The following is a 57,671-nucleotide window of genomic DNA, read 5'->3' as shown; positions in this document are numbered from 1 at the left end:
CTTCGGGTGCCAGCCGGCGCCCGGCCTTCCCTGCGCCCTTGTTGAGATAAGGGCGGAAGAAGACAGCAAAGCTCGGGCGAAACAAGCCGCGAGAATGGGGAGGCGTGTCAATCGTCAACAGCGGTCTTCTGCCCCGGACGCAGCGCAGCGCCCCCGGCGATGCGAAGCATCGTCCGGTGCGGTGCGCTGCAGAGCCGGGGCCCATGCATCAGCGGAATGCGCAGCCTTCTGGGTCCCGGCTCTGCGCCGCAGCGCAAGAGCGCTCCAGCGCGTCCGGGACACGAGAGAGGCGTGTTAAGGCGATGTCATCTCCCCACACTCCGTCATTGCGAGGAGCTCTTGCGACGAAGCAATCCAGAGTCTAACCGCCGAGGGATTCTGGATTGCTCGCTGCGCTCGCAATGCGGAATCTGCTGAGACGCCGATGCCTATTACTGCGACCGCCGTCCGGCTACACCTTCTCCTCCAGCGCCCGGCGCAGCCTGCGGATGATGACGCCGCGGGCGCGGTCGTCGGCGGCCGCCCCAATCCTGTCGTTGATGTCGAGCATGAGCTCCGACATCTCGTTGTGCCAGTCGAGACGGGTCACGGCCTCCGGCGCGAGCCGCCGACGGTGATCGACGTCGAGCACGCGCGGTTCGGGCGCGGCGAGCTCGTAGATGTCGTCCAGCATAGGCTGGTAGACCTTGGCCGCCGGAATGATGCGCTCGGCGACGCGTTCGGCGAGTCCGGCAATGGCGCCTTCCTCGCCATGGACCAGGAACAGCCCGCGGGCGATGGGGCGGCGCGCCGCGATCCAGCTGGCAATGCCGGCGCCGTCGGCGTGCCCCGAATATTCGTCGATCATTCGGATGCGGGCCGCGACCTTGATCTCCTCCCCCTGGATCCGCACGGCCTTGGCTCCGTTCTGGAGGAAGCGGCCGAGCGTGCCGTTGGCCTGGAAGCCGGCGAGCAGCACGGTCGCGCGCTCGTTCCACAGCCAGCGCTTCAGATGATGGCGGATGCGGCCGGCATCGCACATGCCGCTCGCGGCGATGATGATATGGAATCCGGACAGGCGCATGATCGCCTTGCTCTCGTCCGCGGTCTCGGTGAATTTGAGATGCGGCGAGTTGAGCAGGCGCGTTGCATCGACCGATGGATCGAGGCTCGCGGCATGGCGGCGAAACACTTCGGTCGCGCGGATCGCGAGCGGAGAGTCGAGGAAGATCGGTGCGGTCGGAATCTCGCCGTGCTCCATCAGGTCGACGAGATCGACGATCAGCTCCTGGGTGCGCTCGACCGCGAAGGCGGGCAGCAGCAGCGCGCCGCCGGCCGCCGCCGCATCGCGCACCTCTGCCGCGAGGTGCTTGCGGCGCAGCGCAGGTGTCGTGGCCTCGCGTATCCGGTCACCATAGGTCGATTCCGAGATGATGTAGTCGAGGTCGCTTGGCGCTTCGGGATCGGGCTGCAGCAGCTTGGCCTCCGGTCCGACGTCGCCGGAGAGCAGCACGCGCAGCGGGCGTGGCGAGCCCTGCTCGGCGATTTCGAGTTCGATCGAGGCGGAGCCGAGCAGATGGCCCGCGTTCCAATAGCGCGCGCGGACGCCCGGGATCACGTCGGTCCAGCGTTCGTAGTCGACCGCGCGAAACGATTGCAGCGATGCGATCGCATCGGCCTGCGTGTAGATCGGCAGCACCTCCTTGCGCCCGCGCGAGGCGTTGCGCCGGTTGAGCTGCGCAACTTCCGATTCCTGGATGCTGCCGGCGTCGGGCAGCATGTAGGAGCAGAGGTCGATGGTGCCGCGCGTCGCCAGGATCGGACCCTCGAAGCCCGCGCGCACGAGTTTCGGCAACAGACCGCTGTGGTCGATATGGGCATGCGTGAGCAGCACTGCATCGATATCGGCAGGGCGGAACGGAAAGGCGCCGTAGTTGAGCTCCTTCAGCGTCTTCTGGCCCTGGAACAGGCCGCAATCGACCAGGAAGCGGCCGCTTGCGGTCTGGAACAGATAGCTCGACCCGGTCACGGTGCGGGCGGCACCACAAAATCGAACGGTGATGCTCATGGAATCGTCTCCGGAAGATGCGTCGTGGTCAGTTCGGACCGCAAGGCGGCCGCGAGAATCTCGTCGAGCGCAATCGCGTTGGTTGGATGCGGCACGCTGTCGGTCGAGCGAACCGACCGGATGCCGGCCTCGGTGAAGGCGGCGATCATCGCGGGTGGAAACAGCGCATGCGTCACGATCGCATCGACGGCGGTCGCGCCCATCGCCGTCAGGGCCTTCGCTGCCGCGATCAGCGTCGTCCCTGAGGAGACGATGTCGTCCACCAGGAGCGCGGGCCGTCCCGCCAGCAGGCCGGGATCGGCAAAACTGATGGAAACGGATCGATCGCCGTGCCGCGCCTTTCGGGCCACCGTATGCTGCAATCGCAGCCGGCTCGCGATGTCGTTCACCCATGGCTCGGACTCCATGTCGGGCCCGATTACGATTGTTGCGGGGGCGATACCGCCGGTCGCCAGCGCGTTCGCGATGACAGGCATGGCGGACAGGTTCTCCGCTTCGATGCCTGGAAAGACCGACCTGATGTCGGGGGTACGATGCAGGTGCGCATCCACGGTGACGATTCGGTCGACGGTCCTTGCGAGCAGAGCGCCCATGGCACGCTGGCTGATGGCCTCGCCCGCATGAAATGCAGCGTCCTGCCGCATGTAGCAAAGATAGGGTGCGACCAGGACCAGCCGCTTCGCGCCGCCACGCCGCAATGCCTCCGCAGCGAACAGCAGGGCGATCAGCTTGTCATTGGGTTGATCGAGCGAGACATAGAGGAGGATGGTATCAGCGGCCGGTGCGACGGCGACGCGCAGCTCGCCGTCCGGAAAGCGATGCACGGCGATCTCGGCGCAGGAAAGCCCGAGCCGCGCCGCAAGGCGTGTCGCCGCATCGGCGCCGCCGGGCAGTGTCTGGAGCGCGATCGTGCTCACGACGCTGACTTGCCCTTCGTGGCCTCGTGACCGTTGACGACGTAGCCGCTCTCCTCAGTGGCGGCATCGGCCGCCAGATCGTGCTCGGGACGGTCGAAGGTGTAGACGCGATAGAGCGGCTCGCCCTGCTCGACGCGATCGCCGATCTTCTTGAACAGGCGGATGCCGGCACCCTTGTCGAGCGGCGCGCCGGCGGTGCGGGCAAGGCGGTTCAGACGCAGGCAGTCGATCTGGGACACCATGCCGTCATGCGTCGCCTTGACGTCGAAGCTGAGCGGCCCCAGCTCGTTGCTGTAGGTCGAGGGGCCCTGGGCGTCGATGATCTTCTGCATCTGCTTCAGTGCCGCGCCGCTGTCGAGCAATTCGCGCGCGCGGGCATAGCCGGCGCCGCCACGCAGCTTCGGATCGTATTCCAGGAGATGTGCGGCGAGCCGCAGCGATTTCTCGCGCAGGTCACGCGGCGCATCCTTCTCGTTGCCGAGCACCGCCATGACGTCATTGGCCTCGAGCACCGGCCCGATGCCGTTGCCGATCGGCTGGCTTCCGTCGGTCACGATCACCTCGACCGTGCGGCCGAAGCGGTCGCCGACGAATTCGAACAGCTTGCGCAGCCGCATTGCCTCGACGCCGCTGGTGACCTTCGCGGTCGGCCCGACCGGAATGTCGATCAACAGATGCGTCGAGCCCGCTGCGATCTTCTTGGACATGATGGAGGCGACCATCTGCTCGCGGGTATCGAGGCTGAGCGGGCGCTCGACCGAGATCAGGACGTCGTCGGCCGGCGACAGGTTCACGTGCCCGCCCCAGATCAGGCAGCCGTTGCAGGCCGAGACGATCGCCTTCATCTCCTCGACGCCGACATTCACCCGCGCCAAGACTTCCATCGTGTCGGCGGTGCCGGCGGGCGAGGTGATGGCGCGCGAGGAGGTCTTCGGGATCGGCAGGCCGTGCGCGGCGACGATCGGCACCACGACCATCGAGGTGCGATTGCCGGGGATGCCTCCGATGCAATGCTTGTCGACGACAACAGGGGTCGGCCACACCAATTGCGTGCCGGCCTGGGCCATCGCCCCGGTGAGCGAGAGCAGCTCGTCGCTGGTGATGAAGCTCGCCGAACCGATCAGGAAGGCGGCAATCTCCATGTCCGAGTAGCGATAATGTGCGAGGTCGTTGATGATCGCGCCGATCTCGGCCTGGCTCAGCGTTCGTCCGTGGATCTTCGCGCGCACCGCTTCCAGGCTCTCCGGAGGGGAGGCCGGCCTGATCGTGACCTGCGTGCCCACGCCTTGCGCGAAGCGCCGGAATGCCGGCTCGGAGAGTCCGATCTCGTCCGGGGCCGCCAGCGTGTCGTCGTCGGTGATCAGCAACGTCGCCAGCATGACCTTGTCGCCCTGACGCAGCTCGACGCGGCTGAAGCCACGGAAGATCTCGGCGCGCAGCGCTTTCGACTGCCTGGAGAGGACGACGACGTTCTCGCGGCCGGTATCGAGCCGGACGCGGCGGATCTTCAGTCGGGAGTGCGGAAGCTCTGGATGCATGGACAGGCCGGCAGGGAGGAAACCCGGCCTCCATGCTTAGACGTCGCGGCCGTGATGCTGTTGACCCAGATCATGGCCCGCGCGCGGCCGCGGCATGGGCAGGCCGTGGCATGCCGTCACGCAGGCTCGCCGTTGCAGGCGTGCCAGGCCGGAAATGACGGGGGAAGCTGAATGCCGTGGCGATATCGCCGATGTCGGCCGGCCAAACCGGGAATCGGGCGCTACTTGATCGCCGAGCTGACCGCGTTGAACTTGCTGTTGAGGAGGGCGCCGCCCGTGTTGTTCACGGCCGTCACGATTGCCAGCGCGATCCCCGCGGCGATGAGGCCGTACTCGATCGCGGTCGCACCGTTCTCATCGGCAAGGAAAGACCTGAGCAAACGCATTGCCAACTCCTGTTCATCCGATGGTCGCGTCGTCATCGAACTCGTAAATAGATCGAATAAGTCTTTGTGCGCGCCAAAAGAATTAAGCCCGGGCAATCGCGCCTCCGCTGATACGACAGCAGTCATTAAATTAAGGTTCCGCCGCTCAGTCCAAATGGATTCAAATCGGCAGACGCTCGTGGGTAGGGCGAGCGCCGGCAGGCGCTCCCACGACGGTCGCAACGGGGGAGAGGTATCGGTTAACGGATTGTTGAGGCTGTTTGCCCGGCCATCGCGCTCATCGGCGCCGGCCAGGCGCATTCAGGGCCCGCAACATGGCGATACGGGCGAACATCAGCCAGCCGCCGCCCGTCTCGGCCGCATTGATCAAGGTCTCGACGGCGGTCTGCCAGTGCGCCTCGTGCTGGGAATCCTCGGGCAGTTGCATGATGTAGTCTGCGGCGTCCTGGAGTGTGAGCAGCGTGCGCTTGCTGCTCACGCGAACGGGATCGTCGAACGCCGTCGACCAGGGCATGTCAGGCCGCCCGATCCGCGAGAGGTGGCATCACGGCGCGATTGCAGATGCGATGCTGTCAGCCCGCCTTCTTCGCCCGCACCGGCTTGTCGGCGGCCTTTTTCGGGGCTTCCTTCGCCGTCTTCGCCGCAGCGTCCTTGCCGCCTTTGCCTGATATCGGCAGCAGCATCTCGCGCTGGCCCTCGACGCGCTTCTTCGACTTCTTGGCCTTGGCGGTCTCCTTGGCGACCTTCGCCGCGGGCGCTGTGTCCTTTTCGTTCGCGATGCTCTTCTTCAGCGCGTCCATCAAGTTGATGACGTTGCCGCCGGTCTTCGGCGCGGCCTTGGCTGCGATCGGCATGCCGCTGCGCTTCTTGTTGATGAGATCGATCAGGGCGGTCTCGTAATGATCCTCGAACAGCTCGGGCTCGAACGCGCCGGACTTCTTCTCGACGATGTGCTTGGCGAGGTCGAGCATGTCCTTGGTGAGCTTCACATCCTGGATGTCGTCGAAATATTCGGTTTCGCTGCGGACCTCGTAAGGGTAGCGCAGCAGCGTGCCCATCAGTCCGCTCTCGAGCGGCTCGAGCGCGATGATGTGCTCGCGGTTGGTCAGCACCACGCGGCCGATCGCGACCTTGTCCATGCTGCGGATGGTCTCGCGGATCACGGCATAGGCGTCATGGCCGACCTTGCCGTCCGGCACGAGATAATAGGGGCGGATCAGATAGCGGTTGTCGATGTCGGTCTTCGGTACGAACTCGTCGATCTCGATCGTGTGCGTGGAATCGAGCGCGATGTCGTCGAGCTCGTCCTTGGTGACCTCGATATAGGTGTCGGTGTCGACTTTGTAGCCCTTGACGATGTCCTCGGAAGTCACCTCGTCACCGGTCTCGGCGTCGACCTTGAGGTACTTGATCCGGTGGCCGGTCTTGCGGTTGATCTGGTTGAAGGAGACCTTCTCGGTATCCGAAGTGGCCGGATAGAGCGCGACCGGGCAGGTCACGAGCGACAAACGCAGAAAACCCTTCCAATTGGCGCGGGGGGCCATGGGCTACTCCAAACGCAACAGGGACAGATGACAAGGATACCATCGGGGAACAACGAATCAAAGCAAGGTCGGTTGCTGAATCTTCCAACTGCGTTAACCGGCCGCTGGGCCATGCTGCCGCTTGCCCGATCCCTGCGCAAAAGCCGGAACATCATATCCAATCACGCGTTGGCTCAGGACATCGGCTGCGAGGAGGTCGCGGCTATCGGAAGCGACATCCAGAGATTGAGGGCACCATGGCAACCACGCGAGAGCAGCATCAGATCGTGGAAACTCCGACCGAGGCGCGCCAGGGCGAGCCGGGGCCTTCGGTGGCGGCGCTGCTCGCCATTTCGACCGGGCTTGCGATCCTGATCCTCGCCGTCATCTGGTTCGTGTTCTTCCGGACCTGACGGCCGAATTCACGGGAAGGGCGGACCTCCCGAAGCGCCGCGGCACGCGGCACATAGCGCCCGTCCTGCTGCCGGCTCGTCCGGTCGCAGGGCGGGCGCTGTCGCGTTGGCCGCAAACACATCGTATATGACCAAAAAGTAACGCCGCAGGTTCCCGGCGTTCATATTCGGTTCACGCCGGAATTGCTCATCTGGCGCGGTGTTGTCGCGGTCTATTTCGGGAGAGAAGCGTGCGCCTGCTCGTTGTTGAGGACGACCCCGATCTCAATCGCCAGCTCACCAAGGCGCTGACCGACGCCGGCTATGTCGTCGATCGGGCCTTCGACGGGGAGGAGGGGCACTATCTCGGCGACAACGAGCCGTATGATGCCGTCGTGCTCGACATCGGTCTGCCGAAGAAGGACGGCATCTCGGTGCTGGAGGCTTGGCGCCGCAACGGTCGCACCATGCCGGTGCTGATCCTCACCGCGCGCGACCGTTGGAGCGACAAGGTGCAGGGCTTCGATGCCGGCGCCGACGACTATGTCGCAAAGCCGTTCCACCTGGAGGAAGTGCTGGCACGCATCCGCGCGCTGCTGCGCCGTTCGACCGGCCATGCCCAGAGCGAGCTCAGCTGCGGCCCCGTCACGCTCGATACCAGGACCGGCCGGGTCAGCGTCTCCGGTAATCCCGTCAAGATGACCTCGCACGAATATCGGCTTCTGGCCTACCTCATGCACCATTCCGGGCGGGTGGTCTCCCGCACCGAGCTGGTCGAGCATCTCTACGACCAGGACTTTGACCGCGACTCCAATACGATCGAGGTGTTCGTCGGCCGCATCCGCAAGAAGCTCGATGTCGACATCATCCAGACGGTCCGCGGCCTCGGCTATCTCCTGACCCCGCCGGCGGCCTGACGCGTTCCGGGGCTTGACGGGCCGCGCGACAGGGGCCTTGGTCCGGTCATGACCTCCGACGCCCTGTCATCCTGCGCCTCCCGGGATCGTTCCGATGGCCGCTAGCTCACTTGCCAACCGACTGTTCCTGTCGGCGACCGCCTGGCTCGTGGTGATCCTGGCCATCACCGGCGTGGTGCTGTCGTCGGTCTACAAGAATGCCACCGAGCGCGCCTTCGACCGCCGGCTCAACCTCTATCTGCGCACCCTCATCGCCGAGGTCGCGACTCCCGACGAGCCGCCGGACCGCCAGTTCCAGTCGCTGGGCGAGCCCTTGTTCGAGCTGCCGCTGTCGGGCTGGTACTGGCAGATCACCCGGACCGACACCGAAAAGCCGGAAGTGCGCTCCTCGCGCTCGCTCTGGGACAAGAAGCTGCCGAAGCTGGAGGAGCAGGGCACCGAGCTCACCGCTGCCGGCATTCGCCTCGCCTATGTCGACGGTCCCGAAGGGCAGAACCTGCGCATGGTCGAACGTCCCGTCGATCTCGGCGCCGACGGCAAATTTCTGGTCAGCGTCGCCGGCGACGACACCGAGATATTCGACGAGACGCGCAGCTTCGACTATTATCTCGGCGGCACCTTCACCGCGCTCGGCATCGTGCTGCTGCTGACCACCGTGTTCCAGGTCCGCTTCGGCCTCGCGCCGCTCAAGCGCATCTCCGAATCGATCGCCGACATCCGCTCCGGGCGGGCGGAGCGGCTCGAGGGCGAATTCCCGGTCGAGATCGCGCCATTGGCGCGCGAGACCAACGCACTGATCGATGCCAATCGCGAGATCGTCGAGCGCGCGCGCACCCACGTCGGCAATCTCGCCCACGCGATCAAGACGCCGCTCTCGGTCATCGTCAACGAGGCCGGCGCCCACCTCGCCGATCCCTTCGCGGCCAAGGTGATGGAGCAGGCGGACGTGATGCGCGACCAGGTCGCCCATCATCTGGAGCGTGCGCGCATCGCAGCGCGGGTCTCGGTGGTCGCGACCGTGACCGAGGTGGCGCCCACCATCGAGGCACTGCGGCGGACCATGGAGAAGATCCATCGTGATCGGGGCATCGCGGTCGAGGCCAAGGCCGATCATTCGGCGAAATTTCGCGGCGAGCGCCAGGATCTGGAAGAGATGGTCGGCAATCTCGTCGACAATGCCTGCAAATGGGCAGCCTCACGCGTCTTCATCGAGGCCCTGGTGGAGACGCCGCCCCAGGCGGGGGTGGGCCCACGGCTGCGGATCATCGTCGATGACGACGGCCGGGGCCTGTCGGAGGCCGAGCGCGCCCAGGTCTCCCGGCGCGGCCAGCGGCTCGACGAGTCCAAGCCCGGCTCGGGACTGGGACTGTCGATCGTGACCGACCTCGCCGCGCTCTACGGCGGCAGCCTCTCGCTCGGCGGCGCGCCAACCGGCGGCCTGCGGGCCGAACTGATCCTTCCGGGAATATAATCCTTTGTTCCGACGCGGTTTTTCGTCCTCGCCAGGGGCCGGACGAGGCCAATCAAGGGGATTCGGTCCGACTTCCTAAACGGCTTCTTAAGTGGGCCCTCTTATGATCGCGCCCGGACGCATCCATGTCCGCCATTTTACCGTGCATTACCCGGGCGCATGAGCCAGACATCGATCGAGCGGCTGAGGGAATATCTCGCGCAGCTCCCGCCGCAGGCGCAGGCGCTGCTGATGCGGGAGTTCGAGCGTGCGCTCGAGCGCGGCCAGGACACCGCGGTGGCGACCCTCGTGCTCGAGCAGTTGCGTAAGATCGTCCGCAAGACCGAAGCCGATGAGGCCCCGCCGCCGCGCACGGACGATCTGTCGCGGCTGCTGTTCCAGGTGCTGGAACCGTTCCTGGTCGAAGCGGGCGCCCCGATACGGGTCGGTCAGATCCGCCGCTCCTCGCTGCAGCCGATCTGGCAATGGCTCGGCCGCGACGGCGCGCCGGCCAAGGTCAACGAATTCGAAGCGGCGCTGGCGCGCATGCCAGCCGACAGTGCGGGGCAGGTCGAGGCCTTGGCGCAGAAGCTTCAAGCCGTGGCTGCCGATGCCATTTTCGAGCTGACGGGTCCCGGCGGCGGCGACAAATCGCGCGCGCTGGCCCGGGTCGGCCCGCCCAACGTGATCGAGGATCTCTACTCGATCGGAGCGGTGCTTCAGGTCCGAGAGGCCATCGCCGGCCTGAGCGAGAAGCTGCCGCGCACCTTGCGCGCCTTCGGCGATTCCCAGATCGTCTCGGTGACGTCGGCGCTCAACATTCCGGTGCTTCAGACGCCGCAGCTGCTGCCCTTCGCGCTGTCGATCGTGATGCAGCGGATGACCGCGCCGTGGCAGATCATTCGTCTCGCCATCAAGATTGCCGCCTCCGATGACGAGATCCGCGTCGCGGCGACGCCTTACGGCGTCGCCGTCACCATCGCGCTCCACGATCTGTCCTGTGTCGCGGCCACCTTGCGCATGGACATCAAGCGCGGCCATTTCGACAACGTGGCCGGCAATCTCAAGGCGTTGCACGACGGCGTGCGCGGCCTGCGCACCGAGCTCGACCTGCGCAACGATTCCACCTGGGGCAAGCAGCTGACCTCGATCCGGGCCGACATCTCCAATGCGCTGCAATCCGAGATCGACAGCGTTCCCGGCCGCGTCCGCCGCATCCTGCGCCAGCGCCCCGAGAAGGACATTCCGCCGGGGGCTCGGATCGACAGCACCGAGGTGGAAGAGACCGTGGCGCTGATCGATTTCGTCGCGACCTGCCGCAACTATGCGAGCGAGCTTGCAATCAACGAGGTGACGCTGCGCACCTATTCCGATCTCCAGCAATATGTCGAACGCTCGACCGAGCAGCTGGTGCAGTCGTTGCGGGCCGCCGATCACAAGGTCCGCACCTATCGACAACAACAGGTGGACGCCGCGATTCGCTTCTGCCAGGTGCTGTTTGGCGACGATTACGCCTCGCTGATGAGCAGGGCCGCGCAGAACGCCGCGACGGGCGAGCGCAAATCGTCGCGCGCGAGCTGATCCAAGCGCATATTTTCGTGGTCACAATTTCTGGTTGACCCTGCCGCTGGCGCGCCGTACGGTTCCCGCGCAAGCTCGGGGAACCTCTATTTGTGGCGCATGAAACCCGTTATCAGCTCGATCGAAATTGAGAACCGCGTCGTCGTTGCCAAGTATCAAAGGCTGATGGTCGGCGCCAAAGTGGTGCTAGTCGAGAAGGCAAGCGGTCGGCAATGGTCCGAGACCCTCACGCGGGTTGCGTCTCCGGTTCCGGTCGGCGCGCTGCGCATCAGATTGCCGGAAGCCGTCACGCCCGGAACGTACTTCCTGAAGGCTTTCAACGGCCACGGCGAGGCCGCCGCGCAAAGTGCGGATTTCGAGATCGCCTAAGCCGTTGGATTTGCACCGTTTCGAGACTGCGTGCGGTCGCGCCAAATTGACAATTGTCAATTGCCGCATCATCCGGCCGTGGTGTAAAGCCACCTATGGGCGCGGTTCGTGCGCTGCCGGAAGCTTGCCAGATGACGCTATGGTTCGTGTTCGCGCTGATGACGGTCGCGGCGATTTTCGCCGTGCTTTGGCCGCTTGGCCGCAAGGAACGCGCCCAGAATCAAGGTAGCGAGGTCGCGGTCTACAAGGACCAGCTGGCCGAGATCGAGCGTGATCTCGCCGCAGGCTTGATTCCCGCGCCGGACGCCGAGGCTGCGCGCGTCGAGATCAGCCGCAGGCTGCTTGCCGCGGCCGCCAGCGAACCCGAAGTCGCACCGACGTCGAATTTGAAATGGCGCCGTGTGGCGGCCGTGCTGGCGCTCGCCGGCCTGCCGCTGGTTGCGATCGCCGTCTACATGCCGCTCGGCTCGCCCCGGCTTCAGGACTTTCCGCTGGCACAACGGGAGCGCGCGCCGGGCAAGGCGCAGTCGCTCGAGAACCTCGTCGAGCAGGTCCAGCAGCATCTGGAGAAGAATCCGACCGACGGCCGCGGCTGGAACGTGCTCGCGCCGGTGCTGCAGCGGCTTGGCCGTTTCGACGATGCGGTGCGCGCCTATCGCAACTCGCTCACCTACAATGGCGAAAGCGCGGAGCGCCGGGCCGATCTTGGCGAAGCGCTCTCGGCCGCCGCCGGCGGCGTCGTAACAGCCGAAGCCAAGTCTGAATTCGAGCGGGCTCACGCCTTGAGCGCCGACGATCCCAAGGCTAACTACTTCCTCGGTCTCGCCGCCGAGCAGGACGGCCGCAAAGACGACGCAGCCAATATTTGGCGCGCGCTGCTTGCGAAAGCACCCGCAGATGCGCCCTGGCGCGCCCTGGTGCAGACCTCGCTGGCGCGGGTCGGCGGCGGCGGCACGATGCCGGCGCTGTCCGATGAAACCATTGCTGCTTCCAAGGACATGGCCGAAGGCGATCGCAACGCAATGGTGCGCGGCATGGTCGAACGCCTGGCCACAAGGTTGAAGCAGAACGGCGACGACGTCGATGGATGGCTGCGCCTGGTGCGCGCCTATCTCGTGATGGGCGACCGTGGCAAGGCGATGGGGGCGTCAGTCGATGCCCGGCAGGCGGTTGCCAGCGATGCCGATCGGCTTCGCCAGCTCAACGAAGGCCTCAAGACCCTGGGGCTCGGCGGATGACGATGTCGGAACGAGAGACGCGGAGAACGGATACGCCATGACGCGCAAGCAGCGACGTATGACCATCATCGGCGGCTCGCTCGCCGTGCTTGCGCTCGCGGCCGCGCTGGTCCTCAACGCCCTTCGCGACTCCATCGTGTTCTTCTCGACGCCGACCATGGTCGCTGAGAAGCACGTCGAGCCTGGCCGGCGGTTTCGTCTCGGTGGGCTGGTGCAGCCGGGCTCACTTCAGCGCGGCGACAATCTCGCGGTGACCTTCGAGGTCGCCGACGGCAACGCCAAGCTGCCGGTGGCCTACAAGGGCATCCTGCCGGACCTGTTCCGCGAGGGGCAGGGCGTCGTCGCCGAAGGTGCGCTCGATGCCAATGGCGTGTTCAAGGCCGATACCGTGCTTGCCAAGCACGACGAGACCTACATGCCCAAGGACGTCGCCGATGCTCTGAAAAAGCAGGGGCACTGGAAAGACGATTACGGCGGCAAGCCTTCTGGCAGCGGCAAGACGTCTGATGCAGGCAAGCCGGCGGCGACGACCGCGCAGGGCAATCCGCAAGGAGCGGTGCGGTGATCGCAGAATCCGGACATTACGCGCTGGTGCTGGCGCTTGGGCTCGCACTGATCCAGTCCGTCGTGCCCCTGATCGGCGCGCGGCTGCGCGACGCAGCGCTCATGAACGTGGCGCGCTCCACGGCGCTGGCGCAGCTCCTGTTCGTCGGCGCTTCGTTCATAGCTCTCGTGATGTTGCACGTGAACTCGGATTTCTCCGTCGCCAACGTGTACGAGAATTCCCACTCGATGAAGCCGCTGCTCTACAAGATCACCGGCGTGTGGGGAAACCATGAAGGCTCGATGCTGTTGTGGGTGTCGATCCTCGCGCTGTTCGGCGGGCTGGTCGCGGCCTTCGGCAACAATTTGCCGCTGTCGCTGCGCGCGCATGTGCTCGCCGTCCAGGCCTGGGTCGCCAGCGCCTTCTATCTCTTCATCCTCGTGACGTCGAACCCGTTCCTGCGTATCGCGAGCCCGCCGATCGAGGGACGTGATCTCAATCCGGTGCTCCAGGATGTCGGGCTCGCCGTGCATCCGCCGATGCTCTATCTCGGCTATGTCGGCTTCTCGATCTCGTTCTCCTTTGCCATCGCGGCGCTGATGGAGGGGCGGATCGACGCGGCCTGGGCGCGCTGGGTGCGGCCGTGGACGCTGGTTGCCTGGATCTTCCTGACGCTCGGCATCGCCATGGGCTCGTACTGGGCCTATTACGAGCTCGGCTGGGGCGGCTGGTGGTTCTGGGATCCGGTCGAGAACGCCTCGCTGATGCCGTGGCTCTCCGGCACCGCGCTGCTCCACTCGGCCCTGGTGATGGAGAAGCGCAACGCGCTGAAGGTCTGGACCATCCTGCTCTCGATCCTGACCTTCTCGCTGTCGCTGCTCGGCACCTTCCTGGTGCGTTCGGGCGTCATCACCTCGGTGCACGCCTTCGCCACCGATCCCACCCGCGGCGTGTTCATTCTGCTGATCCTCTGCCTGTTCATCGGCGGCAGCCTGGCGCTGTTCGCGGGCCGCGCGACGTCGTTGAAGCAGGGCGGCCTGTTCGCGCCGATCTCGCGCGAGGGAGCGCTGGTGCTGAACAATCTGCTGCTCACGGTTGCCTGCGCCGTCGTGCTGTTCGGCACGCTGTATCCGCTGGCGATGGAGATGCTCGCCGACTTCAAGATGTCGGTCGGTGCGCCGTTCTACAACCTGACCTTCGCGCCGCTGTTTGCCCTGTTGCTGCTCGCCGTGCCGTTCGGGCCGATGCTGGCATGGAAGCGCGGCGATCTGCTCGGCGTGACGCAGCGCCTGTTAGCTGCGGGCGTTGCCGGGCTCGTCGCCGTCGCTATCGTCTGGGGCTGGACGACGGGCGGCAGCACGCTGGCGCCGCTTGCGATCGGGCTTGGTGTCTTCGTCATCGCCGGTGCCGTCACCGACATCGTCGAGCGGACCGGCCTCGTGCGGCTGCCGTTCGCGACGGTGCTGCACCGGGCCCGCGGCCTGCCGCGCTCGGCCTGGGGCACCGCGTTTGCGCATGCCGGCCTCGGCGTGGCGCTGATCGGGATCGTCTGCGAGACCACCTGGAACAGCGAATATATCGCGACGATGAAGCAGAACGACGTCGCACAGATCGCCGGCTTCGACGTCAAGCTCGACGGGTTGCTGCAGCATCAAGGCCCGAACTATCGTGAGATGATCGCCGAGTTCAACGTCAGCCGCGATGGTCAGCCCCTCAGCGTCATGACGCCTTCGAAGCGCAGCTTCTCCACCCGCGGCTCGTCGACCACCGAGGCCGCGCTGCTGACGCGCGGCGCGAGCCAGCTCTATATCTCGCTCGGCGACACCACGGCCGAGGGCGCCATCGCGGTGCGCATCTATTACAAGCCGATGGTGCTCCTGATCTGGTGGGGACCGGTGCTGATGGCGTTCGGCGGCGTGCTGTCGCTGTCCGACCGGCGCCTGCGGGTCGGCGCGCCGAAGCCGGCGCGGTCCAAGCAGCGCCTCCAGCCGGCGGAGTGATTCGATGCGCCGGATGATGGCCGCGTTCGCCCTGCTGATGCTGCTGGCTTTGCCCGCGGCCCACGCGGTGCAGCCCGACGAGATCATGTCGGATCCCGCCAAGGAAGCCCGTGCGCGCGAGCTGTCGCGCGAGCTCCGCTGCATGGTCTGCCAGAACCAGTCGATCGACGATTCCGATGCGCCGCTAGCACGCGACCTGCGGCTCCTGGTGCGCGAGCGCATCGGCGCCGGCGACAGCAACTCGCAGGTGCTCGACTTCCTGGTCGCGCGCTACGGCGAGTTCGTGCTGTTGAAACCGCGCTTCGAGCGTCAGACCCTGCTGCTGTGGCTGCTCGGGCCGCTGCTGCTGATCGGGGGCGGCGTGGCACTGTGGCTGCAAATCCGGCGTCGCGCGCATGGCGGTGCAGACGTACCGGCGCCGCCGCTCACGCCCGACGAACAGGCGCGGCTCGCGGCCTTGATGTCCGACGAGACCAAGTCTTCCTAGCGGCGCGATGTCGTCCTGGCTACGTAATGCTACGTAAGCTGCGACCGCCGCCGCGTGCTTCATGCTATATTGACCTTTGTCTGGAAGCTTGTCGCGAGTTTCGATTCCAGACTCTGAGTCCCCCGATGTTCGCGAACAGCAATCTGACGATCCGCTTCCTGGTCGGCGCCGTGGTCGCTGCATTATTGTTTCTGCTGGGTATCGGCGGAGGCACCGGCTTCATTGCGGTGCTCTATCTCAACAACGAGATCACCAGCCTGTCCTCGGACTTCGCCGCGCTGAGCGGCCCCGCGCGCGATCACGCCATGCAGACCTATCAGCAGGCGCAGGCCGCGTTCTCCTACTTCCTGGCCGCCTGCGGCGTGATCGCCGTCGTCGCCGCCGCGATCTGCCTCACCACCTGGTTCGCCGTCCGCAACGGCATCATCAATCCCCTGGCGGCGATCGTCCATGCGATGCGCGAGGTCGCCGATCAGAAGTTCGAGACATCGGTCCCAGGACTCGGCCGCAGCAACGAGATCGGCCTGCTCGCCGGCGCGCTGGAGGTCTTCAAGACCAACGGCCTCGAGCGGCGCCACCTCACCGAACGGCAGCTCCACGAAGCGCAGCACCAGGCCGAGCGATCGAAATTCCTGGACGACCGGATCAAGCGCTTCAACGACCTCGTCGCCAGCGTCGTCGACAGCGTGGCGTCATCAGCCGTGCATCTGAAGAGCAACGCCGAGACGTTGTCACGGACGGCCAACGACACCAGCACCAAGGCCAATGCGGTCGCGAGCGCCGCGAGCCTGGCGAGCGGCAGCGTGCAGACGGTGGCAGGTTCTGCCGGGGAGATGACGAATTCGATCGGCACGATCAGCCGCCGCGTCACGGACGCGACCCAGCGCGCCGAAGGCGCGGCGTCCCAGGCGGAGAAGAGCCGTGACACCATCCACACGCTATCGGACGCCGCCGACAAGATCGGCGAGGTCGTCCAGCTCGTGCAGGCGATCGCCTCGCAGACCAATCTGCTGGCGCTGAATGCCACCATCGAGGCGGCACGGGCAGGGGAGGCCGGCAAGGGGTTCGCGGTGGTCGCCTCCGAGGTGAAGAATCTGGCGCATCAGACCAGCAAGGCGACAGAGGAGATCACCTCCCACGTCGCCAGCATTCAGGGCATCACCGCACAGACGCGCGACGCGATCGACGGCATCTCCAAGACGCTGTCGGAGATCTCGTCCATCATGTCCGGCATCGAGGTCGACACCTCCCAGCAGCGTAACGCGACGCAGGAGATCACGCGCAGCGCCCAGGACGCCGCGCGCGGCACCCTCGACGTCTCCAACCACATCGCCCAGATCACCTCGACGTCCGCGGAGACCGGCCGCATGGCGGCCGAGGCGCGGGATTCGGCGGTCGATCTGTCGCAGCAGGCCGAGACCTTGAAGCGCGAAGTCGACGAGTTCATCGTCAGCGTCAGAGCGAGCTAGAGCGCACAAAAAGCCTCTCCCGCGCCGTCACGGGAACTCGGTTAAGTTCCTGGGGAATCACAATTTTCAGCCTGCGCTAAACTGCCGCATCGGCCTCGTCCTTTCATTACGAAAGTTTAACCCCGCCGCCAGCGCACGGTAAGGCGGGAGTCCCCATCTTCAGGTCCGTAAGGTGCCGCTCTCAGGCATCACATGGATTTCAAGGCCCTGGAGATCTCTGCATGACCGACCGTCCCGACCTCTCGAACCTTCCGTCCTACCGGCAGCCCCGCTCGGTCTTCTCTGCGCGCAAATTCGCGCTGATGGCCTCGGTCGTCGCCGGCCTTGGCGCGGCCGTCTATGGCTTTGGCCCGTCGACCTCGCCGGCCGACCTGTTCTCGAGCCCGGCGCATGCGCAGGTCAACAACGAGGTCCGAAAGGTCGAACGTCCCATCGGCTTCGCCGACATCGTCGAGCGCGTGAAGCCGTCGGTGATCTCGGTGAAGGTCAACATCAAGGAAAAGACCGCGAGCAACGATGACGGCGACGATTCCTCCTCGCCGTTCCAGCCGGGCTCGCCGATGGAGCGCTTCTTCCGCCGCTTCGGTGGTCCGGATGGTTTCCCCCCGGGCATGAAGGGCGGCCGCGGCCGCGTCGTGCAGGGCCAGGGCTCCGGCTTCTTCATCTCGCCTGACGGCTTTGCCGTGACCAACAACCACGTCGTCGACGGCGCCGACAAGGTCGAGGTCACCACCGACGACGGCAAGACCTACACCGCCAAGGTGATCGGCACCGACCAGCGCACCGACCTTGCCTTGATCAAGGTCGAGGGCAGCTCGAACTTCCCGTTCGCCAAGCTCGCCGACGCCAAGCCGCGGATCGGCGACTGGGTGCTCGCGGTCGGCAATCCCTTCGGTCTCGGCGGCACCGTGACCGCGGGCATCGTTTCGGCGAGCGGCCGCGACATCGGCAACGGTCCCTATGACGATTTCATCCAGATCGACGCGCCCGTGAACAAGGGCAATTCCGGCGGCCCGGCCTTCGACACCAACGGCGAGGTGATGGGCGTCAACACCGCGATCTACTCGCCTTCCGGCGGCAGCGTCGGCATCGCGTTCTCGATTCCGGCGAGCACCGTGAAGAGCGTGGTCGCCCAGCTCAAGGACAAGGGTTCGGTCAGCCGCGGCTGGATCGGCGTGCAGATTCAGCCCGTCACGTCCGACATCGCCGACAGCCTCGGCATGAAGAAGGCCGAAGGCGCGCTGGTGGCGGAGCCGCAGGCCAATGGTCCGGCCGCGAAGGCCGGCATCGAATCCGGCGACGTGATCACGTCGGTCAACGGCGAGTCCGTCAAGGACGCCCGCGAGCTTGCCCGCACCATCGGCGGCATGGCGCCCGGCGCGACCGTGAAGCTCAACGTGCTGCACAAGGGCCAGGATAAGGTCGTCAACCTCACCCTCGGCCAGCTGCCGAACACGGTCGAGGCCAAGGCCGACAACGACAATGACAGCGGCAAGGGTGCGACCAAGGGCACTGACGTGCCCAAGCTCGGCATGACCGTTGCGCCCGCCAATTCCGTGGCCGGTGCCGGCAAGGAAGGCGTCGTGGTCACCGAAGTCGATCCGAAGAGCGCCGCGGCCGAACGCGGCTTCAAGGAAGGCGACGTGATTCTCGAAGTCGGCGGCAAGAGCGTCGCCACCGCAGGCGAGGTCCGCGATGCCATCAACACGGCGCGGACCGAGAACAAGAACAGCGTCCTGATGCGCGTGAAGAGCGGCGGCCAGTCGCGCTTCGTCGCGGTGCCCCTCGCCAAGGGATAAGCCTTTAGGAGGCTTTTGAGATGAAGGGCGTCGCCGGCATCAGTCGCCCCAGCCGCCGGCGCCCTTCGGGGAGGCAGCGTTACAATAGCTTCCCCTTGCTACCTTCCGGTGGAAAAATGCCCCCCTCCGTCGGAAGGCCTAGGGCGGTGGAGTCCCCCCAGCTTCACCGCCCGCCTTTTTCTCCATGCCAGCGTCTCCCACTCGGCTTGCATGCGATTGCCGCTCGCGCCATGTTTAGAGAAGGTTGACCTCCTTGACCGCCGCCGAACGCACGATGCGCCTCCTCATTATCGAAGACGACCGCGAATCCGCCGACTACCTCGTGAAGGCGTTTCGCGAAGTCGGACACATTGCCGATCACGCCGCCGATGGCGAGGAGGGCCTCGCCATGGCCGAGAACGGCGATTACGACGTGCTGGTGGTCGACCGCATGCTGCCCAAGCGCGACGGTCTGTCGCTGATCGGCGCGCTGCGCGACAAGGGCAACACCGCACCGGTTCTGATTCTCTCCGCGCTCGGACAGGTCGACGACCGCATCAAGGGCCTGCGCGCCGGCGGCGACGACTATCTGCCAAAGCCCTATTCCTTCGCCGAGCTGCTGGCCCGGGTCGAGGTGCTGTCGCGCCGCCGCGGCGGGCCCGCCGAGGACACGCTCTACCGCGTCGGCGATCTCGAGCTCGACCGGCTCTCGCACCGCGTCGCCCGCGGCAAGGACGAGCTGACGCTGCAGCCGCGCGAATTCCGCCTGCTCGAATATCTGATGAAGCATGCCGGCCAGGTGGTGACGCGCACCATGCTCTTGGAGAACGTCTGGGACTATCATTTCGATCCGCAGACCAACGTGATCGACGTGCACATTTCGCGATTGCGCTCCAAGATCGACAAGGGATTCGAGCGGCCGCTGCTGCACACGATCCGCGGCGCCGGGTACATGATCCGTGACGGCATTCGGTAAACTCGTCCGCACCACGGCATTCCGGCTCACGCTGGTCTATCTGCTGCTGTTCGCGATGTTCGCGGCCTCGCTGCTGGCCTATTTCGCCTGGAATACGCGGCGGCTGATCACCGAGGAGATCACGCAGACGGTCAACGCCGAGACCTCGGAGATCAGCGAGATCTACGGCCGCCGCGGCCTGCGCGGCCTCGTGCTGGCGATCGAGTATCGGGCGCTGCGGCCGGGGGCCAACCTCTATCTCGTGACCACGCCGACCGGGCAGGCGATCGCCGGCAATGTCGGCTCGCTGGCGCCCGGCGTGATGGCGACGCGCGGCTGGTCGGAGACCGCCTACCGGCGCCTCGAGGACGCCGACGACCGCGACCATCGTGCGCTGGTGCGCGTCACCGAACTCGAGAACGGCTTCCGTCTGCTGATCGGCCGCGACCTCGCCGAGCGACGGCGGCTGTTCGGCATCGTCGCCAAGGCCGCGCAATGGTCGGTCCTGATCGTCGTGGTGCTCGGGCTCGGCGGCGGCGTCTTCGTCGCGCGCCGCGTGCTGAGGCGCATCGACGCCATGACGGGGACCACGCAGCGCATCATGACCGGCGATCTCAGCGAGCGCCTGCCGGTCGGGCGCAGCGGCGACGAGCTCGATCGCCTCGCCGAGAACCTCAATGCCATGCTGGAGCGGATCGAGGCGCTGATGGTGGGGCTGAAGGAGGTCTCCGACAACATCGCCCATGATCTGAAGACACCGCTGACGCGCTTGCGCAACCGTGCCGAGGAGGCGCTGGCAAGATCGGGCTGCGAGGCCGATTACCGGGCGGCGCTGGAGCGGACCATCGAGGAATCCGACGGTCTGATCCGCACCTTCAACGCGCTGCTGATGATCGCGCGCGCCGAGTCCGGACAGGCGCGCGGCAACATGGATGATTTCGACGCGGCCGAGGTCGCCAACGGTATCCACGAGCTCTATGAGCCGCTCGCCGAGGACGATGGCATGACCTTGAAGGTCAAGGCCGATCCGACCCCGATTCACGCCAACCGCGAATTGGTCAGCCAGGCGCTCGCCAATCTGGTCGAGAATGCGATCAAATACGGCAAGCCGGTCGCGCAGGCGGGCGGAACCGTGGTCAGCATGGACGCGCGGCAGATCATGATCGAGGCGAGGCGCGACGGCGACAAGGTGCTGCTCAGCGTCACCGATCGCGGTCCCGGCATCCCCGAGGCCGATCGCGCGCATGCGGTCGAACGATTCGTGCGCCTGGAAGCAAGCCGCACGCTGCCGGGCTCTGGCCTCGGTCTCAGTCTTGCCTCGGCGGTTGCGACATTGCATGGCGGCGAGTTGAGGTTGGGCGACGCTCAGCCCGGCCTTGTCGCCACGCTGGTGCTGCCCGCGCGCGTCGGTGCCGGCGACAGGGTTGCTCCGCCAATACCGGATGTGCCACAGAAGGTGGCATGAACCACTCCGCGCCGGGAAACGCGGACAAGCATGGTGAGAGGCTGGCCGCACGCTTCGCGGAAGCCCCCCATATTGCCGCTTCCACAACCGACGAACGACATTTCGAAAGCTGGCTGAGCGAGCTCGAGCCGGCCCAATCGGCCCGTCTCGAAGCGCTGCTGGCTCATCCCTTTGCCCGGGACATCCTGGCCGGTATCGCGGAATTCTCGCCCTATCTGTTCGATCTGGTGCGCGCCGACGCGGTGCGGCTGATCCGGCTGCTCGAATGCGACCCGGATGCGCATCTGGCGGCCCTGATCGCGGAGGCGAGGGGTGCGGTGCTCGCGGCGGCGGACGAGGCCGAGGTGATGCGGCTGCTTCGCCGCATGAAAGCGGAGACCGCGCTGCTGACCGCCCTGTGCGACATCGGTGGCGTCTGGCCGGTGATGCGGGTGACGGCGGCGCTGACCGATGTCGCAGTGTCCTCGGTGCAGGCGGCGCTCCAATACCTGCTGCGGCAGGAAGCCGCACGTGGCAAGATCTCGCCGCCCAATCCCGAGGCGCCCGAAGAGGGGTGCGGGCTGATCGTGCTCGCCATGGGCAAGATGGGGGCGGGCGAGCTGAACTATTCCAGCGACATCGATCTCATCGTGTTCTTCGATCCCGACGCGACGACGCTGGCGGCGGACATCGAGCCGCAGCCGTTCTTCGTCCGCGTCACGCAAGGGATGGCGCGCATCCTGCAGCAGCGCACCTATGAAGGTTACGTCTTCCGCGTCGATCTGCGCCTGCGGCCCGATCCGTCCTCGACGCAGGTGGCGATCTCCAGGGACGCCGCGCTGAACTATTACGAGCGGGAAGGGCGCACCTGGGAGCGCGCGGCGATGATCAAGGCCCGTGCCTGCGCCGGCGATCTTAAAGCGGGCGAGGCATTGCTCGCCGAGATCGCGCCCTTCGTCTGGCGCAAGCATCTCGACTTCGCAGCGCTCGCCGACGTCCACGACATGAAGCGGCAGATGCAGACCTATCGCGGCCAGAGCGAGGTCGCGGTGGAGGGGCATAATGTCAAGGTCGGCCGCGGCGGCATCCGCGAGATCGAGTTCTTCGCGCAGACCCAGCAATTGATCGCCGGCGGCCGCCATCCGGAATTGCGGGTGCGGCCGACGCTCAAAGCGCTCGACATTCTCGCCTCCAGCAACTGGATCACCCTTGCTGCGCGCGACGAGCTGACCATTGCATACGAATTCCTGCGCCGGGTCGAGCATCGCCTCCAGATGATCGCCGACGAGCAGACCCACGCGCTGCCCGAAGACAAGGACGCGGTCGAGCGTTTTGCGCGCTTCTTCGGCTATCCGGGTCGTGAAGCTTTTGCGAGCGACCTGCTGCGACAGCTCAAGATCGTGCAGGGGCACTACGAAAAACTGTTCGAGGGCGACGATCCGACCGGCACGGCCAAGCTGCCGGCGCTCGATTACAGTGCCGGTCCTGACGATCCGCGGCTGCTCCAGCACCTCGCGACGCTCGGCTTCAAGAAGCCTGCAGCATTGGCGCAGACGGTGCGCGATTGGGTCACCGGCGACTATCGCGTGTTCCGCAACGAGGCGACGCGGAATGCCTTCGTCGAATTCGTGCCGGCCCTGATCGACGGTCTTGCCCATGCCGAGGAGCCGGATCGCGCCGTCGTGGCATTCGATCAGTTCCTGGGGGCGCTCCAGCGCGGCGGCCGGCTGTTCACGCTGCTCGGCCAGAACCGCGAGCTCGTCGCGCTGGTGGCGCTGGTGCTGGGCGCCGCGCCCCGCCTCGGCGAAATGCTGGTGCGGCAGCCGCAGCTGATGGATGGCCTGATCGATCCGCGCTTCTTTGGCGCCATGCCGGACCGGCAGGAATTGTCGGGACGGTTGGCTGCGACCGTGCAGGACGCCGGCTCATACGAAGAGTTCCTCGATCGCCTGCGCCTGTTCGGGCAGGAGAGCCTGTTCCTGATCGGCACGCGGATCCTCTCCGGCACCGTCTCGGCGCAGCAGGCGAGCACGGCCTTTGCCGATGTCGCCGAAGGCATCGTCCACACCGTGCACGGCCTCGTTGCCGATCGCTTCGCCGCCCAGCACGGCCGGATCAAGGGCCAGGAGACCGCGATCATCGCGATGGGCCGGCTCGGCAGCCGCGAGATGACGGCCTCGTCCGATCTCGACCTGATCCTGCTCTACGATTTCGACAGCGACAATCCGGACTCAGATGGACCGAAATCGCTTCAGGGCGCGCATTATTTTGCCCGCCTGACCCAGCGCCTGATCAGCGCGTTCACGACGCGCACCAATTATGGCGTGCTGTACGAGATCGACATGCGGCTGCGTCCCTCGGGGCGCGCCGGCCCCGTGGCCTCGAGCCTCGTCTCGTTCGCGGATTACCAGGCCAACGAGGCCTGGACCTGGGAGCACATGGCCCTGACGCGTGCCCGCGTGGTGTCGGCTTCGCCCGAATTCCGGGAACGCATCGAGCGCGTCATCCGCGACGTCCTGACCCGCCGCCGCGATCCCGTCAGCACGGCCGACGACGTTGCCGACATGCGGCGCGCGATCGCCCAGGAGAAGGGCGAGGCCGATTGCTGGGATCTCAAACATGCCGCGGGCGGCATGGTCGACATCGACTTCATCGCGCAATATCTCCAACTGGTGCATGCGCACGACCAGCCGGAGATCCTGGACGTCAGCACCATGCAGGTGCTGGAAAACGCCTGCAGGCTCGGCGTGCTGCCGCAATCGGAGACCGAGATCTTGCGTGCCGCCGCGCGACTCTATCACGATTTGACTCAGATCCTGCGGCTGTGCGTCAGCGACCGCTTCAAGCCCGAAACCGCCGGCAACGATCTGCAGCGCGTGATGGCGCGCGCCGGCGACGCGCCGGACTTCTCCTCGCTGGAGGCGCGCGTGAAGGAGACGCAGAGCGAGGTGCGGCGGGTGTTCAGGGCGCTGCTGGAAGGGGCGTCGCCTTCAGCGAGGTAAGCGCCTCACGGACGTCAGGCTCCAGGCCCGCGCCGCCGGCGTCGAGATGAGCGAAGATCGCGCGCTTCATCCTGGGATCCCAGAATTTCTTGATGTGCTCGGCAATCCCCGGCACGGCCTTGCCGTGGCCCTGGCTCTCGAAGAACTTGCCGATCTGGTTGGCCATGTAGATCAGGCGGTCAGGCGACATCGGCAACCTCCGTGGCATGGCGGGCGACAACCCGGTCACCATGCGAAAACACTTCGAATCCGTCCTGGCGGGCAATGGCAATCAGCGTGATGCCGGCAGCTTCCGCGGTGCGCACTGCTAGCGCGGTGGGCGCGGACACCGCGACCATCACCGGCGCGCCGATCGCGGCGGCCTTCTGCACAATCTCGACCGAAACGCGGCTCGTGAGCAGCACCATGCCGCCGCGCGGCTCGGTGCGGCTGCGCGCCAGGGCTCCCGCGAGCTTGTCGAGCGCGTTGTGGCGGCCGACGTCCTCGCGCAGCGCGACGATGTTGCCGGCAGGGGACCAGAACGCGGCGGCGTGAACGGCGCGGGTCTGCAGATTGATCGATTGCAGCGGTGCGATCGCCTGCATCGCCGCCATGATTTCTTCCGGCGTGAAGGTCTGCCCCTGCGGCACGACCGCGGCGGGTCGCACTGCCTCGGCGATGGACTCGATGCCGCAGATGCCGCAGCCAGTGGGGCCGGCGACATGGCGACGGCGCTCGCTGATGCGGGCGGCATCGTCCGGCGCCAGCCACATCCTGAGCTCGATGCCGTCGTCGAGGCGAACGATGTCGAGCGACTTGATGTCGTCGACCGACTTGATGATGCCTTCGTCCAGGCTGAAGCCGACCGCAAAATCTTCCAGGTTCTGCGGCGTTCCCATCATGACGGCGTAGGTGCCGCCATTATAGGTCAGCGCCAGCGGCGTCTCCTCCGGTATGAAACGCGTTCCTTCGGACGCCAGACCGTTGCGCCAGATTCCGCGATCGATCGCCTGAACCGCGACGTGCATGCCGTTACTCCGCGGCTTCAGCCGGCGCGATGCGGCGGGATTGCCGCGCCTGCGCGTCATAGGCCTTCTGCCAGTCCGACGGGCCGTTCGAGGGCGAGACCTGCACCGCCGTGACCTTGTATTCGGGACAATTGGTCGCCCAGTCCGAATAGTCGGTCGTGATGACGTTGGCCTGCGTGTCCGGATGGTGGAAGGTGGTGTAGACGACGCCGAGGGCGACGCGATCGGTGATCTCCGCGCGCAGCGTGGTCTCGCCGGCGCGGCTCTTCAGCCGCACCCAGTCGCCGTCGCGCACGCCGCGCTGCTCGGCATCGTGCGGATGGATCTCGAGGCGATCCTCGGCATGCCAGACCACGTTCTCGGTGCGCCTTGTCTGCGCGCCAACATTGTACTGGCTGAGGATGCGGCCGGTCGTGAGCAGCAGCGGATAGCGCGGCCCGGTGCGCTCGTCGGTCGCGACATATTCGGTCACGACGAACTTGCCCTTGCCGCGGACGAAGCCGTCGATATGCATCACCGGCGTGCCTTCGGGCGCCTTCTCGTTGCAGGGCCACTGCACCGAGCCGAGCTCATCCAGCTTGGCGTAGGAGACGCCGGCAAAGGTCGGGGTCAGCGCCGCGATCTCGTCCATGATCTCGGATGGGTGGCTGTAGTTCATCTCGAAGCCCATCGCCTTGGCGAGGCCGATGGTGACCTCCCAGTCGGCCATGCCGTTCTTCGGCGTCATCACCTTGCGCACGCGCTGGATGCGGCGCTCGGCGTTGGTGAAGGTGCCGTCTTTCTCGAGAAAGCTCGAGCCGGGCAGGAAGACGTGGGCGTAGTTGGCGGTCTCGTTGAGGAAGAGGTCGTGAACAATGACGCATTCCATCGCCGACAGCGCCGCCACGACGTGGCTGGTGTTGGGGTCGGACTGGAGGATGTCCTCGCCCTGCACGTAGATCCCCATGAAGGTGCCCTCGACCGCGGCGTCGAACATGTTGGGAATGCGCAGGCCCGGCTCGGGATTGAGCTTGACGTTCCACAGCGCCTCGAACTGGTCGCGCACGGCATCGCCGGAGATGTGACGGTAACCGGGCAGCTCGTGCGGGAACGAGCCCATGTCGCAGGAGCCCTGCACGTTGTTCTGTCCGCGCAGCGGGTTCACGCCGACGCCGGGGCGGCCGATATTGCCCGTGGCCATCGCGAGGTTGGCGATCGCGATCACGGTGGTCGAGCCCTGGCTATGCTCGGTGACGCCGAGGCCGTAATAGATCGCGCCATTGCCGCCGGTGGCGTAGGTGCGGGCTGCCTCACGCAGCACCTTGGGATCGACGCCGGTGAGAATAGCGGTGGCTTCCGGGCTGTTCTTGGGCTGCGCGACGAAGGCCGCCCATTCCTCGAACTCGCTCCAGTCGCAGCGCTCGCGCACGAAGGCTTCGTTGACGAGGCCTTCGGTGACGATGACATGTGCCAGCGCGGTCATGACCGCAACGTTGGTGCCGGGCATCAGGGGCAGGTGCAGCGCCTTCACATGCGGCGATTCCACCATCTCGGTGCGGCGCGGATCGATCACGATCAGCTTGGCGCCCTGGCGCAGCCGCTTCTTTAAGCGAGAAGCGAACACCGGGTGAGCGGAAGCGGGGTTGGCGCCGATGATCACGACGACGTCGGTGTCCTCGACCGAGTCGAAATCCTGCGTGCCTGCGGAGGTGCCGAAGGTGGTGGCAAGGCCGTAGCCGGTCGGCGAGTGGCAGACGCGGGCGCAGGTGTCGACATTGTTGTTGCCGAAGCCGGCGCGGATCAGCTTCTGCACCAGATAGGTCTCTTCGTTGGTGCAGCGGGATGAGGTGATACCGCCGATGGCGTCGCGGCCGTACTTTTTCTGGATGCCGCGCATCCTGGCGGCGGCGAAGGAGAACGCTTCGTCCCACGACACTTCGCGCCAGGGATCCTCGATCCGCTCGCGGATCATGGGTTTAAGGATGCGCTCCTTGTGGTTGGTGTAACCCCAGGCGAAGCGGCCCTTGACGCAGGAATGACCGCGATTGGCCTTGCCGTCCTTGTACGGCACCATGCGCACCACTTCCTCGCCGCGCATCTCGGCCTTGAAGGCGCAGCCGACGCCGCAATATGCGCAGGTGGTGACGACCGAGTGCTCGGGCTGGCCGATCTCGATCACGGACTTTTCGGTCAGCGTCGCGGTCGGGCAGGCCTGTACGCAGGCGCCGCAGGAGACGCATTCGGAGCCCAGAAAACTCTCGCTCATGCCGGGCGAGACCCGGCTGTCGAAGCCGCGACCCGAGATGGTCAGCGCGAAGGTGCCTTGCACCTCCTCGCAGGCGCGGACGCAGCGCGAGCAGACGATGCACTTGGACGGATCGTAGGTGAAGTACGGGTTGGACTCGTCCTTCGGCATCCAATTGTCATTGCTGCAGCCGTCAGTCTTGGCGAAGACATGGTTCTCGCCCTCATAGCCGTAGCGCACGTCGCGCAGGCCCACGGCGCCAGCCATATCCTGCAATTCGCAATCGCCATTGGCGCCGCAGGTGAGGCAGTCGAGCGGGTGGTCGGAGATGTAGAGCTCCATCACGCCCTTGCGCAGCTTCTTGAGCCGCTCGGTCTGGGTGTGCACGACGAGGCCCGTCATGACCGGCGTGGTGCAGGAGGCCGGCGTTCCGGCGCGGCCTTCGATCTCGACGAGGCAGAGCCGGCACGAGCCGAACGCGTCGACCATGTCGGTCGCGCAGAGTTTCGGGATCTGATGACCTGCATCCATCGCGGCGCGCATGATCGAGGTGCCCTCGGGCACCGTGACCTCATGGCCGTCGATGGTCAGCGTGACCATCGTTGTCGATTTGGAAACCGGCGTGCCGTAGTCGATTTCTTCGATCAGAGACATCGTTGCTCTCCTATTCCGCGGCCTGAAGCGTGGTCGGGGCGGGGACGAAATCCTCCCGGAAGTGCTTCAATGCACTGAGCACGGGGTAGGGTGTGAAGCCGCCGAGTGCGCAGAGCGAGCCGAATTTCATGGTGTTGCAGAGGTCCTCGACGAGGGCGAGGTTTTCGCTGACCCGCTCGCCGTTGATGATCTTCTCGATGGTCTCGACGCCGCGGGTCGAGCCGATTCGGCAGGGCGTGCACTTGCCACAGGATTCGATCGCGCAGAACTCCATGGCGAAGCGCGCCTGCCTGCGCATGTCGACGCTGTCGTCGAACACGACGATGCCGCCATGGCCGATCAGGCCGTCGCGCGCGGCAAAGGCCTCGTAGTCGAACGGCGTGTCGAACAGCGCGCGGGGGAAATAGGCGCCCAAGGGCCCGCCGACCTGCACGGCGCGAACCGGGCGGCCGGTGAGGGTGCCGCCGCCGATGTCGTCGACGAGCTCGCCGAGCGTCACGCCGAACGCCGTCTCGAACAGCCCGCCATGACGGATATTGCCGGCGAGCTGGATCGGCATCGTGCCGCGCGAACGGCCCATGCCGAAATCCGCATAGGTCTTGGCACCTTCGGCGAGGACAAAGGGGACGGCTGCGAACGACAGCACGTTGTTGATGACGGTTGGCTTGCCGAACAGGCCGTGATGCGCCGGCAGCGGCGGCTTGGCGCGCACGATACCGCGCCGGCCCTCGAGGCTTTCCAGCAGCGAGGTCTCTTCACCGCAGACATAGGCGCCGGCACCGACGCGGACTTCGAGGTCGAAGCTGTACGTGGAACCGCGGATCTTGTCGCCGAGATAGCCGGCACGCTGTGCGGCTCCGATGGCGGCATTCATTGCCTCGACCGCGTGCGGATATTCGCTGCGGATATAGATGTAGCCCTTGGTCGCGCCGACGGTGATGCCGGCGATGGTCATGCCCTCGATCACCAGGAATGGATCGCCTTCCATGATCATGCGGTCGGCGAAAGTGCCGCTGTCGCCTTCATCGGCGTTGCAGACGATGAACTTGCGGTCGGCCTTGGCCTGCGCGACGGTCTTCCACTTGATGCCGGTCGGGAATCCCGCGCCGCCGCGGCCGCGCAGGCCCGATGCCGTCACTTCGCTCAGGATCGCATCAGGTCCGAGCGAGAGCGCGCGCTCAAACCCCTTGTAGCCGCTATGGGCGCGGTAGTCGTTGAGCGAGCGCGGGTCGATCACGCCGCAGCGGGCGAAGGTGAGGCGGGTCTGGCGCTTCAGCCACGGAATCTCATCGGTCGCCCCCAACCGCAACAGATGCGGCGTATTGCTCGCGAGCGCGTCGAGCAGGGAAGGCACATCGGCTTCGGTGACCGGGCCGAAGGCGATGCGGCCCTGCGGCGTCGCCACCTCGACCAGCGGCTCCAGCCAGTACATCCCGCGCGAGCCGGTCCTGACGATCTCGATCGTCACGCCGCGCTTGGCCGCTGCCTGCTCCAGTGCCAGTGCAACTTCGTCGGCGCCGACGGCGACTGCGCCGGCGTCGCGTGAGACGAACAGACGCATGCTCATCGCTGGGCCTCCGCAACCAGCGCGTCGAGACGCTTCTGATCGAGCCGGCCGATCAGGCGGCCGTCGAGCATCGCGGACGGCGCGGTCGCGCACAGGCCGAGGCAGTAGATCGGCTCCAGCGTGACACGATCGTCAGCGGTCGTGCTGCCGAGCGATACGCCAAGCTTGGCTTCTGCGCGCGCAGCCAGCGCATCGCCGCCCGCGGCCTGGCAGGCCTCCGCACGGCAAAGCTTCAGCACGTGACGGCCGGCCGGCTTGTGGCGGAAGTCATGATAGAACGTGAACACGCCATGCACTTCGGCGCGCGACAGATTGAGCGCCTGCGCCACCATGGGAATGGCCGCCTCCGGCACGTAGCCGAACGCCTCCTGCAGCGCGTGCAGGATGACCAGCGTCGCTCCCTCCTGGCTGGCATGTTCGGCGATGATCTCGGCGCCGCGCGTCTCGTTCCAAGGCGCGTAACAAGGCTCAAAAACCGCTGTCATTGTTCGTTCTCAACCTGAGCGTTTCCTTTGCCGCAAACTAATTGGAATCATTCGCAGATCAATAAAGCTGTCCCGTGCTGCGATTGCGAATTCGGATCGATTTGCAACCGCAATCGATCGATAGGAAACGGCAATGAAAGTTGGATCGGCTGCCGGTTTTTGCGTGTTGGTGCAGGCGCGGCATGCTAGCTTGCATGCCACGATGGAATTCGAGGGGACGACCGGTTGATCGACAAGCTTGAACTATTGCTGGCGCTGGCGAAGGAGCGGCATTTCGGACGCGCGGCAGAGGTCTGCGGCGTGACGCAACCGACGATGTCGACCGGGCTCAAGCAGCTCGAGGAGATTCTCGGCGTGATGCTGGTCCAGCGCGGATCGCGCTTTCAGGGTTTTACGCCCGAAGGCGAGCGCGCGCTCGACTGGGCGCGGCGGATCGTGGGTGATGCCCGCGCGATGCGCGACGAGATCAACGGGCTGAAGCATCAGCTCTCCGGCGAGATCCGCATTGCGGCAATCCCGACCGTGCTCGGCATGGTCGCTGCGCTGACGACGCCGTTCCGCGCCCGGCATCCCGAGGTGCGTTTCAGCATCCGCTCGACGACCTCGTCGGAGGTGCTGGGCCTCTTGGAAAATCTCGAGGTCGATGCGGGGCTGACCTATATCGAGAACGAGCCGATCGGCAAGGTGCGGACCATTCCGCTCTACAACGAGAGCTATCGTCTCCTGACCGCGCCGGATGCGATGTTCGGTGACCGCGAGACGGTGACGTGGACCGAAGTCGGGCAGGTGCCGCTTTGCCTGCTGACGCCCGACATGCAGAACCGCCGCATCATCGACCGCGCGCTGCGCTCGGTCGGCGCGGAGGCGACGCCGACGCTGACCTCGAATTCCCTGCTGGTGCTGTTCACGCATGTGAAGACGGGGCGCTGGGCGAGCGTGATGCCGGCCAAGCTTGCCGAGACGCTCGGCCTCTCCGACACGGTGCGCTCGATCCCGATCGTCGATCCTGACGTCAATTACAGCATCGGCATGGTCATCCCGCAGCGCGATCCGATGACGCCGCTGATCGCGGCGCTGGTCAACGTCGCGCGCGAAGTGGCACCGACGTTGCAGCTTTAGGGGCTAACGCGAGTTCTAGAGCGGGGCTCGTTTACCTCTCCCGCTTGCGGGAGAGGTCGGCGCGAAGCGCCGGGTGAGGGCTTTCTCCTCTTGGGGATTGTCCCATTGCGGAAGCACCCTCTCCCCGACCCTCTCCCGCAAGCGGGAGAGGGAGTGCACCGCCGTAGTGGCAATCACCCTGATCTCATCGCGCCTCAAGCCGCCGCCGAAATCCCGGACGCCGCCTTGATCGCGTCGCGTGGCAGGGTCACGCGGACGACGGTGCCGACCTCGAGCTTGGAGCGCAGCCGCATCGAGCCGCCGTGGAGCTGTGCCAGCGAGCGGGCGATGGCGAGCCCGAGCCCTGAGCCGTGATAGGTCTTGGTGAGCTGGCTCTCGACCTGCTCGAACGGGCGGCCGAGCCGTGCCAGCGAATGCGGCGCAATGCCGATGCCGGTGTCGGCGATCATCAGCACGATCCGGTCGTCGAGCTGCCGGCTGCGCACCACGACGCGACCGCCGTCGGGCGTGAACTTCACCGCATTGGAGAGCAGGTTGACGATGATCTGCTTGGTGGCGCGGCGGTCGGCGACGACGGAGATGGGTTTTGCGATGTCGGCGTCGAGCGTGATGTGCTTGTCCTGGGCCCTGCCGGTGACGACCCGCAAGGATTCCGCCAGCGTCCGCGACAGGTCGAGCTGTTCCATGTCCAGCTTCATGCGGCCGGCCTCGATCTTCGACATGTCGAGGATGTCGTTGATCACCTCGAGCAGATAGTGGCCGCTGGTCAGGATGTCCTGGCAATATTCCTGGTACTTCTCGCTTCCGAGCTCGCCGAACATGCCCGAGCCCATGATCTCCGAGAAGCCGATGATGGCGTTGAGCGGCGTGCGCAGCTCGTGGCTCATATTGGCGAGGAATTTCGACTTGGTCTGGTTGGCTTCCTCGGCGCGGGTCTTTTCGCGCTGGTACTTCTCGGCGAGATCGGCGAGCTCGACCGCCTGGCGCTCCAGCGCGGCCTGCGAACGCTTCAGGTCGATGACGGTGGCGCGCAGGCGCAGATCGTTGTCGACCAGCTTCTGCTCGTGCTCCTTGATGCGGGTGATGTCGGTGCCGACCGAGACGTAGCCGCCGTCCTTGGTGCGGCGCTCGCTGATGTGCAACCAGCTGCCGTCGTCGAGCTGCGCCTCGAAGGTGCGCGCGCCCGGGCCTTGGGCAGCGGTTTCGTTGTGGCGGGTGCGCACCTCCGGCATGCGGCCGACCTCGAGCACGGTCTCGTAGGAGGTGCCGGGGATGACGGCGGTCTCCGGCAGCCTGTGCAGGCGCTGGAAGTGCGAGTTGCAGAGCACGAGGCGGTCGCTCGCATCCCACAGCACGAAGGCTTCCGGAATCGTCTCGATGGCGTCGCGCAGGCGGAGGTCGGCTTCCACCGTCCGCTCGGCGAGGCTCTTCTGCTCGGTGATATCGACGGCGATCCCGATCAGGTGCACGCTGGAATCGGTGGCTCCGCGCGTCTTCTCGCAGCGGACGCGAAGCCAGATCCAGTGGCCGTCGACATGCTGCATGCGGAAGGTCTGGTCGATGTGGTCGATCTTCTCCGAGATGAGCTGGTCGGCGATCGCGAACAGGTCGATGTCGTCCGACTTCACCAGCGCGTTGACCTCGCCGAAGGTGAGGAGCTCGTGGCGGCCGTCGAGGCCGAGCATGGAGAACATCGACTGCGACCAGAAGATTCGGCCGCGCGACAGGTCCCAGTCCCACAGCCCGCAGCGGCCGCGGTTGAGCGCGGTGTCGATGCGGCCGCGCACGGCGTCGTTGATGAGGTCGCCCTCGCGGGCGCGGGTGGACTGCCAGTGGAAGGCGAAGCCGAGGATCAGGACGACGAAGCCGGTCGTCGCCGACAGCGTCACCGAGAGTGCGGCGTCCGAGCCCCAGATCGGCTCGTTGCGCTCCTGGATCACGGTGACGAAGCCGGGCAGCGACTTGATCTGCCGCGAGGTCGCCATCGCGGCGTTGCCGCTCGGCAGCGTCATGTCGGAGATGTCGCCGTCGCGTGTCGGCGCCGCGAGCAATTGTGCCGTCGTGATGGCATCAAGCAGGCGGTCGTTGCCGGAAGGATCACTGTCGACCGGGATGCGGGCGAGGACGCGGCGCTCGATGCCGGCCGAGGTGACGATGACGTGGCGGCCCGAAGCCGTGCCCCAGGACGGGATCAGGTCCGGCAGCAGCGTCGGCAGGCTCTCGATGTTCCTGAGCCGCTCCTGCCGCAGCGAGGTGAGGCGGTCGATGCGTTCGGCCAGCAGATCGGCGAGCGCCGAGATGTCGTGGCGGATCACCAGCCGCTTCTGACGGGACTGATCGACCACCTGGACGAAAGCGCCGAGACAGATCGTGATCAGGAAGGCGATGATGAGCGTCGGCACGGCGCGACGAAGCGCCGGCTCCGCGATCAAGAGCCGATGATAGGCAGGTTTCGCGATCGATTGCGCCAATCCCTTGATCGAATCGGATTGGACGCACGCGTTCGCGGCGTCTGCACGCGACATGCCTTCGGCCCCCTGAAAACCAGCTTGCAACTGAAGTCCGGAAGCAGCCCCACATCGCTTCCGAATCACAGCGATTTGAATCCAGTTTTCGCGGGCTGTCGAGAGTCAACGAATCGTTAACGCGAAATTATTCTTATCCAGCGCGCAGTTTGTGCGTCGCGCGTCCGCAAACTGACGGATGTGAGGAGTCCGAAACGAGAACGTGTGACTCCTCGCGCGTTCTTCGTCTCGTTTGCCTCGTCACGCGCGCGGCGGTTCGGCGTGACTGATCACGCGCTTCACGCTCGGGAACGCGCGCCGCAGCGCACGCTCGATCGCGTCGACCTGCTCGTGCACCTTGGTCACGCTCATCGACGGTGTCGCGCGGCAGTGGAAGTTGACGATCTCGCCGGCATCGGTGTTGCGGACACGGACATTATGGATGTCGTGGATCGCGCCGTCGGCTGCATATACCGCCAGCGCGGTGGCGATCGTCCGCACCCGTTCCGCCGTGGCATCGATGCCGAACGGAAGTTCCGGTTCCAATGGCTCGATATGAACGTCAACCTCGACGTCTTCGCCGAACTCCTCCTGGATATTGCGCTCCAGCGTGTTGGCGATGTCGTGGGCGGCATCGAGCTGCATTCCGCCATCGACCTCGAGGTCGATGCTGACGATCAACTTGGCGCCGAGATCGTGCACCGTGACATGGTGGATGGCGAGGCCCGAATTGCGCGCGATCACCATGATGCGGTCGCGCACGGTCTCGTTGTCGCGCGCGACAGGCACCGCAGCGAAAGTGAGGTCGGCATCACCGAACGCCGCGGTGACGGCGGCCTGCGCGCTGCGCTTGATGTCCTCGACGCGGTCGATCGGATAGGTCCGCGGCACCTTTGCGATGGTGTCGATGAACGTGGTCGCCCCGACCATGCGCACGCGCAGCCGCTCGACGTCGATCACCCCGGGCACGCTGCGGATCGCGGCCGTGGCCTTCTCCTGCGCGCCCACGGGAGCGCGATCAACCAGCGTCTGCACGGTCGAGCCGGCCATGCGCAGGCCGAGGGCCGCAATCATCACGGCGACCGCGGCAGCCGCCGCGGCATCGCCCCACCAGAAGCCGAGGGCGGCGAGGATCAGGCCCACGATCACGGCCAGTGAGCCCATCACGTCGGAGGCGAAATGCAGCGCGTCGGCCGCCAGTGCCTGGCTCCTCGTCTCGCGCGCGGCGCGGTGCAGGGCGCGGGCGCGCCAGAGATTGACGATGATGTCGATCACCAGCACGACGAAGGGCACGGCCGAAATGGTCGGCGGCGGGGTTCCCTCGCTCAGCCGGCTATAGGCCTCGACCAGGATGCCGCCGGCGAGCACGTAGAGCAGGGCGGTGACGCCCAGCGCCGAGATGCTCTCCAGCTTGCCGTGGCCGTAATGGTGCTCCTCGTCCGCCGGCTTGTCCGACACCCGCACCACCGCCCAGGTGATGATGGTCGCGACCAGGTCGATCGAGGAGTGCAGGGCCTCGGAGATCAGTGCGAGCGAGCCGATCGCGATCCCGACAGCGAACTTGGCCGCCGCCATGCCGGCGCTGGCGAAGATCGAGATCGCCGCGACCGAGGTTTTGTCGTGTTGGGAGGTCATGGCGGGGATTTAGCAGCCCACGGGTGAACATCAAGCGATGATCCACAGCTGTAGTCGCGAGTGACTTGCAGGAGCGGGACCCCGTCATGCCCGGGCTTGTCCCGGGCATCCACGTTCTTCGTCCCAAGCCGCAAAGACGTGGATGGCCGGGACAAGCCCGGCCATCACGAGCGGAGAGAGGCGTGCCATGCGACTTACCCCGCCGCTGCCCCTCACACCGTCACCACGATCTTTCCCAGATGCCTGTTCGCTTCCATGTGCTCGAACGCCCTGTCGATGTCGTCGAACGAAAACACCTTGTCGATCGGCAGCTGGAGCTTTCGCGACTCGACCGCGCCCCAGATGTCCTTGCGGACCTCTTCGAAGATCTCGCGGACTTCCTCGATGGTGCGGGTGCGGAAGGTGACGCCGACATAGTCGATGCGGCGCGCCGCATGCAGGTCGAAGTTGAAATCGGCATGGGTGCCGCCGAGCCGGCCGACATTGACGATGCGGCCTTTCACCTTGGTCGCGGCGAGGTTCTGATTGGCGACCTTGCCCGAGACCTGGTCGATGATGAGGTCGACGCCTTCGCCGTTCGTCGCCGTCAGCACCTCGTCGACCCATTTTGGATCGGAGCTATCGACCGCGAGGTCGGCGCCGTAGTCCTTCAGCCGGCCGCGGCGAGTGGCGTCGGTCGACGAGCCGATCACGAGTTTTGCACCCTTCAGCCTGGCGATCTGCATCGCCATCAGGCCGACGCCGGAACTGGCGCCCTGGATCAGCACGCTCTGTCCTGCCTGCACGCCGCCGATTGTGACGACGGCGTTATGCATGGTCGCGAGCGCGACGGGCAGGGTGGCCGCCTCCTCGAAATTCATGTTCGAGGGCGCGTGGAACAGCCGGCCGTGATCGGCCAGGGTGTACTCGGCGAAGGCCGCCCCGCCCGAGCCCATGATGCGGTCGCCGATCTTGACGCCCTTCGCGTCCGGTCCGAGTTCGGCGACCTCGCCGGCCCATTCCATCCCGAGCACGGTGCCGACGCCGCCGGCCGCGCCATGGGCGTGGCCCCTCCGCATGCCGGTGTCGGCGCGGTTGAGGCCGCAGGCGCGGACCTTGACCAGGACCTGCGTGCCTTTGGGCTTTGGTTGAGCGACGTCGGAAATCCGAGCGCCGTCAGGACCGTAGACGTAAGCCTTCATGAATTGCTCTCACTTCTTTCAGTGACTATTCCGCCGCTTCGCGTTGCGGCTGAACGATCATGCCCTCCAGCCGGTTGCGGATGATCGCCTCCGCTTCGCGCACGATGCGGGAGATGAGCTCGGCGCAGCTCGGGATGTCCTGGATCAGGCCCTGGACCTGGCCGGCCGACCAGATGCCTTCGTCGGAATTGCCGGTCGCATAGACCATCTTGCCGCGGGCACCGGCGACGAGCTCGCGGATGTCCTCGAATTTTGCGCCTTCCTTCTCCATCGCGACCACCCTGGTCGAGATCTCGTTCTTTGCGACGCGCGAGGTGTTGCGCATGGTGCGGAAGATCAGCTCGGTCTCGCGCTCGTCGTTGGCGACGATCTTCTCCTTGATCAGCTGATGGATCGGGCTTTCCTTGGTGGCCATGAAACGCGTGCCCATGTTGATGCCGTCGGCGCCCAGTGCCAGTGCGGCGACGAGGCCACGGGCATCGGCAAAGCCGCCGGAGGCGATCATCGGGATCTTGATCTTGTTGGCGGCGGCCGGGATCAGGATCAGGCCGGGCGTGTCGTCCTCGCCGGGATGGCCGGCGCATTCGAAGCCGTCGATCGAGATGGCGTCGACGCCCATCCGTTCGGCCGAGAGCGCGTGGCGCACGCTGGTGCATTTGTGCACGACCTTGACGCCGTGCTTCCTGAACTCGTCGACATGCTCCTGCGGCTTGTTGCCGGCAGTCTCGACCACCTTGATGCCGCTCTCGATGATGGCGGCGCGGTATTCGGCATAAGGCGGCGGCTTGATCGCTGGCAGGATCGTCAGGTTGACGCCGAACGGCTTGTCGGTGAGGTCGCGGCAGCGCGCGATCTCCTTCCTGAGGTCCTCCGGTGTCGGCTGGGTCAGCGCCGTGATGAATCCGAGCGCGCCGGCATTGGCGACCGCGGCAACCAGCTCGGCGCGGCCGACCCATTGCATGCCGCCCTGGACGATCGGGTGCTCGACCCCGACCAGTTTCGTGAACCGTGTCTGCAGCATCTATTTCCCCCTGGGATGGCCCGCAGGCTCCGTTGTCGGTTGATGCCGCAAGGATGCCGCCCGGGGTGGGAAAAGTCTATCAGCGGGGCGTGCGGTGGGGGCGGGGCGGCATGCGGGGGATGAAGGGAGATTCCGCGAGGCGCATAATTTGGGGTGCAACGATCGCATGTGACGACGCCACTCGATCTCGTGTCCCGGACGCGCTGCAACGTTCTTCACGTTGCGGCGCTGAGCCGGGACCCAAGCATCCGCGGATGCTCTGAGAGATGGGCCCCGGCTCTGCAGCGCACCGTCAAAGAGACGCTGCGCTGCGTCCGGGGCACGGACAAGTCGTCTGTAGCAAGATAATGGCGAGCTGCCGGACTTCGGCTACTCCGCGGACAGCCGCACCATCTGGCGGCCGCCGTTCATTTCCTTGAGGCGGTTGACGAAGTTTTCCGGGCGTTGCCAGCGGTTGGGGACCTGCAGGCCCATGAACTCGGCGATGTCGCCGATGAAGCCGGTGCAGTTGGCGGTCTCGGCGTTCCAAACCGGCGAGTTCGCCTGCAATTTCTTGATATAGGCGAACACGCGCTTGGCGTCGGCCTCGTTCAGGTAGACGCGATAGCTCGCGGTCAGATATTCCGGATCGAGATCGCCGTAGCTCGCGCCGGTTTCCGACGGCACGAAGGTGATGTGACCGAGCACGTAAGCGAGCGTGTCGCCGGCGGGCGTCAGCCCTGCGACCTCGACCGCCTTCTCGCTGGTCTTGCCGTACCAGACGAAGGCATGGCCCCAGCTCGCCGCCGTGCGGGCGCGGAAGTCGACATAATAGGGACCTTTCTCCACGCGCGCGACGGAGCGCCGGGTCGATTGCGGCGCCGGCCGCGACGTGGAGTCGGTCGTGACAAGCGCATTGGCATCGGCCACGCGCTTGTTCGCTTCGTGCGCCGAAGCCGAGGGCATCAGGCACGCGATCATCGCCGCGAGGGCGAGCCCGGCAAGAATGCAGGATCCCGATCGATCAGGTTTGTTCGTCACGCTGTGCCCCTCGACTGTCGGCCGCTTACGCTGGTCTTGCGCGCATTGTGCTAACGCGTCAGTAGCGCGCCGCGACCGGACCGGGCGCCTTGCCGATCGGGGCCTTTCCAACCGGGCTCTTGCCAATCGGCATCTTGCCGATCGGCGCCGGCTCGGCCGGATAGACCGGCACCGGCTGGCGGCGCGGCAGATCCGCAGCGTTCGCGGCCGTCACCAGAGCAAGCGTGGCACCCAGAGCAAATACAATCTTCTTCACAGCGATACCCCTAGAAGGTTTGGTCCAAACACGGCAGTGCCGTGCCCCCAGACACGCCTCACAGAAGGGCGGCCGAATGCGTCCAAGTTGCGGCGCACAGGGGACATGTTGGGGGCATATGTCGGACGCGCGCAGATGTGATGCGTCTGGATGTTTCGGGCGGTGCGATGCCGTTGCAGCTTCTCACCCGATCCGGTTCAAACTATTCCTGATCGTCGCGAAGATGCCGCCGATGTCCTTGCGCAAGGGCGGCGCAAAGCGCCGCGCCCGGAATCCATCGGGCGACAGGGACCGCGGAGGAATGGATTCCGGGGTTTGCGCTACGGCGCCCCGGAATGACGCGGGGAGGCGATGGCGCTCGTTCTCGGCTACAGTTGGTAGCCTGCGTGAGCGTAGCGACATCCGGGACCACACGAAGAGCCATCCCGGATGCTCCGCTCATCCGGGCGACGTGGTCGTGCGCGCCTCATTTCTCGAGGAAGTTCGAGCGCATCTTGTCGGCGAACCAGACGACGAAGATCGCACCGAACGCGAGAGCAAAGTACAGAGCCGTCCACAAAAGTGCATTACCGGCATTCGTCATGGCGTCCTCCCTTGCATCAGAAACCGATCTTTTACCGGAGAGGATAATGGCGGCCGGGACGGCGTGATTTGCGCAGGATCAATTTTGCCGCGCTGCGGCGAAAGATGGCCGGCGAGTCGTCACTCGGGAAACGATGGAGGCGCGCCTGCGAAAGACGAACTACAGCCGAAACTCGTTGGTGAGCTCGCCGATGCCGTCGATCGCGACGGTGACAATGTTCACCGGCTCCTTCATCACGCCGACGCCGACCGACGTGCCGACGGCGATGAGATCGCCGGGGAGCAGGGTCATGTCGTGGGAGATCCTGCTGACCAGCTGCTGTGCCGAGAAGATCATGTCGGAGATCGGGTAGTTCTGCCGCTCCGCGCCGTTGAGGATGGTGCGGACGGTGAGCTTTGAAGGATCGAGGCCGGTGGCGATGACCGGGCCGAACGGGCCGTAATCGTCGATGCCCTTGGCGCGGGCCCATTGAGGGAAAGTGGGATCGCTGGTCAGGATGTCGTTGGCAGTGATGTCGTTGACGCAGGTGTAGCCGAAGATGAAGCTGTCGGCCTCATCAGGCGAGACGCGGGCGCAGGTCCTGCCGATGACGATGCCGAGCTCGCCCTCATAGGTGGTCTTGCCGTCGTAGTAAGAAGGGCGGCGGATCACGGCGCCCGGCGTCGTGATGCTGGTGGTGGCCTTGAGCAGATAGAGCGGCTCCGGCGGCTCGGGCTGGTTCAGCTTGGCGGCGAGTGCGTGAAAATTATTCCAGAGCGCAACGATCTTGCTGGGCGCGCAAGGCGCGAGCAGCTCGACCTCCGACAGCGCCAGCGTCTTGGCCGTGGCTGCATGGCGGCCGAACATCTCGCCCTCATGCACGCTGATGCCCGATGAGGTCAGCGTGCCGAAACCGGTCGCGCCGTTGTGGCGGAAGCGCAGCCACTTCTTCATCTCGCCAGCCATCACGCCACCGCCAGTGCGCGCGGATCTGCCGGCGTCGAGACGCCGTCATAGAGGCCGGCGATGCGGGCGCGCTGGGTCACCATCGCCAGCACCGAATCGAGGGCGGGCGTGGGGGTGCCGGTGAGGCGGCCCATCTCCTGCACGACGGTGACGAGCGGATCGATCTCCATCGGGCGGCCGCGCTCGAGATCCTGCAGCATCGAGGTCTTGTGAGCGCCGACCTTGCGGGCGCCCTCGATGCGGCGCTCGACGTCGACGCGGAATTTGACCCCGAACGTCTCGGCGATCGCTTGCGTCTCCACCATGATCGCGCGTGACAGCGCACGCGTGGACGGATCGGTGCAGATCACGTCGAGCGTTGCGTGCGTGAGCGCGCTGATCGGGTTGAAGCAGACATTGCCCCAGAGCTTCAGCCAGATCTCGTCGCGGATACGGTCGAGCACCGGCGCCTTCAGCCCGGCGGCGACGAACAGGTCGGCGAGGCGCTGCACATCGGAGGTGATCTCGCCGCAGGGCTCGCCGAGCGGAAAATTGTTGCCATAGACGTGGCGGATCACGCCGGGCGCCTCGATCTCGGTGGCGGGATAGACGATGCAGCCGATGGCGCGCTCGGCCCCCAGCTCGCGCCACTGCCGCCCGCCGGGGTCGATGCTCTCCAGCGTCGAGTTTTCGTATTGGCCGCCGTGCTTGTAGAAGTACCAGTAGGGGATGCCGTTGACGGCAGTGACGATGCGGGTGTGGGGCCCGAGCAGCGGCTGCATCTTCTCGATCACGCCGGTGATCGAATGCGCCTTCAGCGTGATGATGATGTAGTCCTGCACGCCGAGCTCAGTGGGATCGTCGGTGCAGCGCGGATGCACGGTGTGTTGCTCCTCGCCCGCGAGCAGCGTCAGGCCGCGCTCGCGCATCGCGGCAAGGTGGGCGCCGCGTGCAATGAGGCTGACATCGGCGCCTGCGCGCGCGAGCTGAACCCCGAGATATCCGCCGATCGCGCCGGCGCCGTAGATGCAGATCTTCATGAAATCCTCGCGAGGGAGCAGAAGCCGGATTTTGGGACGAAAGATCCGGTCCGGCTCGGAAGGATCCGAGCCGGGGCCGGCAGTCGCAGGGGAAGGGGCGTATCGTTTAGGCGGCGGCTTGCGGCGTGCCGTTGAGAGCCTCGTCAACGGCAGCTGCGATGTCGCGCATGCTGATGACGGAGACGAGGCTGTAATCGTCGATCACCGGCAGGTGGCGGATGTGGTGCCGGTTCATCAGGTGCCGGACGTGCTCGATCGTGTCGCTCGAGGTGCAGGACACGAGCTGCTGCACCGAGACGAGCTGCGAGACCTTGACGTTGACGGCGTTTGCGCCGTGCTCGGCAACGGCGCGCACCACGTCGCGCTCGGTGAACATGCCGACCGCAGTGTTTCCTTCCGAGCGGACCACGTCCTTGACCACCAGCGCGCTGATGTTGTTGGCGCGCATCAGCTTGGCGGCGATACCCACCGTTTCGTTCATTCGCACCGTGACAACGCGCGGCGTCTTCTTGCGCAGAATGTCTCCGACCAGCATTGCAACCTCCCTGGGTGAATGTTGGTGAAGTGTGGTATACATAATGCCAATCGTCAAGCACTGGATTTGGCGGATCCGAAAAATCTTGCGACAACGATACTGACGTTTGTCGTCGAGGCAAAAAGAAAGGGGCGCAGCGCTGCGCCCCTTTCTCGTCGTGCGAACTTGTGCAGTTACGCCGTCTCGGTCTTTGCGGTTGTCTTGGCGATCGCGGCCTCGGTGCTCTCGGCTTCATTGCCGAGGATGAAGGAGCGGCGCAGCGGCTTGATCACGAACAGCGCCATCAGCGCCGCCGTCGCGTTCAAGGCCACCGCGACCACGAACACGGCTTTCCAGCCATAGGCCGCCGAGATCACGCTTGCGAGCGGAACGAGCAGGGAAGCGGTGCCCTTCGCGGTGTAGAGCATGCCGTTGTTGGTGGTCGCGAACTTCGAGCCGAAGGTGTCGCCGCAGGTCGCGGGAAACAGCGAGTAGATCTCGCCGAACACGCCGAAGTAAACCGCGGTCGCCAGCACGAAGACCAGCGGGATGTGACCGTAGGCCGACAGCGTCAACAGCATCAGCGCGGCGGTGCCGAAAGCGATGAACATGGTGTGCTCTCGGCCGATCGTGTCGGAGACGAAGCCGAAGAACGGGCGGCCGAAACCATCGAAGATGCGATCGAGCGAGATCGCAAAGGTCAACGCCGCCATCTGGAAGCCGGCGAGCGTGACCGGCGTGTTCGCGATCTTGAAGTCGTGCGCGATCGGGGCGATCTGCGCCGCGGTCATTAGGCCGCCCGAGGCAACCATGACGAAGACGAGGTACATCACCCAGAAAATAGGGGTGCGCAGCACTTGCGGCGGGGTGAAATCGATCTTGGTCTGCGGCAGATTGAGCTGCTTCTTCTTCGGCGGGATCGAGAGCCGCGGCGGCTGGATGAAGAAGGCGAGCACGAACACGATCAGGCCCTGGCCGATGCCGAAAGTGAAGAAGGCGTGCTGATAGCCGCTTGCGGCGATCATCTGTGCGATCGGCACGATGGTGAGCGCGGCACCGGCGCCGAAGCCGGCAGCGGTGGCACCGGCGGCGAGGCCGCGGCGGTCCGGAAACCATTTCAGCGCGTTGCCGACGCAGGTGCCGTACACCGCGCCCGCGCCTATGCCGCCGATGATAGCGGCCGCGTAGAGCAGGGTCAGCGAGTCGGCATAAGAGTTGAGGATCCAGGAGAGCGCGATCATCACGCCGCCGAACATGATGACGATGCGTGGGCCGTATTTGTCGACGAACCAGGCCTCGACCGGCACCAGCCAGGTCTCGGTGACGACGAAGATGGTGAAAGCAAGCTGGATCGCGGCGCGTCCCCAATGATGGGCCGCATCGATCGGATCGACGAACAGGGTCCAGCCGTATTGCAGATTGGCGATCATCGCCATGCAGACGATGCCCATGCCGAGCTGGAGCCAACGGAAACCGGTGCGAAGAGGCGCGGCCGTGACGGCGCCATCCGTGCTGGAAATCATCAAGAACCTCCCAACGCGCCTGATTGATTGCGACTAGGGATTGCAAGATGACCCAGTGTCGCAAATGTTGTGGCTTATCGTCGCAAGCGCGGCGCGGAGCTTGGTATACCATATCCCAGAATGCAAGCCCTAACTTGGCTCTCCGTCCAAGAAAATGTGCCGGCTCCGCCAGGGCATTGACGCAGGGGCTCGCCAAACGAAAACGCCCGGCCGTGAGGCCGGGCGTCTGCTCGAGGAAGAGCGGCGTAAGGCGCCTCGTCAGAGGGTCGATTTTGCGACCACGACCTTGCGCCAGGGCTTGAGCACCGCGATCGCCAGCAGCGAGGCCAGGATATTGGCGCCGGCCGCGATGATGAACACGTTGTCCCAGTGCCCCGTAGTCTGCTGCACGTAATTGCCGAGTGGCACCAGGAGCGCGGCGGTGCCCTTGGCGGTGTAGAGCAAGCCGGCATTTGTGGTCGCGAACTTGGCGCCGAACGTGTCGGTGCAGGTCGAGGGGAACAACGAGTAGATCTCACCCCAGGCAAAGAACACGAAGCCGGACAGGATCACGAACCAGATCGGATCGTGGCCCCAGAGGTAGAGCAGCCAGATGCCGACCCCTTCCATGCCGAAGGCGATGAACATCGTGTTCTCGCGCCCGATCATGTCGGAGATCCAGCCGAAGAACGGGCGCGTCAGGCCGTTGAGCACGCGGTCGATCGTGGCCGCGAAGGTCACGGCCGTCATGGTCATGCCGATCAGCGTCACCGGAACGGCATCGACCTTCCAATCGACGCCGATCGGCTTCAGATTCGCCGTCACCATCAGGCCGCCTGCGCCGACGATCACGAACATGAAGTACATCAGCCAGAAGATCGGCTGACGCAGCACCTCGGTCGGCTGATAGTTGCGCCGGGTCTGCAACAGGCTGGCATTCGCCACCACGGTCGGCACCTGGCCCGCCTTCGGCGCGATCAGGAAGAAGGCGAGGATGCAGATGAGGATGCCCTGGCCCAGGCCGAAATAAAGGAAGGTGGTTTGGAAGCCACTGTCCTTGATCATGGCCTGGATCGGCGCGACCGTCAGCGCGGATCCTGCGCCGAAGCCTGCGGCCGTGATGCCCGCGGCAAGACCGCGCTTGTCCGGAAACCACTTCAGTGCGTTGCCGACGCAGGTGCCGTAGACGGCACCGGCGCCGATGCCCGCGATGATCATGCCGAGATAATAGCCGTTGAGCGTGGTCGCCTGAGCGTTGATCGCCCAGCCGATGGCGCAGAGCACGCCTCCGATCAGCACGACCAGCCGCGGACCGTATTTGTCGACGAACCATCCTTCGATCGGCACGAGCCAGGTCTCGAACAGGACGAACAGAGTGAAGGCCCATTGGATCGACGCGCGATCCCAGCCGAACTTCTTCTGAATGTCGGGGACAAAGAACGTCCAGCCGTATTGATAGTTGGCGATCATCACCATCGCGCCTACACCGATCGCCAGTTGCGCCCAGCGATACGTGTCGCTAACGCGCGCGGTGGTAGGGGCCGTTGCCTGCACCATGTCCGTCATAAAGCCTCCCGTGGCGCTTCTAATTTTTCTGCGAGCGCTAGAGCGGCATTCTTGTATGCATTATGCCAAGCTTCAAGCACTGGTCCGGTCACCGTGCGCAAATGTCGCAGCGTTGACGGCTGCGGTTGTGACTCGGGACAGCACAAGTAGAAATGGCCCCGTCTCGCGGGGCCATTCATCAAAAGTCGTATGCGAGCTGCCGTGGAACCGTCCCGAGCTGCGCGGCGGCTCGGGAAAGGTGGCTCACAGGCCGAAACGGGGCAGGTCGCCGTTGTGGTTCGAGATCTCGGCGCTCGCCATCAGGAAACGGTCGACCGCGGCCAGAAAGCGGCTGAACAGCGAGGTGGACGGAGCGAAGGCGACGGAAGCGGTCTTGGCCATTGGAAATCCCTTTCTCGAGACGATCAGTCTTGGCGTCTCGTTCGAAGGAGAATTTAGGTATACCAGATGCCAGCGTCTATGCATTTGTTTGCATAGCAGCATGCAACGTCCCGCATTGCAGCATAATGCGGGGCTAATGCGGCCGGTTTCGGGCTTAGATTGACCCCGCAAAAGGGGCTCAAGCCTCTTGAAGGCGCTCTTCTGACGCGAAAGGCCCCGGAATCAAGGGACTATCGGGTGCACACTGAAGAGGACGGCCAGGGCCAAGGCCTTGGCAGGACAAGTCAAAGCCGCTAGTGGTCTGCCCCCTTCCAATCATCTGTCAGAGTGGTTCATGTCGAGCGCCTCGCCCGCCGTCTCGATCGGCATCGATTTTGGGACCAGCAATACGGTCGTCGCGCTTGCGGCGGACGATCGCCGGGTCGAGGCCATCCGCTTCGATCACGGCGGACAGCGCCACAGCGTCTACGTGTCGGCGCTGTGCTTCTGGGAGGACCGGCCGGGCGCCGGCGCCCAGGCCGAGGGTGGCCCATGGGCGATCGAGACATTCCTCGAAGGCCGCCACGTCTACCGCTTCCTCCAGTCGTTCAAGACCTTTGCGGCGAGCAGCAGCTTCAACACCACGCAAGTATTCCGGCAGCGCTTCAAGTTCGAGGACATCCTTGCGGCGTTCCTGCGGACATTGGCGCGCCATGGCGGCGAGAAGTTCGGCTTCGCGACGTCGACCATCACGGTCGGCCGCCCGGTGCGTTTTGCCGGGGGCAATCCCGACGAGGCGCTGGCGATGCAGCGCTACCGTGCCGCGTTCGAGCGCCTGGGCGCCGGCCATGCCCGCTATGTCTACGAGCCCGTGGGCGCGGCGTTCTCCTTTGCCCGAAGGCTTGAGCGCGACGCCACCGTGCTGGTCGCGGATTTCGGCGGCGGCACCAGCGATTTCTCGGTGATGCGCTTCTCGCGCGCGGGCGGCCACTTGCGCGCCGAGCCGCTCGGCCATGCCGGCATCGGGATTGCCGGCGACACGTTCGATTACCGCATCGTCGATCATGTCGTCTCGCCGCGCCTGGGCAAAGGCTCCAGCTTCCGCTCCTTCGACAAGGTGCTGCCGATCCCCAGCGGCCATTACACCAATCTCGCGCGCTGGCATCAGCTGGCGATGATGAAGAGCAACGGCGATCTGCGCGAGCTCCGGGAGCTTGCGCGCACCGCGCTGAAGCCGGGTCTGCTCGAGGACTTCATCACCATCGTCGATCTCGACCTCGGCTTTGCACTGTACCGCGCAGTGTCGGACGCCAAGGTCGCGCTGTCGGCGCAGGACGAGGTCGACTTCCGCTTCAAGGGCGGCGGGGTCGAGATCGGATCGTCCATCACGCGGAAGAATTTCGAATCCTGGATTGCCGACGACATCGCCCGGTTAGGTGCCACCGTCGACAAGGTGCTGGCCGAAGCCGGCATCACCGCGCGCGAGGTGGAGAAGGTGTTCCTGACCGGCGGCACCTCCTTCGTGCCGGCGGTGCGAAAACTGTTCGCCCAGCGCTTCGGCAACGAACGGCTGATGTCGGGCGACCAGTTCGAGTCGATCGCCTATGGGCTTGCGCTGATCGGGCACAGCCCGGATCCGGATCGATGGACGGCAAGCGGCGGGCTCGCCGCCAAGGCGTAGCAGGCGGCGAGCAGCGTGCCCGCCGCGACGCTGTTCGGTCGCTATTTCTGCTGAATTCGGTTCAGGTAATCGATCACGGCGAGAATGCGCGTCCGCACGACGACCTCCGGGTTTTGCTGCGGCCCGGCCTTTTGCCAATAATAGGGATCGACGGCGTGAGGCAGGTTGACGATGGGATTGAACCGTTCGCCCCAGATCGGCATCTCACGAGTGCCGTGAGCTGTGACTGATTTCGACCCATATATGGTTTCGTAGACGGCGTTGGTGGGAAACACCCCGTTGTTGTTCCTGGTCAACATGGTCAGGTCGGAAGGCGGTGTCTTGAGCTGGCCGCTGACCGGTCCCTTGCCCTTTGCATCGGCGCCATGACAACTCGCGCACGAAGACTGAAATTCCGCCTTGCCGATGTCGACTTCTTCGGCCTTGGCGGCGGTCGCGAAGCCAGCGGCTAGACCGGCAATGATCAACCATTCGAGAGCAGATCTCATCATCTCGGCTCCGACCGCAGGGAAGACTTCTGCTCCTAGCCGCTTTGTCCTTCTGACAGTTTGACGCACATCAAGATCGCACACCAGTGCGTAGGGTGGGCAAAGGCGCGGAGCGCCGTGCCCACCGTCTTCCCGATGTTCAGAGAGCATCGCTGGGCACGCTGGGCCTTACCCACCCGACTAGACTGATGTCGTCGCTACTGATTGATCTCCGGCTCGACCAGCTTGGCCAGATTGCGCAGCGATTCCTGCCAGCCGAGATAGCAGGCCTCCGGCGGGATGACGTCGGGAATGCCGGCCTGCGTGATCTCGATCTCGGTGCCGACCGAGACCTTCTTCAGGCTCACGGTCACCTGAATTTCGCCGGGCAGGTTGGGATCGTCGAACCTGTCAGTGTAGCGCAGGCGTTCGCCGGGCACGAGCTCGAGAAATTCGCCGCCGAACGAATGGCCGTTGCCCGTCGTGAAATTCCGGAACGACATCTTGAACGTGCCGCCGACCTTTGGCTCGAAATGATGCACGGTGCAGGTGAAGCCGTTCGGCGGAAGCCATTTCGCCATCGCGTCCGCCTCCAGGAAGGCGCGATAGACCTTCTGCGGGCTGGTGGCGAGAACACGGTGCAGGCGGATTGTGCTGGGCATGGTTGTTATCCTCAGTGTTTGATGAGCCCGAGATTGGCGTCTATGGCCCATTCATGTCACGAGGACGACCGGGAAGCTGCGGATCCGACAGGGCATCACGAATATTTTGCTTCATAGGCGCGGGGCGCGCAGCCTCGAGGCCACAATTCCGCTCTCGTTCTCGTTCAACTCCTGCGCGAAATCAGGGGGGCTTCCGTTGCGTCAGACGCTTTGGGCTTTTGCCGTCGTTCTCTGCGGTCTTGGGTCGCATGCGCAAGCCGCGGGCATTCAGCTGCTCGAGTCCGATCCGGCGCTGTCGGGCGCGATCTGGTATCCATGCGCGGCTGAGCCGACGCATGTTGCGCTGGGCAAGCTTTCGGTCGGTGCTGATTTCGACCTGAAGGGCGCGAGGAATTGTCCCGTCACAGGCGCGAAACTCCCGCTCATCATCTTTTCGCACGGTCGGGGCGGCTGGTTCGGCCAGCATCACGACACCGCGGAGGCGCTGGCTGATGCGGGCTTCGTGGTCGCGGCCATCAACCATCCCGGTGACACCGCAAACGATTCCTCGCGGCGCAATACCCTGTCCCTCTGGGGCTCGCGTCCGACGGATATCGTTCGTTTGCTCGATTTCATGCTGAACAATTGGAAGGATCGGGCGGCGGTCGATCCCGCCCAGGTCGGGTTCTTTGGTTTCTCGAGTGGCGGTGCGGCCGGCCTCGTGCTGATGGGGACCAAGCCGGATTTCGAGAGGGTCGCTAGCCTCTGCAAGGAGACGAGCGGCGCTTGCGCGCAGCTTCACAATGGAGAGACGCCGCCCGAGCCGATACAGGATGCGCGTATTCGCACCGCTGTCATCGTTGACCCCGCGCCGGGCGTCCTGACGCGGGAGAACCTCGCCGTCGTCAAGGTGCCGTTCCAGTTCTGGCGCTCGCAGTTCGGCGGGCCCGGCGTCGGCGACGGTTCGGGCACCGCGCGCGTTGCCGAAGAGCTGCCGGGCAAGCCGGAGATTCACGTCGTGCAGGCCGGCCACTTTGCATTCCTTGCCCCGTGCTCGGCCGAATTAGCCGCGGCTGTCCCGCGCATCTGCACCGACACGCCGGTCGGATTCGATAGGCTGGGCTTTCACCGCGAATTCAATGCGGCGGTGGTGAAGTATTTTCGCGAGCAGCTCGGAGAGCGCTGACCATCGAGATCGAGTGATTACTAAAAACCTCAGGATCGAGCTGCGTCCTTTCCTGGGATGATGGCATCGGACCCCTGTTTTGCCCGACCCCTCGGACTATTGTCGGTGCATCAGAAATTGCATTTGAGGCCAAGGACTTGGCTACTGTGCATGGGGTTGTTTTTCAGTTCTTGAGTTTAGGCCCTGCACCCTTGGCATTCTCATGAAAAAGGGCCGCCCCAAAGGGCGGCCCTTTCGCTTCGCGCGATATTGCTCCGCTTACTCCGCGGCCTGCTTCTGCGGCGGGTCGAGGGCGCCGGACTTGTGGATCTCGGCGACCTGGTGGTCCGAGAAGCCGAGCACCTGGCGCAGGACCTCGTCGGTGTGCTCGCCGAGCAGCGGGGAGCGCTCCACCTCGCTCGGGCTATCCGACAGCTTGATCGGGTTGCCGACCGAGATGTACTTGCCGCGGGTGGGGTGGTCGACTTCGACCAAGGTGCCGGTGGCGCGCAGCGACTGGTCCTCGATGATCTCCTTCATCGACAGGATCGGGCCGCAGGGGATGTCGTCCTTGTTGAGGATTTCCATCGCCTCGAACTTGGTCTTGGTCATCGTCCACTGTTCGATGCGGGCGAAGATCTCGTTGAGGCGCGACAGCCGGGCCGGCGGCTTGGCGTAGTCGGGATGGGTCTTCCAGCCGGGTTCGCCGATCACGTCGCAGATCTTCTCCCAGACCGGCGCCTGGGTGATGAAGTAGAGGTAGGCGTTGGGATCGGTCTCCCAGCCTTTGCACTTGACGATGCGGCCGGGCTGGCCGCCGCCGGAATCGTTGCCGGCGCGCGGCACGGCGTCGCCGAACGGAATGCCTTCGCCGTACTGGCTGTATTCCTTGAGGGGGCCGTGGGCGAGGCGCTGCTGGTCGCGCAGCTTGACGCGGGCGAGGTTGAGCACGCCGTCCTGCATCGCGGCGGTGACGCGCTGGCCCTTGCCCGAATGCGTGCGCTGATACAGCGCGGTGACGATGCCGAGCGCCAGGTGCAGGCCGGTGCCGCTATCGCCGATCTGCGCGCCGGTGACGAGCGGAAGACCGTCGCGGAAGCCGGTGGTGGAGGCGGCGCCGCCGGTGCACTGCGCGACGTTCTCATAGACCTTGCAGTCTTCGTACGGTCCCGGGCCAAAGCCCTTGATCGAGGCGACGATCATCTTCGGGTTGATCTGTTGGATCTTCTCCCAGGGGAAGCCCATGCGGTCGAGCACGCCGGGGCCGAAATTCTCGACCAGCACGTCGCACTTCTTGATCAGCTCGGTGAGGACTTCCTTGCCCTTGGGGTTCTTGGTGTCGAGCGTGATCGAGCGCTTGTTGTGGTTGAGCATGGTGAAATACAGGCTGTCCACGTTCGGGATGTCCTGCAGCTGGCCGCGGGTGATGTCACCCACGCCCGGACGTTCCACCTTGATCACGTCAGCGCCGAACCACGCCAGCAGCTGCGTGCAGGTCGGTCCGGACTGGACGTGGGTGAAGTCGAGAATGCGAACGCCCGTGAGCGCTTTGGTCATCGTGTTGCTCCGTACTCTTTTGTCTGCCCCCGCCAACCGCAGGGATTAAGGGTTGATGGGGTGGACTTATTTCTTCTTCTGCAGGACGCTCTGCGGATTGAGGTTGCCGATGCGGCCGCTTTCCGAGCCCGCGGCCGGATCGATCACCGCATTGATGAGCGTCGGCTTGCCGGACTTCATCGCTTCGTTGACGGCGCGCTTGAGCTCGTCGGGCGAGGTGGCATTCATGCCGATGCCGCCGAAGGCTTCCATCATCTTGTCGTAGCGCGCGCCCTTGACGAACACGGTCGTCGCAGGATCGGCGTTGGCGCCGTTGACGTCGGTGCCGCGATAGATGCCGTCATTGTTGAAGATGACGACGCAGATCGGCAAATTGTAGCGGCAGATGGTCTCGACCTCCATGCCGGAGAAACCGAAAGCCGAATCGCCTTCCACCGCCAGCACGGGGTGGCCGGTCTCGAGCGCGGCGGCGATCGCCTGGCCCATGCCGATGCCCATCACGCCCCAGGTGCCGACGTCCAGACGCTTGCGCGGCCGGTACATGTCGATGACGCCGCGGGCAAGGTCGAGCGTGTTGGCGCCTTCGTTGACGAGGATCGCCTCGGGATATTCCTTGATGACGTTCTTCAGCACGCCGAGCGCGCCGTGATAGTCCATCGGCGACTTGTTGTTCATCAGCTTCGGCGCCATCTTGGCGACGTTCTCTTCGCGCTTGGACGAGATCGCCTTGGTCCATTCGGCGGGCGGGGCGGTCCAGCCCGCTCCCATCGCCTGGTTGAAGGCGGAGACGACCGAGCCGATGTCACCGACCACGGGCGCGACGATCTCGACGTTGGAATCCATCTCGCGCGGCTCGATGTCGACCTGGATGAACTTCTTGGGCGCTTCGCCCCAGCTCTTGCCCTTGCCGTGCGACAGCAGCCAGTTCAGTCGCGCGCCGATCAGCAGCACGACGTCGGATTCTTTGAGCACGGTCGAGCGGGCCGCACCGGCGCACTGCGGATGGGTGTCGGGGAGCAGGCCCTTGGCCATGCTCATCGGCAGGAACGGCACGCCGCTCTTCTCGACGAAATTCTTGATCTCCTCATCGGCCTGCGCGTAGGCGGCGCCCTTGCCGAGGATGATGAGCGGACGCTTGGCGCTCTTCAGCACATCGAGCGCGCGCTTCACCGAAGCGGGCGAGGGGATCTGCGCCGGGGCTGCGTCGATCACCTTGACCAGCGACTTCCGGCCGGCATCGGCGCTCATGACCTGGCCGAACAGCTTTGCCGGCAGGTCGAGATAGACGCCGCCGGGACGGCCCGAGACCGCAGCGCGGATGGCGCGGGCAAAACCGATGCCGATGTCCTGGGCGTGCAGCACGCGATAGGCCGCCTTGCACAGCGGCTTTGCGATCGCGAGCTGGTCCATCTCCTCGTAGTCGCCCTGCTGGAGGTCGACGATCTCGCGCTCGGAGGAGCCCGAGACCAGGATCATCGGGTAGCAGTTGGTGGTGGCGTGCGCGAGCGCGGTGAGACCGTTGAGGAAGCCGGGCGCGGAGACCGTGAGGCAGACGCCGGGCTTCTTGGTGAGATAGCCGGCGATGCCCGCGGCGTAACCGGCGTTCTGCTCGTGGCGGAAGGAGATCACACGAATGCCGGCGGCCTGCGCCATACGGCCCAAATCCGTGATCGGGATGCCCGGCACATTATAGATGGTGTTGATGCCGTTCAGCTTGAGCGCGTCGATGACGAGATGGAAGCCATCCGTCAGTTCCTGCTCGGTGCCCGGTGCCTCGGACTTGGTCGCGGTATTCAGCATGGGCCTTCTCTCCCTGGTCTCAGATAGTGGGGCGAATTGTTCGCCCTTCTGGTGAACGTTGCTAAGTGAAGAGTTCCTGACCATGCGCTTCGACGTAAGCGGCAAGGCCAAGGGTGTGGTCGCGGGCGCGCTTCTCGGCGAGCTCGGTGTCGCGCGCTTCGAGTGCTTCGATCATGCCGAGATGCTCGGGGAGCGAGGTCGCGGTGCGGTCCTTGCGTCCGATGGTCAGCTGGCGATAGCCGCGCACGTGCAGCAAGAGGTCGTTGGTGAGATCGACCAGCACCGGCGATTCCGACAGCGAGATCAGCGCCTGGTGGAAGGCGATGTTGGCCTTGGAATATTCCTCGACGTGATCTTCCGGCAGGCGGTCCTTGCCGAAATCCTTGAAGAAGTCGCGCAGCGCCGTGATGTCCTTCTTCCGCGCGGTGGTGGTGATGAGGCGCGCGGCCATGCTCTCCAGCGCCGCCCAGGCGCGGATCATGTCGACGATCTCGCTCTTGGTCCGGCGCACCACCATGATGCCGCGGCGTGGAACCGTCTTCACGAAACCATCTTGTTCCAGCATCGCGATGGCTTCGCGGATCGGCGTACGGCTGACACCCAGGCGCTCGGACAGCGCGCGCTCGTCGAGCATCACCGGCTCGGGCGTCGAATAGATGTCCATCTTGAGGATGGCTTCCTTCAAGGCGTCATACGCCTTGTTCTTGAAGCTGCTCTCCGGGGCAATACGAACGATTGCGATGTCTGCCTCGGCCATGTTCGGCAACGCCTTGGTTGGTTTCCGTAGTGACACGACGAATCTCCTCCAGTGGGAGTCGTCTTTTACAGGAATATTAACGGGAAAGTTTTTGGCATACCACATGCCAGAATGTCAAGGCGGCTATTTTTTGCGGCGTTCCGAGCCATGCACTAGCTTGACAAGTTGGCTTCTGGCATACCAAATGCCATCGCCAGCCATTTTTGATCCAAGGCGGCGGAGTCATCTCAGGCTTTATGCCGCTCCGGCCCGCGACATGGAACAGAGCGCGGCGAATGGCAAGCATCACGGGCAGCCGCAAACACGCGCGCGCTTTGCAAAGAACGAACTGAGGTCAAGGGAGAAGCCACATGTCCAATTCCAAAGATGCCGTCCGCAAGGTGCTTGACCAGGTCAAGGCGGACAACCGCACCAGCCTGACGGCCCCGGAAGGCAAGCTGGTCTGCGACGCCTACGGCATTCCAGTGCCGAAGGAGGGCGTGGCCAAGTCGGCGGGCGAGGCCGGCAAGATGGCCTCCGCGATGGGCTTCCCGGTGGTGATGAAGATCGTCTCGCCGGACATTCTCCACAAGACCGAAGCCGGCGGCGTCATCGTCGGCCTTAAGACGGCCGATGAGGCCGAGAAGGCCTACGAGACCATTCTCGGCAACGCCAAGAAGTACAAGGCCGACGCCAAGATCGAAGGCGTTCAGGTGCAGCAGATGCTGGCCGGCGGCACCGAAGTGATCGTCGGTTCGATCACCGACGGCTCGTTCGGCAAGCTGGTCGCCTTCGGCCTCGGCGGCGTGCTGGTCGAGGTGCTCAAGGACATCACCTTCCGCCTCGCGCCCGCGACCAAGGAAGACGCGCTGTCGATGCTCGACGGCATCCAGGCGCATGAGATCCTGAAGGGCGTGCGCGGCGGGGAGCCGGTAAACCGCACCGCGCTTGCCGACGTCATCGTCAAGGTCTCGCAACTCGTCACCGATTTCCCTGAAATCGTCGAGCTCGACCTCAATCCGGTGTTCGCGACGCCGAAGGGCGCGACCGCCGCCGACGTCCGCATCGTCGTCGACTTCGCCTATGTGCCGAAACCCAAGCCGCGCCCGACCGAAGAGATCGTGGCTGCGATGAACCGCATCATGCAGCCCAAAGCGGTCGCCGTGGTCGGCGCCTCCGCCGAGGACGGCAAGATCGGCAACTCCGTGATGAAGAACCTCATCAACGGCGGCTACAAGGGCGATATCTATCCGATTCACCCCAAGGCCGCCGAGATCCTCGGCTACAAGGCGTATAAGAGCGTCAAGGACGTCCCTGGCGTGATCGACGTCGCGGTGTTCGCGATCCCCGCCAAGTTCGTGGCCGCGGCGCTCACCGAATGCGGCGAGAAGAAGATCCCCGGCGCGGTTCTGATTCCGTCGGGCTTCGCTGAAGCCGGCGCGCCGGAGCTGCAGGCCGAGATCGTCGAGGTCGGCAAGAAGTACGACATCCGCCTGATGGGGCCGAACATCTACGGCTTCTATTATACGCCGGCCAATCTCTGCGCGACCTTCTGCACGGCTTACGACGTCAAGGGACATGCGGCGCTGTCGTCGCAGTCGGGCGGCATCGGCATGGCCATCATCGGCTTCTCGCGTTCGGCCAAAATGGGCGTTTCCGCGATCGTCGGCCTCGGCAACAAGTCCGATATCGACGAGGACGATCTGCTCGCCTTCTTCGAGCAGGATCCCAACACGAACCTGATCGCGCAGCACTGCGAAGACCTCAAGGACGGTCGCGCCTTTGCGGAAGCGGCAAAACGCGTCTCCAAGAAGAAGCCGGTCGTCGTGCTCAAGGCCGGTCGCACCTCGGCCGGCGCCAAGGCGGCCTCGTCGCACACCGGCGCGCTCGCCGGTAACGACAAGATCTACGAGGACGTTCTGGCGCAGTCGGGCGTGATCCGGGCCCGCAGCCTGCGGCAACTGCTCGAATTCGCCCGCGGCGTGCCCGTGCTGCCGACGCCGAAGGGCGAGAACGTGTTGATCATCACGGGTGCCGGCGGCTCCGGCGTGCTGCTGTCGGATTCCTGCGTCGACAACGGCCTGTCGCTGATGTCGATGCCGCCGGATCTCGATGCGGCCTTCCGCAAGTTCATTCCGCCGTTCGGTGCGGCCGGAAATCCTGTGGATATCACCGGCGGCGAACCGCCGATCACCTACGTCAACACGGTGAAGCTCGGCCTCTCCGATGAGCGCATCCATTCGTTGATCCTCGGCTACTGGCACACCATCGTCACCCCACCGATGGTGTTCGCCCGCAACATGGTCGAGGTGAAGAAGGAGATGGAGGCCAAGGGTTTTGTGAAGCCGATCGTGGCGTCACTGGCCGGCGACGTCGAGGTCGAGGAGGCCGCCGAATATCTCTACCAGAACGGCATCCCGGCCTATGCCTATTCGACCGAGCTTCCGGTCGAGGTGCTCGGCGCCAAGTATAAGTGGGCGCGCGGCGCGGGCCTGCTCTAAGACGAAGACTTTCACCTCTCCCCGTCCGCGGGGAGAGGTGGTAAGGGTCAGGTCGCGATGAGCAAGAACGTGATCCGGCGTAAATCCCTCGAAGCTCGGCCTGCAGCGGAGGCCGATCGTGACGGCGGCGTGCAGTCCGTCGACCGTGCGCTGTCGATCCTGGAAACACTGGCCGAGGACGACGAGGGCTACCGCCTCAGCGATCTCGCGATCCGCACGGGCCTGTCGGCCTCCACCGTACATCGCCTGCTCGCGACGCTGGAGAGTCGTCGTTTCGTGCAGTTCGACCGCGCCGAATCCAAATGGCATGTCGGCGTGCGCAGCTTTACCGTGGGCGCGAGCTTTGCGCGGCGGCGCAATTTCACCGCGCAGGCCATTCCCTATTTGCGCAAGCTGCGCGATCTCACCCGCGAGACCGCCAATCTCGCGGTGGTCGACGACGAATTCATCATCGTGCTGACCCGCATGGAGAGCCGCGAGATCATGCGTTCGCTGACCAAGGTGGGCGGCCGCGTTGCGATGGTGACCTCAGGCGTCGGCAAGGCCGTGCTCGCGACCTATTCCGACGAAGACGTCGGCGCCGTCATCCGCCATCACGGCATGCCACGCCTCACTGAAAAATCCATCGTGCGACCGAGCGACCTGTTCAGGGAGCTCGCAACGATCCGGAAGCAGGGCTTCGCGGTGGATGACGAGGAGGCCGAGATGGGTCTGCGCTGCGTCGCCGCAGTAGTCTACAACGCGCTGGCTGAACCGTTGGCAGCGATCTCGGTCTCCGGCCTGACCAGCCGCGTCACCGACGGGCGGCTCCCGGAGATCGGCCGCGTGGTGCGCGAGGTGGCGGCGGAACTCACGGTGGCGCTTGGGGGCGTGACGCCGGCGATTAAGGCGGATTGAGCCGGGTTTGCGCTCCCAAGCGCCGCATTCAAATAAATCAGCTCTGGCGGCAAGCGCCCAGACATCGGTATATCCGTCCACCGTTGTCGCGTCCTCTTGGGGAACGTCATGCCTTCCGAGCTCCGTTCGCCGCGTCTCGCGGTTCTGATCGACGCCGACAATGCCTCCGCGAAGATCGCGGACGGACTGTTCGAGGAGATTGCCAAGATCGGCGAGGCCAGCGTCCGCCGCATTTACGGCGACTTCTCCAACGCGCGATCCAGGGGCTGGGCCGACATCCTGTCGAAGCACGCCATCATCCCGCAGCAGCAGTTCGCCTATACGACCGGGAAGAACGCCTCCGACATCACGCTGGTCATCGACGCGATGGACCTGCTTCACAGCGGCCGGTTCGACGGCTTTTGCCTGGTGTCGTCCGACAGCGACTTTACCCGCCTGGCCGCCCGCATCCGGGAGCAGGGCGTCGATGTCTTTGGGTTCGGCGAGCAGAAGACGCCCGAAAGCTTCAGACAGGCCTGCCGAAGGTTCGTCTACACGGAGAACCTCCTCGCCGGCACCGCGGCCACCCAGGACGCTGCCTCGAAGTCAGCGTCGCTTCAGCCGCCCGATGCTGCCACGCCCATCATCAAGAAGGTCATCACCCAGATGGAGAGCGAGGACGGCTGGGTCGCGCTTGGTGAAGTCGGGCGGCAACTCGCCAATCTGGCTTCCGATTTTGATCCAAGGACTTACGGCTTCCGCAAGCTGAGCGACCTCGTGCGGAAGACGAATTCGTTCGAGATCGACGAGCCGAAGGGTCGCGCGATGCGGATTCGGGTCAAGGCCGCCGCCGCGCCGCCGCGGAGAAGGCGGAACCCGCGCAGATCTTCGGCAGCGGGGACGGCAGGAGGTTCGGCGCCTAAAGCGTAAGCACAGGTGCCGTTTTATTTGAATTGCCGAGCCGGCCCGCGGGCGCAACCATTGCTGGGCTGTTTCGGTCACGCGAGGGCCCCATGACAACACTCACCCGCTTTGCCGTCGCGCCGCT

General features: G+C 65.2%; 49 protein-coding genes (1 of these 49 running past the window's edge). 21 read left to right on the top strand and 28 right to left on the bottom strand.

Features of this window, described 5'->3' with window-relative positions:
• Positions 1-451: 451 nt before the first annotated feature.
• The 6 genes from UNPA324_RS19030 to ku all read right to left on the bottom strand — a co-directional run bounded on the left by UNPA324_RS19030 (position 452) and on the right by ku (position 6,432).
• Positions 452-2,047, bottom strand: coding sequence for an MBL fold metallo-hydrolase (locus UNPA324_RS19030; RefSeq protein ID WP_128918969.1), 1,596 nt, complete (start codon positions 2,045-2,047; stop codon positions 452-454).
• Positions 2,044-2,964 (bottom strand): ribose-phosphate pyrophosphokinase, encoded by a 921-nt coding sequence (locus UNPA324_RS19025; protein ID WP_141935387.1) that lies wholly within the window; start codon positions 2,962-2,964, stop codon positions 2,044-2,046. The genes UNPA324_RS19030 and UNPA324_RS19025 overlap by 4 nt, the downstream gene beginning before the upstream one ends.
• Entirely contained in the window at positions 2,961-4,502 is a 1,542-nt protein-coding gene (locus UNPA324_RS19020; protein ID WP_141935384.1) for a thymidine phosphorylase family protein, read from the bottom strand. Before UNPA324_RS19020 ends, UNPA324_RS19025 begins: the two co-directional genes overlap by 4 nt.
• A 221-nt stretch (positions 4,503-4,723) precedes the next feature.
• Positions 4,724-4,888, bottom strand: coding sequence for a Flp family type IVb pilin (locus UNPA324_RS19015; RefSeq protein WP_128918972.1), 165 nt, complete (start codon positions 4,886-4,888; stop codon positions 4,724-4,726).
• 277 nt (positions 4,889-5,165) lie between these two features.
• Positions 5,166-5,402 (bottom strand): hypothetical protein, encoded by a 237-nt coding sequence (locus UNPA324_RS19010; protein WP_141935383.1) that lies wholly within the window; start codon positions 5,400-5,402, stop codon positions 5,166-5,168.
• Positions 5,403-5,460: 58 nt separating this feature from the next.
• Positions 5,461-6,432 (bottom strand): non-homologous end joining protein Ku, encoded by a 972-nt coding sequence (ku, locus tag UNPA324_RS19005; RefSeq protein ID WP_128918974.1) that lies wholly within the window; start codon positions 6,430-6,432, stop codon positions 5,461-5,463.
• Between the two features lie 236 nt (positions 6,433-6,668).
• On the opposite strand from ku, the gene UNPA324_RS35210 reads away from it, so the two are divergent.
• From UNPA324_RS35210 to UNPA324_RS18940, 14 genes are all read left to right on the top strand, one after another.
• The gene (locus tag UNPA324_RS35210; RefSeq protein ID WP_164936196.1) at positions 6,669-6,824 is read left to right on the top strand and encodes a hypothetical protein; all 156 of its coding nucleotides are present in this window, start codon (positions 6,669-6,671) and stop codon (positions 6,822-6,824) included.
• Positions 6,825-7,054: 230 nt separating this feature from the next.
• Complete coding sequence (locus UNPA324_RS19000; protein WP_018315821.1) at positions 7,055-7,720, top strand: response regulator transcription factor; 666 nt, start codon at positions 7,055-7,057, stop codon at positions 7,718-7,720.
• A gap of 94 nt (positions 7,721-7,814) precedes the next feature.
• Positions 7,815-9,191, top strand: coding sequence for an ATP-binding protein (locus UNPA324_RS18995; protein WP_128918975.1), 1,377 nt, complete (start codon positions 7,815-7,817; stop codon positions 9,189-9,191).
• A 159-nt stretch (positions 9,192-9,350) separates the two neighbouring features.
• Positions 9,351-10,751, top strand: coding sequence for a hypothetical protein (locus UNPA324_RS18990; protein ID WP_128918976.1), 1,401 nt, complete (start codon positions 9,351-9,353; stop codon positions 10,749-10,751).
• Between the two features lie 99 nt (positions 10,752-10,850).
• On the top strand, positions 10,851-11,120 hold the full coding sequence (locus tag UNPA324_RS18985; protein WP_128918977.1) for a hypothetical protein: 270 nt from the start codon (positions 10,851-10,853) through the stop codon (positions 11,118-11,120).
• A 131-nt stretch (positions 11,121-11,251) separates the two neighbouring features.
• Entirely contained in the window at positions 11,252-12,358 is a 1,107-nt protein-coding gene (ccmI, locus tag UNPA324_RS18980; RefSeq protein WP_141935381.1) for a c-type cytochrome biogenesis protein CcmI, read from the top strand.
• Between the two features lie 37 nt (positions 12,359-12,395).
• Positions 12,396-12,923, top strand: coding sequence for a cytochrome c maturation protein CcmE (gene ccmE, locus UNPA324_RS18975; protein WP_141935379.1), 528 nt, complete (start codon positions 12,396-12,398; stop codon positions 12,921-12,923).
• Entirely contained in the window at positions 12,920-14,902 is a 1,983-nt protein-coding gene (locus tag UNPA324_RS18970) for a heme lyase CcmF/NrfE family subunit (RefSeq protein ID WP_128918980.1), read from the top strand. Before ccmE ends, UNPA324_RS18970 begins: the two co-directional genes overlap by 4 nt.
• A gap of 4 nt (positions 14,903-14,906) precedes the next feature.
• On the top strand, positions 14,907-15,389 hold the full coding sequence (locus UNPA324_RS18965) for a cytochrome c-type biogenesis protein (protein WP_128918981.1): 483 nt from the start codon (positions 14,907-14,909) through the stop codon (positions 15,387-15,389).
• A gap of 125 nt (positions 15,390-15,514) precedes the next feature.
• Positions 15,515-16,858, top strand: a complete 1,344-nt coding sequence (locus tag UNPA324_RS18960) for a methyl-accepting chemotaxis protein (RefSeq protein ID WP_128918982.1) — start codon at positions 15,515-15,517, stop codon at positions 16,856-16,858.
• Between the two features lie 221 nt (positions 16,859-17,079).
• Positions 17,080-18,657 carry a Do family serine endopeptidase gene (locus UNPA324_RS18955; RefSeq protein ID WP_128918983.1) on the top strand — a complete coding sequence of 526 codons (1,578 nt, stop codon included), beginning with the start codon at positions 17,080-17,082 and terminating at the stop codon, positions 18,655-18,657.
• A gap of 274 nt (positions 18,658-18,931) precedes the next feature.
• Positions 18,932-19,612: a response regulator transcription factor gene (locus UNPA324_RS18950; RefSeq protein ID WP_039185038.1), complete on the top strand. Its 681-nt coding sequence runs from the start codon at positions 18,932-18,934 to the stop codon at positions 19,610-19,612.
• Complete coding sequence (locus tag UNPA324_RS18945; protein ID WP_141935377.1) at positions 19,596-21,056, top strand: sensor histidine kinase; 1,461 nt, start codon at positions 19,596-19,598, stop codon at positions 21,054-21,056. Before UNPA324_RS18950 ends, UNPA324_RS18945 begins: the two co-directional genes overlap by 17 nt.
• Positions 21,053-24,037 carry a bifunctional [glutamine synthetase] adenylyltransferase/[glutamine synthetase]-adenylyl-L-tyrosine phosphorylase gene (locus UNPA324_RS18940; protein WP_141935375.1) on the top strand — a complete coding sequence of 995 codons (2,985 nt, stop codon included), beginning with the start codon at positions 21,053-21,055 and terminating at the stop codon, positions 24,035-24,037. The genes UNPA324_RS18945 and UNPA324_RS18940 overlap by 4 nt, the downstream gene beginning before the upstream one ends.
• Here the strand turns inward: UNPA324_RS18940 and UNPA324_RS18935 are convergent.
• Genes UNPA324_RS18935 through UNPA324_RS18915 form a run of 5 tightly spaced genes read right to left on the bottom strand, consistent with a single transcriptional unit; the run spans position 23,997 to position 29,974 of the window.
• Positions 23,997-24,227 carry a formate dehydrogenase subunit delta gene (locus tag UNPA324_RS18935; RefSeq protein WP_181769441.1) on the bottom strand — a complete coding sequence of 77 codons (231 nt, stop codon included), beginning with the start codon at positions 24,225-24,227 and terminating at the stop codon, positions 23,997-23,999. The genes UNPA324_RS18940 and UNPA324_RS18935 overlap by 41 nt on opposite strands.
• A complete protein-coding gene (gene fdhD, locus UNPA324_RS18930) occupies positions 24,217-25,044 on the bottom strand; it encodes a formate dehydrogenase accessory sulfurtransferase FdhD (protein ID WP_141935370.1) in 828 nt (275 codons plus the stop codon). Before fdhD ends, UNPA324_RS18935 begins: the two co-directional genes overlap by 11 nt.
• A gap of 4 nt (positions 25,045-25,048) precedes the next feature.
• Positions 25,049-27,922, bottom strand: a complete 2,874-nt coding sequence (fdhF, locus tag UNPA324_RS18925; RefSeq protein WP_141935368.1) for a formate dehydrogenase subunit alpha — start codon at positions 27,920-27,922, stop codon at positions 25,049-25,051.
• Between the two features lie 10 nt (positions 27,923-27,932).
• Entirely contained in the window at positions 27,933-29,489 is a 1,557-nt protein-coding gene (locus tag UNPA324_RS18920; RefSeq protein ID WP_141935366.1) for a formate dehydrogenase beta subunit, read from the bottom strand.
• Entirely contained in the window at positions 29,486-29,974 is a 489-nt protein-coding gene (locus UNPA324_RS18915; RefSeq protein WP_141935364.1) for a formate dehydrogenase subunit gamma, read from the bottom strand. The genes UNPA324_RS18920 and UNPA324_RS18915 overlap by 4 nt, the downstream gene beginning before the upstream one ends.
• 225 nt (positions 29,975-30,199) lie before the next feature.
• On the opposite strand from UNPA324_RS18915, the gene UNPA324_RS18910 reads away from it, so the two are divergent.
• Complete coding sequence (locus tag UNPA324_RS18910; protein ID WP_128918991.1) at positions 30,200-31,093, top strand: LysR family transcriptional regulator; 894 nt, start codon at positions 30,200-30,202, stop codon at positions 31,091-31,093.
• Positions 31,094-31,287: 194 nt separating this feature from the next.
• Here UNPA324_RS18910 and UNPA324_RS18905 read toward each other — a convergent pair whose 3' ends face one another.
• The 12 genes from UNPA324_RS18905 to UNPA324_RS35205 all read right to left on the bottom strand — a co-directional run bounded on the left by UNPA324_RS18905 (position 31,288) and on the right by UNPA324_RS35205 (position 45,220).
• Positions 31,288-33,618, bottom strand: coding sequence for a PAS domain-containing sensor histidine kinase (locus UNPA324_RS18905; RefSeq protein WP_141935361.1), 2,331 nt, complete (start codon positions 33,616-33,618; stop codon positions 31,288-31,290).
• Positions 33,619-33,858: 240 nt separating this feature from the next.
• On the bottom strand, positions 33,859-35,232 hold the full coding sequence (locus UNPA324_RS18900) for a cation-efflux pump (protein ID WP_141935358.1): 1,374 nt from the start codon (positions 35,230-35,232) through the stop codon (positions 33,859-33,861).
• A gap of 212 nt (positions 35,233-35,444) precedes the next feature.
• Positions 35,445-36,413, bottom strand: a complete 969-nt coding sequence (locus UNPA324_RS18895; protein ID WP_128918994.1) for a zinc-binding dehydrogenase — start codon at positions 36,411-36,413, stop codon at positions 35,445-35,447.
• A gap of 25 nt (positions 36,414-36,438) precedes the next feature.
• Positions 36,439-37,434, bottom strand: a complete 996-nt coding sequence (locus tag UNPA324_RS18890; protein ID WP_141935356.1) for an NAD(P)H-dependent flavin oxidoreductase — start codon at positions 37,432-37,434, stop codon at positions 36,439-36,441.
• Between the two features lie 369 nt (positions 37,435-37,803).
• Complete coding sequence (locus UNPA324_RS18885) at positions 37,804-38,454, bottom strand: hypothetical protein (protein WP_141935354.1); 651 nt, start codon at positions 38,452-38,454, stop codon at positions 37,804-37,806.
• Between the two features lie 58 nt (positions 38,455-38,512).
• On the bottom strand, positions 38,513-38,710 hold the full coding sequence (locus tag UNPA324_RS18880; protein WP_502705456.1) for a hypothetical protein: 198 nt from the start codon (positions 38,708-38,710) through the stop codon (positions 38,513-38,515).
• A gap of 742 nt (positions 38,711-39,452) precedes the next feature.
• A complete protein-coding gene (locus UNPA324_RS18875) occupies positions 39,453-40,226 on the bottom strand; it encodes a fumarylacetoacetate hydrolase family protein (protein ID WP_164936201.1) in 774 nt (257 codons plus the stop codon).
• Between the two features lie 11 nt (positions 40,227-40,237).
• Positions 40,238-41,257: a 2-dehydropantoate 2-reductase gene (locus tag UNPA324_RS18870; RefSeq protein ID WP_128918998.1), complete on the bottom strand. Its 1,020-nt coding sequence runs from the start codon at positions 41,255-41,257 to the stop codon at positions 40,238-40,240.
• Positions 41,258-41,363: 106 nt separating this feature from the next.
• Entirely contained in the window at positions 41,364-41,792 is a 429-nt protein-coding gene (locus UNPA324_RS18865; RefSeq protein ID WP_128918999.1) for a CBS domain-containing protein, read from the bottom strand.
• A gap of 173 nt (positions 41,793-41,965) precedes the next feature.
• Entirely contained in the window at positions 41,966-43,294 is a 1,329-nt protein-coding gene (gene oxlT, locus UNPA324_RS18860) for an oxalate/formate MFS antiporter (RefSeq protein ID WP_128919000.1), read from the bottom strand.
• A gap of 258 nt (positions 43,295-43,552) precedes the next feature.
• Complete coding sequence (gene oxlT / locus UNPA324_RS18855) at positions 43,553-44,839, bottom strand: oxalate/formate MFS antiporter (RefSeq protein ID WP_128919001.1); 1,287 nt, start codon at positions 44,837-44,839, stop codon at positions 43,553-43,555.
• Positions 44,840-45,082: 243 nt separating this feature from the next.
• On the bottom strand, positions 45,083-45,220 hold the full coding sequence (locus UNPA324_RS35205) for a hypothetical protein (RefSeq protein ID WP_164936198.1): 138 nt from the start codon (positions 45,218-45,220) through the stop codon (positions 45,083-45,085).
• 334 nt (positions 45,221-45,554) lie between these two features.
• Between UNPA324_RS35205 and UNPA324_RS18850 the strand changes: the two genes are divergently transcribed.
• Positions 45,555-46,880: an Hsp70 family protein gene (locus UNPA324_RS18850; protein WP_141935326.1), complete on the top strand. Its 1,326-nt coding sequence runs from the start codon at positions 45,555-45,557 to the stop codon at positions 46,878-46,880.
• A 41-nt stretch (positions 46,881-46,921) separates the two neighbouring features.
• On the opposite strand, the gene UNPA324_RS18845 is transcribed toward UNPA324_RS18850, so the two are convergent.
• Entirely contained in the window at positions 46,922-47,371 is a 450-nt protein-coding gene (locus UNPA324_RS18845) for a c-type cytochrome (RefSeq protein WP_128919003.1), read from the bottom strand.
• A gap of 194 nt (positions 47,372-47,565) precedes the next feature.
• The gene (locus UNPA324_RS18840) at positions 47,566-48,009 is read right to left on the bottom strand and encodes an SRPBCC family protein (RefSeq protein WP_128919004.1); all 444 of its coding nucleotides are present in this window, start codon (positions 48,007-48,009) and stop codon (positions 47,566-47,568) included.
• A gap of 196 nt (positions 48,010-48,205) precedes the next feature.
• On the opposite strand from UNPA324_RS18840, the gene UNPA324_RS18835 reads away from it, so the two are divergent.
• Positions 48,206-49,174, top strand: a complete 969-nt coding sequence (locus UNPA324_RS18835) for an alpha/beta hydrolase family protein (protein ID WP_141935325.1) — start codon at positions 48,206-48,208, stop codon at positions 49,172-49,174.
• 258 nt (positions 49,175-49,432) lie between these two features.
• On the opposite strand, the gene frc is transcribed toward UNPA324_RS18835, so the two are convergent.
• The 3 genes from frc to UNPA324_RS18820 form a co-directional block, all read right to left on the bottom strand.
• Positions 49,433-50,710: a formyl-CoA transferase gene (gene frc / locus UNPA324_RS18830; RefSeq protein WP_128919007.1), complete on the bottom strand. Its 1,278-nt coding sequence runs from the start codon at positions 50,708-50,710 to the stop codon at positions 49,433-49,435.
• Between the two features lie 66 nt (positions 50,711-50,776).
• A complete protein-coding gene (gene oxc / locus UNPA324_RS18825; RefSeq protein ID WP_141935324.1) occupies positions 50,777-52,510 on the bottom strand; it encodes an oxalyl-CoA decarboxylase in 1,734 nt (577 codons plus the stop codon).
• A gap of 61 nt (positions 52,511-52,571) precedes the next feature.
• On the bottom strand, positions 52,572-53,267 hold the full coding sequence (locus UNPA324_RS18820) for a GntR family transcriptional regulator (protein ID WP_164936202.1): 696 nt from the start codon (positions 53,265-53,267) through the stop codon (positions 52,572-52,574).
• A 350-nt stretch (positions 53,268-53,617) separates the two neighbouring features.
• On the opposite strand from UNPA324_RS18820, the gene UNPA324_RS18815 reads away from it, so the two are divergent.
• From UNPA324_RS18815 to UNPA324_RS18800, 4 genes are all read left to right on the top strand, one after another.
• Positions 53,618-55,747 (top strand): acetate--CoA ligase family protein, encoded by a 2,130-nt coding sequence (locus UNPA324_RS18815; RefSeq protein WP_128919009.1) that lies wholly within the window; start codon positions 53,618-53,620, stop codon positions 55,745-55,747.
• A 57-nt stretch (positions 55,748-55,804) separates the two neighbouring features.
• Complete coding sequence (locus tag UNPA324_RS18810) at positions 55,805-56,644, top strand: IclR family transcriptional regulator (RefSeq protein ID WP_128919010.1); 840 nt, start codon at positions 55,805-55,807, stop codon at positions 56,642-56,644.
• Between the two features lie 108 nt (positions 56,645-56,752).
• The gene (locus UNPA324_RS18805; RefSeq protein ID WP_141935323.1) at positions 56,753-57,553 is read left to right on the top strand and encodes an NYN domain-containing protein; all 801 of its coding nucleotides are present in this window, start codon (positions 56,753-56,755) and stop codon (positions 57,551-57,553) included.
• 83 nt (positions 57,554-57,636) lie between these two features.
• Positions 57,637-57,671: the beginning of an adenine deaminase C-terminal domain-containing protein gene (locus UNPA324_RS18800; protein ID WP_141935322.1), read on the top strand. Its footprint extends 1,768 nt past the window's final position; 35 of the gene's 1,803 nt are visible here — the first part of the coding sequence; it begins with the start codon at positions 57,637-57,639; its stop codon lies off the right edge, out of view.

Origin of the sequence: Bradyrhizobium sp. UNPA324 (assembly GCF_006658635.1) — a bacterium.
GTDB classification, from domain to species: domain Bacteria; phylum Pseudomonadota; class Alphaproteobacteria; order Rhizobiales; family Xanthobacteraceae; genus Bradyrhizobium; species Bradyrhizobium nanningense.
The sequence above is the reverse complement of the archived record's forward strand: the minus strand, read 5'-3'. Positions and strand labels throughout refer to the sequence as shown.

Coding starts and splice junctions, on each gene's coding strand:
- UNPA324_RS19030 (WP_128918969.1), bottom strand. CDS start 2,047: ATGAGCATCACCGTTCGATTTTGTGGTGCCGCCCGCACCGTGACCGGG.
- UNPA324_RS19020 (WP_141935384.1), bottom strand. CDS start 4,502: ATGCATCCAGAGCTTCCGCACTCCCGACTGAAGATCCGCCGCGTCCGG.
- UNPA324_RS19015 (WP_128918972.1), bottom strand. CDS start 4,888: ATGCGTTTGCTCAGGTCTTTCCTTGCCGATGAGAACGGTGCGACCGCG.
- UNPA324_RS19010 (WP_141935383.1), bottom strand. CDS start 5,402: ATGCCCTGGTCGACGGCGTTCGACGATCCCGTTCGCGTGAGCAGCAAG.
- ku (WP_128918974.1), bottom strand. CDS start 6,432: ATGGCCCCCCGCGCCAATTGGAAGGGTTTTCTGCGTTTGTCGCTCGTG.
- UNPA324_RS35210 (WP_164936196.1), top strand. CDS start 6,669: ATGGCAACCACGCGAGAGCAGCATCAGATCGTGGAAACTCCGACCGAG.
- UNPA324_RS18995 (WP_128918975.1), top strand. CDS start 7,815: ATGGCCGCTAGCTCACTTGCCAACCGACTGTTCCTGTCGGCGACCGCC.
- UNPA324_RS18990 (WP_128918976.1), top strand. CDS start 9,351: ATGAGCCAGACATCGATCGAGCGGCTGAGGGAATATCTCGCGCAGCTC.
- UNPA324_RS18985 (WP_128918977.1), top strand. CDS start 10,851: ATGAAACCCGTTATCAGCTCGATCGAAATTGAGAACCGCGTCGTCGTT.
- ccmI (WP_141935381.1), top strand. CDS start 11,252: ATGACGCTATGGTTCGTGTTCGCGCTGATGACGGTCGCGGCGATTTTC.
- ccmE (WP_141935379.1), top strand. CDS start 12,396: ATGACGCGCAAGCAGCGACGTATGACCATCATCGGCGGCTCGCTCGCC.
- UNPA324_RS18965 (WP_128918981.1), top strand. CDS start 14,907: ATGCGCCGGATGATGGCCGCGTTCGCCCTGCTGATGCTGCTGGCTTTG.
- UNPA324_RS18960 (WP_128918982.1), top strand. CDS start 15,515: ATGTTCGCGAACAGCAATCTGACGATCCGCTTCCTGGTCGGCGCCGTG.
- UNPA324_RS18955 (WP_128918983.1), top strand. CDS start 17,080: ATGACCGACCGTCCCGACCTCTCGAACCTTCCGTCCTACCGGCAGCCC.
- UNPA324_RS18950 (WP_039185038.1), top strand. CDS start 18,932: ATGCGCCTCCTCATTATCGAAGACGACCGCGAATCCGCCGACTACCTC.
- UNPA324_RS18940 (WP_141935375.1), top strand. CDS start 21,053: ATGAACCACTCCGCGCCGGGAAACGCGGACAAGCATGGTGAGAGGCTG.
- UNPA324_RS18935 (WP_181769441.1), bottom strand. CDS start 24,227: ATGTCGCCTGACCGCCTGATCTACATGGCCAACCAGATCGGCAAGTTC.
- fdhD (WP_141935370.1), bottom strand. CDS start 25,044: ATGCACGTCGCGGTTCAGGCGATCGATCGCGGAATCTGGCGCAACGGT.
- fdhF (WP_141935368.1), bottom strand. CDS start 27,922: ATGTCTCTGATCGAAGAAATCGACTACGGCACGCCGGTTTCCAAATCG.
- UNPA324_RS18920 (WP_141935366.1), bottom strand. CDS start 29,489: ATGAGCATGCGTCTGTTCGTCTCACGCGACGCCGGCGCAGTCGCCGTC.
- UNPA324_RS18915 (WP_141935364.1), bottom strand. CDS start 29,974: ATGACAGCGGTTTTTGAGCCTTGTTACGCGCCTTGGAACGAGACGCGC.
- UNPA324_RS18905 (WP_141935361.1), bottom strand. CDS start 33,618: ATGTCGCGTGCAGACGCCGCGAACGCGTGCGTCCAATCCGATTCGATC.
- UNPA324_RS18900 (WP_141935358.1), bottom strand. CDS start 35,232: ATGACCTCCCAACACGACAAAACCTCGGTCGCGGCGATCTCGATCTTC.
- UNPA324_RS18895 (WP_128918994.1), bottom strand. CDS start 36,413: ATGAAGGCTTACGTCTACGGTCCTGACGGCGCTCGGATTTCCGACGTC.
- UNPA324_RS18890 (WP_141935356.1), bottom strand. CDS start 37,434: ATGCTGCAGACACGGTTCACGAAACTGGTCGGGGTCGAGCACCCGATC.
- UNPA324_RS18875 (WP_164936201.1), bottom strand. CDS start 40,226: ATGAAGAAGTGGCTGCGCTTCCGCCACAACGGCGCGACCGGTTTCGGC.
- UNPA324_RS18870 (WP_128918998.1), bottom strand. CDS start 41,257: ATGAAGATCTGCATCTACGGCGCCGGCGCGATCGGCGGATATCTCGGG.
- UNPA324_RS18865 (WP_128918999.1), bottom strand. CDS start 41,792: ATGCTGGTCGGAGACATTCTGCGCAAGAAGACGCCGCGCGTTGTCACG.
- oxlT (WP_128919000.1), bottom strand. CDS start 43,294: ATGATTTCCAGCACGGATGGCGCCGTCACGGCCGCGCCTCTTCGCACC.
- oxlT (WP_128919001.1), bottom strand. CDS start 44,839: ATGACGGACATGGTGCAGGCAACGGCCCCTACCACCGCGCGCGTTAGC.
- UNPA324_RS35205 (WP_164936198.1), bottom strand. CDS start 45,220: ATGGCCAAGACCGCTTCCGTCGCCTTCGCTCCGTCCACCTCGCTGTTC.
- UNPA324_RS18850 (WP_141935326.1), top strand. CDS start 45,555: ATGTCGAGCGCCTCGCCCGCCGTCTCGATCGGCATCGATTTTGGGACC.
- UNPA324_RS18845 (WP_128919003.1), bottom strand. CDS start 47,371: ATGATGAGATCTGCTCTCGAATGGTTGATCATTGCCGGTCTAGCCGCT.
- UNPA324_RS18840 (WP_128919004.1), bottom strand. CDS start 48,009: ATGCCCAGCACAATCCGCCTGCACCGTGTTCTCGCCACCAGCCCGCAG.
- frc (WP_128919007.1), bottom strand. CDS start 50,710: ATGACCAAAGCGCTCACGGGCGTTCGCATTCTCGACTTCACCCACGTC.
- oxc (WP_141935324.1), bottom strand. CDS start 52,510: ATGCTGAATACCGCGACCAAGTCCGAGGCACCGGGCACCGAGCAGGAA.
- UNPA324_RS18820 (WP_164936202.1), bottom strand. CDS start 53,267: ATGGCCGAGGCAGACATCGCAATCGTTCGTATTGCCCCGGAGAGCAGC.
- UNPA324_RS18815 (WP_128919009.1), top strand. CDS start 53,618: ATGTCCAATTCCAAAGATGCCGTCCGCAAGGTGCTTGACCAGGTCAAG.
- UNPA324_RS18810 (WP_128919010.1), top strand. CDS start 55,805: ATGAGCAAGAACGTGATCCGGCGTAAATCCCTCGAAGCTCGGCCTGCA.
- UNPA324_RS18805 (WP_141935323.1), top strand. CDS start 56,753: ATGCCTTCCGAGCTCCGTTCGCCGCGTCTCGCGGTTCTGATCGACGCC.